Annotated in this window: 35 protein-coding genes; 22 read left to right on the top strand and 13 right to left on the bottom strand. The window is 42.7% G+C overall.

Annotated features, from left to right (window positions below; all coding sequences use genetic code 11):
* Window positions 1–227: IS66 family insertion sequence element accessory protein TnpA (tnpA, locus tag E0F88_RS32945; protein ID WP_131959853.1), on the bottom strand; the 227-nt coding region annotated here is incomplete at its 3' end.
* A 1,631-nt stretch (window positions 228–1,858) separates the two neighbouring features.
* On the opposite strand from tnpA, the gene E0F88_RS32940 reads away from it, so the two are divergent.
* The gene (locus tag E0F88_RS32940) at window positions 1,859–3,646 is read left to right on the top strand and encodes a hypothetical protein (RefSeq protein WP_229213986.1); all 1,788 of its coding nucleotides are present in this window, start codon (window positions 1,859–1,861) and stop codon (window positions 3,644–3,646) included.
* 454 nt (window positions 3,647–4,100) lie between these two features.
* Here the strand turns inward: E0F88_RS32940 and E0F88_RS32935 are convergent, their stop codons facing one another.
* On the bottom strand, window positions 4,101–4,313 hold the full coding sequence (locus E0F88_RS32935) for a type II toxin-antitoxin system Y4mF family antitoxin (protein WP_131962963.1): 213 nt from the start codon (window positions 4,311–4,313) through the stop codon (window positions 4,101–4,103).
* Window positions 4,314–5,690: 1,377 nt separating this feature from the next.
* Here E0F88_RS32935 and E0F88_RS32930 point away from each other — a divergent pair.
* The gene (locus tag E0F88_RS32930; RefSeq protein ID WP_131962961.1) at window positions 5,691–6,044 is read left to right on the top strand and encodes a hypothetical protein; all 354 of its coding nucleotides are present in this window, start codon (window positions 5,691–5,693) and stop codon (window positions 6,042–6,044) included.
* Window positions 6,045–6,064: 20 nt separating this feature from the next.
* Here E0F88_RS32930 and E0F88_RS32925 read toward each other — a convergent pair whose 3' ends face one another.
* Complete coding sequence (locus E0F88_RS32925) at window positions 6,065–6,442, bottom strand: hypothetical protein (protein WP_131962959.1); 378 nt, start codon at window positions 6,440–6,442, stop codon at window positions 6,065–6,067.
* Between the two features lie 313 nt (window positions 6,443–6,755).
* On the opposite strand from E0F88_RS32925, the gene E0F88_RS32920 reads away from it, so the two are divergent.
* The 13 genes from E0F88_RS32920 to E0F88_RS32860 all read left to right on the top strand — a co-directional run bounded on the left by E0F88_RS32920 (window position 6,756) and on the right by E0F88_RS32860 (window position 23,044).
* Window positions 6,756–6,986 carry a hypothetical protein gene (locus E0F88_RS32920; protein WP_131962957.1) on the top strand — a complete coding sequence of 77 codons (231 nt, stop codon included), beginning with the start codon at window positions 6,756–6,758 and terminating at the stop codon, window positions 6,984–6,986.
* 409 nt (window positions 6,987–7,395) lie between these two features.
* Window positions 7,396–8,361: a hypothetical protein gene (locus E0F88_RS32915; protein WP_131962955.1), complete on the top strand. Its 966-nt coding sequence runs from the start codon at window positions 7,396–7,398 to the stop codon at window positions 8,359–8,361.
* A 518-nt stretch (window positions 8,362–8,879) separates the two neighbouring features.
* Entirely contained in the window at window positions 8,880–9,587 is a 708-nt protein-coding gene (locus E0F88_RS32910) for an FHA domain-containing protein (RefSeq protein ID WP_131962953.1), read from the top strand.
* A gap of 88 nt (window positions 9,588–9,675) precedes the next feature.
* Complete coding sequence (locus E0F88_RS32905) at window positions 9,676–10,728, top strand: hypothetical protein (protein WP_131962951.1); 1,053 nt, start codon at window positions 9,676–9,678, stop codon at window positions 10,726–10,728.
* Between the two features lie 64 nt (window positions 10,729–10,792).
* Complete coding sequence (locus E0F88_RS32900) at window positions 10,793–11,383, top strand: FHA domain-containing protein (RefSeq protein WP_131962949.1); 591 nt, start codon at window positions 10,793–10,795, stop codon at window positions 11,381–11,383.
* Window positions 11,367–12,299 (top strand): PP2C family protein-serine/threonine phosphatase, encoded by a 933-nt coding sequence (locus tag E0F88_RS32895; RefSeq protein WP_165940241.1) that lies wholly within the window; start codon window positions 11,367–11,369, stop codon window positions 12,297–12,299. Before E0F88_RS32900 ends, E0F88_RS32895 begins: the two co-directional genes overlap by 17 nt.
* Before the next feature lie 14 nt (window positions 12,300–12,313).
* Window positions 12,314–13,429 carry a WG repeat-containing protein gene (locus E0F88_RS32890; RefSeq protein ID WP_131962945.1) on the top strand — a complete coding sequence of 372 codons (1,116 nt, stop codon included), beginning with the start codon at window positions 12,314–12,316 and terminating at the stop codon, window positions 13,427–13,429.
* A 148-nt stretch (window positions 13,430–13,577) separates the two neighbouring features.
* Window positions 13,578–15,734, top strand: a complete 2,157-nt coding sequence (locus E0F88_RS32885; protein ID WP_131962943.1) for a serine/threonine-protein kinase — start codon at window positions 13,578–13,580, stop codon at window positions 15,732–15,734.
* Window positions 15,735–15,737: 3 nt separating this feature from the next.
* Window positions 15,738–17,027: an MORN repeat-containing protein gene (locus tag E0F88_RS32880; RefSeq protein ID WP_131962941.1), complete on the top strand. Its 1,290-nt coding sequence runs from the start codon at window positions 15,738–15,740 to the stop codon at window positions 17,025–17,027.
* A 63-nt stretch (window positions 17,028–17,090) separates the two neighbouring features.
* The gene (locus E0F88_RS32875; RefSeq protein WP_131962939.1) at window positions 17,091–18,368 is read left to right on the top strand and encodes an MORN repeat-containing protein; all 1,278 of its coding nucleotides are present in this window, start codon (window positions 17,091–17,093) and stop codon (window positions 18,366–18,368) included.
* Window positions 18,369–18,616: 248 nt separating this feature from the next.
* On the top strand, window positions 18,617–19,252 hold the full coding sequence (locus E0F88_RS32870) for a hypothetical protein (protein WP_131962937.1): 636 nt from the start codon (window positions 18,617–18,619) through the stop codon (window positions 19,250–19,252).
* 122 nt (window positions 19,253–19,374) lie between these two features.
* A complete protein-coding gene (locus tag E0F88_RS32865) occupies window positions 19,375–22,095 on the top strand; it encodes a VWD domain-containing protein (RefSeq protein ID WP_131962935.1) in 2,721 nt (906 codons plus the stop codon).
* 178 nt (window positions 22,096–22,273) lie between these two features.
* A complete protein-coding gene (locus E0F88_RS32860; protein ID WP_131962933.1) occupies window positions 22,274–23,044 on the top strand; it encodes a caspase family protein in 771 nt (256 codons plus the stop codon).
* 101 nt (window positions 23,045–23,145) lie between these two features.
* Here E0F88_RS32860 and E0F88_RS32855 read toward each other — a convergent pair whose 3' ends face one another.
* The 4 genes from E0F88_RS32855 to E0F88_RS32840 form a co-directional block, all read right to left on the bottom strand.
* The gene (locus tag E0F88_RS32855) at window positions 23,146–23,751 is read right to left on the bottom strand and encodes an anti-sigma factor (protein ID WP_131962931.1); all 606 of its coding nucleotides are present in this window, start codon (window positions 23,749–23,751) and stop codon (window positions 23,146–23,148) included.
* 3 nt (window positions 23,752–23,754) lie between these two features.
* Window positions 23,755–24,345 carry an RNA polymerase sigma factor gene (locus E0F88_RS32850; protein ID WP_131962929.1) on the bottom strand — a complete coding sequence of 197 codons (591 nt, stop codon included), beginning with the start codon at window positions 24,343–24,345 and terminating at the stop codon, window positions 23,755–23,757.
* A gap of 575 nt (window positions 24,346–24,920) precedes the next feature.
* Window positions 24,921–25,679: a LytR/AlgR family response regulator transcription factor gene (locus E0F88_RS32845; RefSeq protein WP_131962927.1), complete on the bottom strand. Its 759-nt coding sequence runs from the start codon at window positions 25,677–25,679 to the stop codon at window positions 24,921–24,923.
* Between the two features lie 9 nt (window positions 25,680–25,688).
* On the bottom strand, window positions 25,689–27,455 hold the full coding sequence (locus E0F88_RS32840; RefSeq protein WP_131962925.1) for a sensor histidine kinase: 1,767 nt from the start codon (window positions 27,453–27,455) through the stop codon (window positions 25,689–25,691).
* 325 nt (window positions 27,456–27,780) lie between these two features.
* Here E0F88_RS32840 and E0F88_RS32835 point away from each other — a divergent pair, with 325 nt between their 5' ends.
* From E0F88_RS32835 to E0F88_RS32810, 6 genes are all read left to right on the top strand, one after another.
* The gene (locus E0F88_RS32835; RefSeq protein WP_131962923.1) at window positions 27,781–27,978 is read left to right on the top strand and encodes a hypothetical protein; all 198 of its coding nucleotides are present in this window, start codon (window positions 27,781–27,783) and stop codon (window positions 27,976–27,978) included.
* 129 nt (window positions 27,979–28,107) lie between these two features.
* Window positions 28,108–28,887 (top strand): hypothetical protein, encoded by a 780-nt coding sequence (locus tag E0F88_RS32830; RefSeq protein ID WP_131962921.1) that lies wholly within the window; start codon window positions 28,108–28,110, stop codon window positions 28,885–28,887.
* Window positions 28,888–29,185: 298 nt separating this feature from the next.
* A complete protein-coding gene (locus E0F88_RS32825) occupies window positions 29,186–30,172 on the top strand; it encodes a Kelch repeat-containing protein (protein ID WP_165940240.1) in 987 nt (328 codons plus the stop codon).
* Window positions 30,173–30,461: 289 nt separating this feature from the next.
* Window positions 30,462–30,785, top strand: a complete 324-nt coding sequence (locus tag E0F88_RS32820) for a hypothetical protein (protein ID WP_131962917.1) — start codon at window positions 30,462–30,464, stop codon at window positions 30,783–30,785.
* Between the two features lie 470 nt (window positions 30,786–31,255).
* Complete coding sequence (locus tag E0F88_RS32815; protein WP_131962915.1) at window positions 31,256–31,594, top strand: PadR family transcriptional regulator; 339 nt, start codon at window positions 31,256–31,258, stop codon at window positions 31,592–31,594.
* Window positions 31,595–31,690: 96 nt separating this feature from the next.
* Window positions 31,691–34,417, top strand: a complete 2,727-nt coding sequence (locus E0F88_RS32810) for an ABC transporter permease (protein WP_131962913.1) — start codon at window positions 31,691–31,693, stop codon at window positions 34,415–34,417.
* Between the two features lie 836 nt (window positions 34,418–35,253).
* Here the strand turns inward: E0F88_RS32810 and E0F88_RS32800 are convergent.
* From E0F88_RS32800 to E0F88_RS32775, 6 genes are all read right to left on the bottom strand, one after another.
* Window positions 35,254–36,759, bottom strand: a complete 1,506-nt coding sequence (locus E0F88_RS32800) for a glycoside hydrolase family 32 protein (protein WP_131962911.1) — start codon at window positions 36,757–36,759, stop codon at window positions 35,254–35,256.
* A 136-nt stretch (window positions 36,760–36,895) separates the two neighbouring features.
* Entirely contained in the window at window positions 36,896–38,608 is a 1,713-nt protein-coding gene (locus E0F88_RS32795; protein WP_131962909.1) for a RagB/SusD family nutrient uptake outer membrane protein, read from the bottom strand.
* Between the two features lie 18 nt (window positions 38,609–38,626).
* On the bottom strand, window positions 38,627–41,785 hold the full coding sequence (locus E0F88_RS32790) for a SusC/RagA family TonB-linked outer membrane protein (RefSeq protein ID WP_131962907.1): 3,159 nt from the start codon (window positions 41,783–41,785) through the stop codon (window positions 38,627–38,629).
* 4 nt (window positions 41,786–41,789) lie between these two features.
* Window positions 41,790–42,677, bottom strand: coding sequence for a carbohydrate kinase family protein (locus tag E0F88_RS32785; protein ID WP_131962905.1), 888 nt, complete (start codon window positions 42,675–42,677; stop codon window positions 41,790–41,792).
* 54 nt (window positions 42,678–42,731) lie between these two features.
* On the bottom strand, window positions 42,732–44,054 hold the full coding sequence (locus E0F88_RS32780) for a sugar porter family MFS transporter (protein WP_131962903.1): 1,323 nt from the start codon (window positions 44,052–44,054) through the stop codon (window positions 42,732–42,734).
* Between the two features lie 269 nt (window positions 44,055–44,323).
* Entirely contained in the window at window positions 44,324–47,062 is a 2,739-nt protein-coding gene (locus E0F88_RS32775; RefSeq protein WP_131962901.1) for a substrate-binding domain-containing protein, read from the bottom strand.
* A 1,045-nt stretch (window positions 47,063–48,107) separates the two neighbouring features.
* On the opposite strand from E0F88_RS32775, the gene E0F88_RS32770 reads away from it, so the two are divergent.
* Entirely contained in the window at window positions 48,108–48,317 is a 210-nt protein-coding gene (locus E0F88_RS32770; RefSeq protein ID WP_131962899.1) for a hypothetical protein, read from the top strand.
* Window positions 48,318–48,477 lie beyond the last annotated feature (160 nt).

Genomic DNA, 48,477 nt, shown 5'->3' with positions numbered 1-48,477 from the left:
TTTGGGTAGACAATCTGGCAAGAATCATTTGATGCGGATTGTTGGCCTGATATCTGAACAAAGCCACCTACCTTTTCGACAGGCAACCGCGCGGCCAACTTTTCTTTTCCCGCCCAGTAACCAAATTTGGCTACCGTGATGCCATGTGGCTTGCAAAATTCACTCTGGGTTAGCCCACTTTTACGCCATTCCCTTACTAATTTGAACATCTCTTCCGACTGATCCATTTTGATTGGTTTTTAAGTCAAAAGTAAAAACCACGTTTCTCTTAAGAAATATGTGGTTCATAGGATGCTTACTGTACATTCACAAACAAGAAAAATCGCTTGCGGAATGGGGACTACGGTATGACGAATATGACTGCGGTACGGTTTAATAAACTAATAGGGTTTCTATATCGCAAGACCGAAACCACTAAGAAAATGGAAGGACTACTTCGTGGAAATCCTGACTGGGTTACTGTTGGAGCAGCTAGTGTTGAATGGTTTATTACATTTAGTAATTAAGCTTTTGGCAATACTTGATGTATTTGTTGACTGCTAGGTAACCGAGCGATAACGGAGGTTGAGACTTTCATGACTAGGTCAACAATTCGGTGTTTATTGCTACATGAAACATTGAACAGCCGTTTTGCAGCAGATGTCAACCTTTGCTGTGGAAATTTTTTAACTTTTTTTATTTGAATGCATACCTTAATCTTCTATTGTTACAAGTTTATATTTTTTTTGAAAGAGTTAACATATACAACATAATACAGAAATGGATTATAGCTCGAAATCAAAAGATCTGTTTTCGCCGAGATCACGGTTCCTATGCGCAATTGATAGTTTTGAACCGTCAATGCCCTCCTAGAGAAAGGCTTATGCCAGACCCACGAATAGTAAAAAAAACTTATTTAATAAGCCCCAGTGGTTTTAATGGATTTTTAGGGAGTTATTCATCAAATTTCAATGAAAAAAACAAAGTGTATTTGAATTTTAAGTAGGCTGACGTAAATTTATATTGTCACCATTGAAACAGTGTTTATCTGCAATGGGACATTGTTGATAAAGCCTAATTTAGATTAGTAGTGTAGTCTAAATTGCAGAAACGAGAATAATCTTTTTAAGGCATTAATAGAACTATTATGGATGCTTCAAGATATAGAGATCACGAGTGTATGATCTCTAACAATTCTTTTTAGATTCGATCTGAGTAATGAAGGTGGTTTTCTTGGCAAATCTTGAGGTACCATTGAAGTTTAGTTTTCTTTTGCAAATCTTCAAGCAGAAGCGGTTTAAATCTGCTTTATAAGGCTAAGGATTCACTTCAGGACAAAGAAGGTTTGGAAAGCCAAAAGATAGATGACCTTGGGAATTCCATGGCTAAAAATCAGGAAAATAAGTAATATTACAGTAATGTTTGTTCCTAACATAACTTTTACATGCAAAACCCGGAACTCCGCTTTTCGGCTGCTTCTGATAGGGCTGAGTCAGCCTGCCGCAACAACCCTTTTTTCTTTGGTTGTTGGAAAACACGGATCTGCTCTTTGGCTTTTTTGTCCTGGTGGCTCCACTCGGTCAGATCATGTATGCGAACTCTATCCTAGGTTTTGAAGTGTTTACAGAGAATTTCAAAATGAGCTGTCGGATGAATAAGTGCAAGTTGGTGTAAGTTTTTAAAACAGGTGAGAATGACCCGTTGATTAATATAATAGTGCGCTTCCGTAGTAAAGCAGGACCATTGAAGAGTTCTTTTAATAGGGGAAATTGCATCTTATTGTGATGCTTCAAGAGTTTGTTGTTGATTGGTGGATACTTGCTGTAGACATGATCTGCTGTTAAAGCCTTAAAAGACTTGTGCCGTGCTACCCGTGAGCATGCCGATTTCTTTTCACGTCATATCTATTGTTTTAGGCAAACCATCGTCCAGTGAATTTTGCCAAGATCGTTTATTTAACAGTTCGTTTATGAAGTTACGTTTTCTTCCAGCTATCTGTATTTGTCTTGTCATCTTCAACTATATATTGTACAATCACTATTATTCCGTAAACTTTCCTTACCAAGATGACTTCCTATTGATTCAGTTCATAGAAGCAGTAGCGGAAGGCGAAATTGGTTTCAAAGACCTTGTAACCGAACTTTTTCGGACATTCAATGACCACAAAGCGGTTGTGCCGCGACTTATTGCTTTGATTCAATACAAGCTTATTGGTTGTCTAAACTTTCGTTTTTATATTGCCTTGGTGTCGTTGAATGTTACATATATATTTTACTTCATTTACCTGCAGTACCGGAAGACCAAGTTGCCATTATATTATTTTATACCGGCCGCATTCCTTTATTTTCAGCCGCTATATTATGAAATTTCCGGTTGGGCGTTAACTGGGATGCAGCACTCATTTCTAACGGCTTTTACTGCCACCGCTGTCATTCTGGCATCACAACGTACTAACATGACATTGTTTGGGGCAATGCTTTGCTGTTTATTAGCCACATTTACGCATGGGAACGGCATTCTCTCCTTTCCTGCAATCATAGTATATTTTCTAATTTTCAAAGATATCAAACCTGCAATTATTTCAGGTGCTTTCATGGTGCTGTGTCTCGTAATTTATCTCGCAGGATACGAATCAGGACAGGCAGTCCAGCTTCCCAAGAATTTAACCCTCTTTTTTCAGTCACTTTTTGGTCTAATCGGCTCTTCAATGTCACTTTGGGCATTTCCATTGTTTTCATCATTCGTCTGGGGGGCTATTATCGTGTGCTTCCTGTTATATGTTATGTGGCAAGCCATAGGGTTTCACTTCAACAAGCTCACTAAGATAAGGCCTGGGACAGCGGAATTGCTTGCTTTGTTTGTGTTTATCCTGCTTACGAGCTCAGTAATAGCCTTATTCAGGTCTTGGGCAGGCAGTACGTTAGCCAGCCGGTTCCAGATTTATGCCTCATTGTCCACAGTTATCTTTTACGTTTTGTTACTGCAATACACCCGTCTTTTTCGCAGGCAAACTGTCTTTTACACTGTCACGCTACTGAGCGTGTTTTACTGCTTGTATTCCTATTACAAATTCACGGGGATAGTCGCAAACAGGAGAACGACCTATCTAGCTGATGTCTACAACTGGAAACACAACCGGAACATGTTGTCGGTCGAAGAGACAATTACAAAAAACGGAGCATTCTATTTGAACCCAGGGTACGAAAAGGGCTTTTTTAAGCTGCCAGATGCGATTGTCGAGCGGTATCAACTGGATTCTATGTTCCGAGCCCCTGTAAAGACGGGTCTGAATAACCAGCTCTACGTAGAAGATTGGCGCGTGGAAAGAGCTGTCCGTAACGGAGTGGAAAAACTGACGTATTCCTATGTAGCCAGCAATGCTTTTCCACAGCGCAAACCGCTTTCTGTGGACCGCTTTCTTATCTTAAAGAATCGCGATACTGGAGTCTTTCATTTGGCATGCGCAAATCCCAAAGTTGAAGCGCGTAAACAAATTCTGACTGCTGGACATTATTTCAAGCCGGGTTTCAACACATTATTTCGTCAAGATGATCTTACGACTGGGACCTATGATCTTGGTGTTTTAGACGTGGCAAATAATGGGCAAAAAACTTTTTACAGGCTTGACAAATCGCTTATTGCAGACAAGGGTTATACGCTTCAATGATCTGCATCTGAATTTATAGTGTGAATCGCTTTTCGAATGCAGCAATAGGTGTAAATGGTTTAGTGGAACGTGTTCGTTCGCAGATCGCGTATATGGTGTAGGTAGCTTTGTGACAAATAATCAACTGTTATGCAATCTGATCCAGTTATTGGCAAGCAACTTACAAAGTTGGACTGCCGATTTGTTTTTAGCAGCCCTTATCACTGATGCGTTCATGACCAGCATTCTGCCCCGCACTGCCTGGGATCAGATCCCTTTTTTTGCCGGACGTCTCAGCCCATTCTCTAATGAGCGCTAATCAGCGATGCTTGATGACGGTGAAAAGTTATTTTTTACACGCGACGGTCCGTTCATCGGTCAGGAAGGTAGGCTGCAAAGAGCCGTTAAATACAACATTTTTGTAGCGCGCTAGGAATAAAGTTGAGTATTATTTCCGCATTTTGATGTTTGTTTACTAATTTATGTTCAGATTTTTACTATTTACAGGGGCTAGCTCATGTCCGAACATGCGGAGTACCTGATTGACCTTTTCAAGATTCAGGTTGCCTTTGTCCTGCTCGATCTTCCGGATTACCGTGAGTGCGACTCCAGCCCTGGACGCCAGATCTTCCTGAGTCAATTGGGCTTGCTTTCTTTTTTGTTTAACGAATTCTGGTAGTCTCTCCATGATTTATATGTTTAAGCATATAATTATATAAATATAATAGAATTTATATGCAAAAGCATACAAATATCTATTACCAGTACTAGATCACAATTATATTCTTTTACATATAATTATGTGTTTAGGACTTGTATTGCAGTGACTAATCTATCGAAAGTCGGATAGAAGACGTGGAGATAGCCAGTCATGTATTGATGCCATTATATGGAAGGTTAATTGTTCGCGATTTGCAAACAAAGAACAAGGTCTAGGATTGAGAAGAGATACAGCACAGCAGCCGCTACTGGGTATCGTTTTCAGTAATCTCAAATGTCTCAGAAATCACACTAACTTTATTGCCTGAAACTAGAATTTTTAGAATTTCGGCTTTGGAACAGGGTTCTTAACTACGACGCTCATTCGTTTTTTCTGATTCTCCTTTTTGCAAAATTTATGCAAAAAATTGTAATAATTTTCTAGATCATCTAAGCAGCTCGTCAGGTAAAGATTTTCTTCCGAACATGTAGCTGGCTTGTAACTAATTGAGAATTGTATAACATTTGGGCATATAATTCAGTCAATTCTTATGAAAGTTATTCTTTATTGCTTTTTGTATCGGTAGTGTTGTCTTGTGAAAAATCTGGGATTCATGTCGTTGGCCGGGATACTGTTCTGGATGAATATCCTGATTGGTATACTTTGAAAGCTCCCATTGACCATAAAATATCAGGTGTTTGGGGCAATTATAACAAAGCTGTCCTGATTTCCACTATGTTTAAACTTTTCGTATGACAGAACAAGGCAAGCATTGGCAACAAGTTCACCAGCGGTCTATCGGGATGATAGGAGTAGTACGATATGGTGATACGTTGTTCACTATAACTGTCTTGACAAGCGGTACCAATAATAAAATTTATCAACAAGTGCTTATACAGCAGGTGATTACCTAATACAAGCATACGGAAACATGAGAGAAGATCTTGCTGGACAAAAAGATGAGCCTATTAGATAATGGTGATACCTGCTTCGATAATTGGTATAATCGTCTGCCGACGGCTGGCAGTTGTGTTTAAACCATCACCTCTATAGTTTTATTTATAACTTTTCAGTAAATTGTTTATTGATATCACTATAAGCAAATGCTTATGAAAGAGTTGACAAAATATAGCAGCATCCAAGAGCTGAAAAGTGCCTCAAGAGCGGTAGACATGTCGCCCGCTAAGGTCATGGAGCGTCATAATAGTTTCGAAAGATCTATGATGTCTTTAAGGCAAGAATATGTCAAAACCAATCAACGATAGTGAGTGTCGCACAACTGCTATTAGCATTCGAAAAATGGTTTAATAGTATATCGACCATTAAAATTTTGTAGCGTTACAATATGGCATAATGCTGACAACTATGGCGAATTTTAGGAAGCTAAGCGAACAACAAAACCGATTATATAACTTCATAGATAATCTTTTATGGGAAGAATGGGACCCAATCGGTATTAATGATATGCCTGAAGCAAGGAATGAGTATTCAACCTATACTCCTCAAATATTTTCTCTGGTTATACGTGGTGCCAGCAATGAAGATATCACAGAAAAGCTGAGAAGAATAGAAATAGACTGGATTGGATTGGCTAGCAATGCCGACAGAAATATGGTATTGGTCACAAAAATTCTTCAAGCTGCAGTGGGGTGCCGTCCGGAAGATCTAGGAGATATTGAGGAGCTGAAAAAACAAAGGGATCTGAATAATAGGCGGTAATTTTCTCTACGCTTAACTTCCTAATAACATTCCCGAATGACTTGCTTTAAATTTCTGCACTTTCTATCAAAAAGTAAAGTTAGTTTAGTTTCGAAAGCAGGGGCCGATATTTGCAAAACCCAGTTGTCTGAAATCAAACCGATATTTTTTCTTAGCTGGTCGTTAAATTGATTCCATCCAGGCAGTGTTTCGTTTAGTGTTAAGCAAGAGTTGTCGTTGGTGAAAATATCCATACTTATCTCATCTGTTGTAACCAGGTCTACTTTGTAGCCAAATATACTGATAATTCCTGCCCACTTATATTCTGTTAGACTTCCCGTTTCACTTCTCAACGCAAAACCATGATCATTGTAGATGAATGCTCCGAAATCATCTGAGGATCTTTGTTTTTCCTTCATATTTTGACATTAGCATTCAACATGAATCGGATGGTTAGTAGAAAATTACAATTGAGTTGAAATGAAAGAGTCCCCAAGGAAACTTTTGGTGCTACCTTTTTGGCGTCAAAGGATAGTCCGAAGTGTCCAATAAACATAGAGTGAAGATTAATAACGGGTTTGATTTGCAATGATCAGCATAAATTGCGGATAATGTACTTGACAAAAGTCAAGAATAAGTTAAAAGGCTGGTTTAATCGCGTTGATTTTTACCCTTGTAACATTGAATGTGAAAATTTAGGGTATTTTGAATCCTAATTCACAACTCCAACCTATGTTGTCACCGAAAACCAAGAGAAAAGTTGCCCTTATCGTTGCTTTTGGAATATTATGGTTTATTTTTAGCATGATTTATTGCATGCTGGAAAAAGGAATTCTGGGAGATATGGACCACTATCCGTCTACAGGCAATCAGTACAAATTTGCAGCAAACATTTTTGTAATCCCGGCTTTGGTGGAAAATTCGGATTCTTTGACCATTGGAATCGGGAAATTAGGATCATGACAGTTCGGACAACATTGGTCCTAGTAATATGTTGAATATTAGCATAATAGAATGGGTAAGCTGAAACAAAGTGATGGTCAATCTGCTGCGGAATTAAGTGAGCTCGATTTCCGAATTCTCCACACTAAGATCCAAACACGTAGTCTGGTAAAGGTATTATGGAAGAGGCTAGCCTATCTGCACAGCACGAAACGCTAGCACCGCGGCCTGAAATTGGGAAAACATCCTGAATGGCCGTGACCCAAAGACTAACTATTTACGGTTCAGACTGTATCAGTACGTAGTTTGGATATGCGCAAGTGTATGATAACCCTACGCCAAAGTCTGTAAAAAAATAATTTTCAAAAATTGGCTTACCTTTTTCTGATTGATACAATAAAGGATTAAAACAATCCTAAAATAGTTCGATATGAAAAGCACAGTTACAATTCTCGGATTTCTTACAGCCTTTGTCATAGTTTGGCATATCAAGATTGCTTGCTGCACAGAGACTAAAATTGTTGGTTTGTTCAAAGTACAGCCCGATCAGCCCGGCTACACATGGAATATCCCTGACAGCAATTTAATCTTCACGGTTGTTCCGCCACCGGAACCAATCATGACAGCTGCTCACTTCTTCTGGGAAGACAATAACGTTGTATGGCGGGAGAACATGCCTCATCCCAATTACCAGGTAATCTCCGCATCTGAGGTAAATCGCTGGATTCCTTTACCTGGCTACGTCTGGGAAAATGAAACGGACGGAGATTTTTCTACCCACTGGCAAGCCGGTACAGCACACCCTTATGCAAAGGTTGTAGCCGCTGAAAGGGAAGGTGATTGGAAACCCATGCCGGGCTACAAATTCACTAACGAAGCGGATGAGAATCTAAGCGTAATCTGGGAACCTGGGCTGCAACATACGTCCTATAAAGCAATCGCTGCTGAGGAAGCAGGTAGCTGGGTTCCTATGCCTGGTTATCAATTTGTTATGAACGGAAATGTCTGGACGGATCTTGTCTGGACTCCTGGACTTCGTTATGATTCGTTTAAGATCATTTCTGATACACAGCCAGATAACTTTCTGCCTTATCCGGGTTACAGGTTCGTCAATCCGGGAAGCAGTCTGGATGTCATCTGGGATCCGGGCGTTATAGATTCAGATGACTCAACCCGCATCGCTGGCAACCTCGAAGGAACCTGGGATAATCGGGTAATAGAAAGCAGCTTTCCCCATGAACCTACTTCGGCACAGCATTACGCCAATGCAGGTGTAGGCGTTGTCGTAGCGAACGTGGCGGAGTGGATTTTTGGTAAAAATTCTTTCTCAGACTACGTTGAAGAAGAGAGTGCGAAGGAATTGATTCGGGGAGTTGTCAAAGATGTTATTAAGTAGTCCAAGATTTAATGCTGAAACAATAGCAGCTTGGTAACATTATGGAAAAATAAATATTTGTATTGTCAGTGAGGGCTGCTCCCTATGTTACCATCGCGTAAGGGTTCTTGTTCAAAATTGCAGAATCGATCCGGGGTGCTGGACAGTTTTACTATTGCTCTGTTTAGCTTTGTGTGAACGATTAGAATCAGAATTACATGTTATCAGACAAGAGCGGTTGATACCGTTCTTGTCTTACCTATTCAATGATCTTTGAAAATAAAGTAAGTTTGAGGACCTGTTTTCAATAATCAAATTAAATGAGGGAATTGAACACCGTTACAAATTATTTTCGGGTTTCGAAAAAAAATGATTAAATCTTTAAACTGAATAAATAATCTTAGCCGTAATTTATTACTTTGTAATGCTTTAAGTAGAAATTCTTTTATTGGGTTGATATCTATCAAGTACTTTCGCCGTCATCCTGTTTTTCTCTTAATGAAACGGTAATATCCCGAAGTTACAAACCTATCCTCGTCATGAAAAATGAACAACCTCTCCTCGAGCTTGAACGAATAAAAATTGGACGGCATGAAGAGAATGATGTCGTATTGTCTCCAACGGATATAGGTCGCTTTCACGCGGTCATCACAGTTTGCGGCCCCAACAACTATCTGATCCAGGATCTGGAAAGCAAACATGGCACGTTCGTCAACGAAGGTCGAATCCGATCTAAACTGATTTGCGCCGAAGATGAGATACGTTTGGCCTCTCACACTGTTTTGGCAAAAGATCTGCTCATTATAGCCAAAGTCATTGAAGGCGAAAAGCCCAAACGTGATCCTGACGACTTTACTGAAGAGTTTGCGATCATGAATGAGTTTTATGAGCAGTATCTGATTTTTAAGGCAGAGGAAATAAATATTCAGAATGCCATAAAAAAAATGAACGATAATTTAAGGTTGGGAGGAGCTTTGTCGGCTCCTACACTAGCAGCGCTCACCTTGTTGTTAGGAGGTGCGCCCGCCGTGGCTGCCATGTCAGCATGTGGACTAGGAATGCTCATTCCCGCCATAGGTTCCCGGTTTTTAGGTGAGAATGAAAAATTAAGTCAGCCACGTTTACATTTTGCGAATAACTGGAAATGTCCGAGATGTGGTGATAAAACGATGCTTCTGGGTAAGTCATGGCAGGTTTTGGCGAAGCAAAAAAAATGCACACGGTGCAACGCTGTTTGGGTAAAATAATTTTTTTCAAAAAAGTGCTAACCTTTTTTCATGCTGCGTGATTAACTAATAAATCAACCATTATTTAAAACTTATCAAAACCCAAACCATGTCAGACAACCAAAGTAATGCCAGCGAACTAGCTGATTTGCATGAAGTTATTCAGAAACTAACAGAGCAGGCTCAGAACGAGCAAAGTCCTGCATCAGAGGGAAAAGCAAAATTTAAACTTAACGACAAACAAAAAGCACTGGCAGTTTTAGGCACTGTGTTGTTAGGCGGGACCGCCTTTGTGGCGGTGGACCAGGTGAATGGCCAGGTGGTGCAGCCAGCCGTAACTCCTGCAGATTCTACTCAGGTGCATGTTGGCGAGAATGCAGGCGTTGATAGGTCATCGTTAGCGCAGCAAATCGGTGTGGGCGAAACCCGGCCAGTAACGGGCGGCACCATTACCCCGAATGAGGACGTGCAAATCGCAAGTAGTGTTAACGATTCAATGTCATTCGCCGATGCTTTTGCAGCGGCGCGTGAAGAAGCAGGCCCCGGAGCCATATTTACCTGGCATGGAACTACCTACAATACTTTTTTCAAAGAAGAATGGAATCAAATCGGGCTCGCCGATAAACAGGAGTTTCTGAATAATATAGGATACAAAATCGAAGGGCCAGACAAGGTCGATCAAAACGAAATTCCACACAATGACGTAGTCCCTCACGATACTGACGAACCTGCCCCTGACAAAGCTGACTCGAAAACGGACTGGGCTTCGGCTGATGTAAAGGAAGTAGTGATCGATGGTAAGTTAACTTATGTCTTTGACAGTGATAAGGATGGAATTGCTGATGCAATAATGATTTTTGACGAGCAAACCAACCAGACAACTATTTTGATGGACGAAACCGGCGACAATTCTCTGGATACCATAGTCTTGATGGATTCGAACATGGAGCCTATTACGACCCAGCCAATGGAGAAACCCGCGCTGGTGATGATGGCCGATGTCGATTTGATCAATGAAAGTTCCGAAGTAGCAAATGAAGAAATTGCTGTTGACACGTTGGAAGCAGAGGTTGAGGAAGAGTTGGAAGGGGAAGATTCGGAAGATAAGGTCACCCTGTCGGGAGATTACAGCAACGACGATGACGTGGATGACATCTCGTAGTCAAGCGTTCGTTAATCCATTGCCGTTAGTATAAATCGAAAATGCGTGTAAATTCTCCGATCGGATGGATAAGGTTAAAAACGAAATTATTGCCTGCTCGAAATGTAGAAATGGCAGCTTGGTGATAGCAAAGGACTTTGCAGCAGGTTTTTTTCTTTGTAAAAAATGTGGTCATGTCAACACTGTTTCCACTCAGGTGTATGATGAAGAAGTCCTTGAGAAGCTGCCTCATACCGGTTTTTTGGTATCTGTGAACAATCCGTCGGAAATTTATGCGCTCAGACCGGGGGTGAACGTGATCGGTGTTGGTGAGATGGCGGATGTTGTTCTGAAACGGGTAACCCACGATGGTAAATGTTTCATTAGCAGGCAGCATTGTACCATAACAGTCTCATTTGGCAAGTGGAACGGGCAGCTTAGCTATTTGCTGGAAGACGGCGCAGCTGATCCGACGGGTGGACGTAAGGCAAGCCTCAATCATACTTTTTACAAAGGAAAAAAAGTTGAACAGCAGGATGCGCTGTATGTGGGTAACCAGGACCTGATTAATCTGGGGGGAGAAGATGCGTACCGGCTGGAACATTACATCATACCCGCAGGAACACTTGAAAATTACAAAATTTCACAACGCGTCGAAGATGGCGGCACTGATTGATCGAATGGATATAACTATTTCCCCCCCGCTGGCTTTTACTGAACTGGGCCGGCGGGACAATAACGAAGATTACATCTGTCCAACAAACGTTGATACTGACACCAGGCTGTTTATTGTTTGCGATGGTATGGGCGGGTTGGACAAAGGTGAGGACGCCAGTCGGATTACCGCTGAATCCGTTCAGCGGTTTTTTATGGAAAACCCTTCGGAAACAACATCCGAAGAATATATCTATCAGGCTGTTGTATCAGCCTTTGAGCACCTGAAAGCCTTTGCAGAAGCAGACTCGCTCATTACACGTATGGGTAGTACGCTAACCCTGCTGCACCTGAACAGCCACAGTGTTACTGTTGCCCACGTTGGTGACAGTCGCGTTTACCATGTACGGGACGGTGTCATTTTATACAAAACCAAAGACCACAGGCAGGTGCTGGACATGGTAGAGCAGGGGATTATTACGGCTGAGCAGGCAATCGACCATCCCTGGCGAAACCGGTTGAGCCGGTCGGTATCTTTCAAGGTTGCCATGTCGGGAGAGGCGGCCACCGCACAGCCGGGCAAACCAGTGGTGCAGCAGATAACGGACATACAGGAAAACGACTATTTTTTCTTATGCACCGACGGGGTTTTAGAGCAAATCACTGATGCGCTGTTGACCGAAGTTTTGGCGAGCGATAAACCGAACGAAGCCAAGGTAACAGAAATTTTGGATCGCTGCCGGCCTGAGACCAGAGACAATTATACCGGCGTTTTGGTACAGATCGAGGCGGTATCGGAGGCTATCGCTTATAAACTGCCTGAGGAAACCGATGATGAGGCGGCGCTTCCCAAAAGTAGTTTCGTAACCTGGCTTGTGACTGTTGTTTTAATCATAGGCCTTATTGTGGGAGGTTATTATTGGTACAGCCATCAATAAATATTTTAGGACCTATGTTTGCCAAAACCCAACTCTTACTAATCATCCTGCTGCTTGCCGTAGCAAACGCCTTCGCCCAGCTGGATCCTGATTTTTTGCGCTATAAAAAAATGGCAGACGACTGTTATGCCAACAAGGATTATGCATGTGCTGAGAAAAACTATGGTCTTGCCATTAAAATTAAGATTAACGATCCTTATTGTAAACGGCAAATTGGAAACTGTAAGCAGAATCGCGTTGCTGAGGTTGAAGTTAAGAAGCGGGAGAGTAAAATGCCTGTTAAAGTGAGGCACGTTGTTACCAAAAGAAAGCCTGATGATGAAATCCAGTTGAAACCCGATTGGTTAGATGATAAGGTGGGATTTGTGGATGAGCAAGGTAAAGTAGTTATACCATTCACTTATAAGGTTGCTGCTAATTTTAGCGAAGGTCTGGCATGTGTAGGTATAGCAGGTGATGATATGTGGAGATATGGATTCATAGACAAAACTGGTAAAGTGGTTATTCCTTTTGACTATACAATTTTAACAAGTTTTAATGAAGGTTTGGCCGCAGTTGACAAAAATGGAAAGTTTGGGTTCATCAATAAAGCTGGCAAAATTGTCATCCCATTTGAATATAACTCTGTAAGCGATTTTAATGAAGGTTTAGCACATGTGAAAAAGGACAAGAAATATGGATTTATAAATAAAATGGGTAAACTAGTTGTTCCAATGGTTTATGATGATGCTCATTACTACAGTGAAGGCTTGGCAGGAGTTCAAAAGGACAAGAAATATGGATTTGTAGATAAAGCAGGTAAAATGGTCATTCCAATACAGTATGACGATGCATCCATGTTTGCCGAAGGTCTTGCATCTGTAAATAAAGGTGGAAAGCGGGGATTTATAGACAGAACTGGTACACTAATTATTCCTTTGGAATATCATAGTGTACATCATTTCAGTGAGGGTTTAGCAGCCGTAAAAAAAAATGGAGGACGATGGGGCTTCATAGATACAACCGGGAGAGTAGTTATCCCGTTCCAATATGACTATGTTGATGACTTCAAAAATTATTACGCCAAGGTAACGAAAGACGGCGAGGAATTTAAGATTGATAAAGAGGGTAGACGAACAATTGTTCATTAGTAATCCAAATGCTAATTCTGACGACAGAAGACGATAAAATATCCTATCCATATGATTTTTACATAATCAGCAATTAGCCAAATCCTTTTTTAGTTAATTTTCCAATAAATGCGGAGCGCCTAACAACTTTGCAAGTCAAATACTCACGATGAATCCTGAAAATTATAAAACGATCACCTTTGCAGAATTCAGCAATTTGTACGAAGTTAATTTCGGTGCTATAAAAGGTGACGATGACTTTCTGGGAAGTGGCGGCTATGGCTCAGTTTACAAAGGATACGATGTTAAGGGACATCAGGAAGTAGCCATCAAAAAATCGGCGACTGATAAAAATTTGCTGGATGAAGTCTTGTTGGGCAGTGCAGTACCTAAGGATAAGAATATTGCCCGCTATTTGATAGGGTACCGGGTAAAATCAGAGTCGGAAAACTTTGACGTGGCGATCCTGCAATACTACCCGAAAGGCAATCTTGATAATCTGTTTTTCAATAGAGATAGTAAGGTAACGTTAACTCCTGAGCAAACAGATGCTATCCTGCTGGGAATTCTGAGCGGTTTGAAGTTCTTACACGAGGGATTTCTGAATTCGGAAGGAAAGCATGTCAGTATTACGCATCGGGATCTTAAACCACACAATATACTTATTGCGGAACGCCGGGGGCAATTCATCCCACTTATTACTGATTTTGGTATTTCGAAGGCCGTTGTACAAGGGGATGATGCGGCGGAAAATTTTGAGAAATTGTCGAGTGGCAGAGGGACCGGGCCATACAAGTCACCGGAACAGATTCTGGGAACGGGTAGCGAGTTTTACAGTAACCTGGATTTGTGGGCGTTTGGGGTGATGTTATTTAAGATCCTTACAAAACGGCTTCCTTTTTACTCTGACCTCAAACCAGGTACAGAGAGTTTCGACCGCGATATTGAATTGAAAATTACACAGTTCGATCTGGAAAATGTTTACGCCCAAGTTTCTGAAAAGCCTGATAAATATCAAAAAGTTATTCGTCGCTGCCTTGTGCGGGATTTCAGAGAAAGGGCGCAAAGTGCCGTTGAATTGATTAATATTTTAGAAGAAATACCAGAGCAAATTGAGAAAGCCAAACAACTACTGGAAGGGGGTGATCTTGAGGAGGCGAAGGTGTTATTGAAACGGCTGGAATTGCTGAGGCCTGACTATGTGGAGGTATCCGAATTAGTGTCTCGCTACGAGTCCTTAATACAACAGGAAATAGAAATAAAGAAAAAGCTGCGGGTTGCCGAGGATTATCTGGCCAAAGGTGCGCTGGAGGAAGCGCAGCAAGTTTATGTATCAATACTTGAATCGGACGGAGGCCGGGTGGAGGCAAAAGAAGGCCTGGTAAAGGTCAATGAGCTTATCAAAGAAGCCAAGGAACTGCAAGAAAAAGCTGCTAAAATCGAGGGATTGATGGATTTAGCCTATGAGTCCTTCGCGAAACAAAATTATATACATGCCATAACTTTATTCGAAAATGTACTCTCCATGGACGCGGATCATGCTGCTGCCAGGCCAGGAATAGAGAAATGTCTTGCAAAAATGAATGAAGTGAATCTGCCGACAGATTCAAATGACGGGCCGGTACATCCGGAGCCACTCACCGACGAAAAGCATGTTGTTGTTAATCCTACAATCAAAACTTTTAAGATCAGTCCGGATCGTGTAAAACCGGGTAACACAATAATGGTATCCTGGCAGGTAGACGGAGATTCAGATAAAATTGCTTTACGATCTGCCCAATTCGGCCTGAATCGGTGGGTTGGAAAGTCGGGTAATACGACCATCGTAGCCACGAATGAAGCTGAGCTGGCGTTAGAGGTGCACTACCGGGGAGAGATTTTACGCCAGGAAAGCCAGGTAAGGTTTATTACCACGGAACTCACACCAAGTGCCCCTAAAAAGGCAATCAACAAGCTGTTTTATGCGATCCCGGTTGTGGCGGTTCTGCTTTTTTTCGGTGTGAAACAATTTTTGAATTACTCAGCGAAGCAACGACGTATTGAGCTATTTTATGAAAAGGAGCTTGCGGATGGCAGGCAAGCAGACTCACTCTTTACGATGGGACAGGAAGAACTGGCGCAAGGAACGGATAAAGACGTTGTTTCCGAAACTTATTTTAAAAAGGCGGTTTTTTTAAAACCCGTTCTGGCTGACAGTGCCTTCGCAATTTTTTTTTCCAGAGCACAGGAATTAAAAGAAGATTCGGTGGGAAACGCAAATTATTTGCAGCTGGCCAATTATTACCGGAATATTGCTCCGGGGGGGCAGCCTGAAAAACGCGAATAAAATATGAGGAAGATTATTGTCGCCGTGCTGTTTTACCTGATCGTGTCAACAGCCTACGCACAGTTGGATGCGGATTATGTAAGGATTCGGAGCGAGGCAGAGCTTTGTCTGGAGACCAGGGATTACGCTTGTGCCAAAACCAAGTATAACCTTGCCTTAAAAATCAAAACGAATGACACGTATTGCAGGCAGCGTTTGGCATATATCGACGAACGGGAAATACAACTAAAAAAGAACAAAGAAGAAAGGTTGAGGTTGGCAAAGAGCAACGCCACCGATGGAAGGTCGGCCCCTGCAAAACCATCCTACGGAATGTTAAAAGGGCTTATTGACTCCAATAATGAAAAGTTTGATTACTCCGGATATGTCCTAAAAAAGCTCCCGTATGGCAAAGGCAGGGCCGATTACAATGCCTACAATAAGGTGGCTGGTTGGGAAGAAGCAACCTGGGTCAACGGGAAAAAGAATGGACCAGCAAAGGGCCATTATCCTAATGGGAATCACTACGCTTGTACTTTCAAGGATGAAAAATTAGAGGGAGCCTTCTTCTTTTCTGTAAAAGACGGTACAAGCTACGAGACCTTTTACAAAGCGGATAAGTTTTCGGGAATCCAAAAAATATTCTACCCCGATAAAACCCGGATAGAAGTTAAATCGGAAAATGGTGAGATGGAAGGATGGGCTACTCTGTATTTTGTCGGAGGGAATAAGCTAGTTGGCTATTATAAAGACACCGACTTTCAGGGTGAAGTAACTTCGTACAGCAGTGATAAAATGCTGGATATTCGGAAAGTTGGAACATGGAGCAACGGAACATTTAACGGGCCTCTCAAAGCTTACTTCTCAAATGGAAATCGTTTTGAGGGCAATGTTAAAAATAATAAGGAGGATGGGAGGGGGGTAACATACTTGTCAGATGGAAGTACTATTGAAGAGTTTTATGAAAATGGAACGCCAAAAGGTGATGCAACTTGGATTTTCCTCAATGGCGGAAAATACATCGGAGAACTAAAAAATGGTGGAATGAATGGATTTGGTAAATTTTTCTTTGCAGATGGATGGTATTATGAGGGACAATGGGTAAATGGGATAATGCATGGATTGGGACGTGTAACAGCTCCGTATACTGACTTTGTGAAGAATTGCATTGGTTGCATAACCTATGAAGGTGAATGGAAAAACGGGTTGAAAAATGGTTACGGGAAATGTTATAACGTTGATGGCAAGTTGCTTTACGACGGGAAATTTGAAAACGACAGGCCCACCGGGAAGTACCCTAGCAAGAAAAAGTAAAAACAAAGGAATGCATCCAATGTAAGATATAGATTACTGCTTTTAACCCTACTCAACCAGAATATGTTAAAGATTGTTACCGCCATATTGTTTTATTTTCTTGTATCAACGGCCTATGCACAGTTGGACAAGGATTACCTAAGGATCCGTGATGGGGCGGAAGTTTGCCTTCAGATCAGTGATTACACCTGTGCCAGAACCAAGTTTAACCTTGCTTTGAAAATTAAGAAGGATGATGCGTATTGCAAGCAGCGTTTGGTGGAAATAGATCAAAGGGAATTACAATCAAAAAGGAATAAGGAGGAAAGGCTAAGGTTGGAGAGGAGCAGAGAAGCTGAGGGAACGGGTGGCTCGGCAAAACCATATTTTGGAGTACTAAGAGGCCTGATTGATTATAAAAATGAAAAATTTAACTACAAAGGTTACATCTTAAACAAAAAACCACACGGAAAAGGCAAAGCAGATTATAACGCTTACACTAAATCGTCGGGCTGGGAAGATGCAACCTGGGTCAAGGGCAAGAGGAACGGGCCTTGTCGTGCGACTTATCCGGATGGAAGTCGTTACGAAGGAAATTATAAAAATGACATGCTGAATGGGCCATTCATTTCCCACGTAAAAGACGGCAGTAAATATGAACTATTTTATAAAGATAATAAGATGGTCGGAATACAGAAAATATATCCCCCTGACAAAAGCCGTGTGGAAATTAAATCGGAGAATGGGGAATTGAGCGGCTGTGCCACCTGGTTTATGCAGGACGGTGACAGACTCGAAGGATATTTAAAAAATGAGATTTTTGTTGGAGAGGTAACGATTCATTCGAAAAATGGTCAACGCATTGTTGGAACTTTAACCAATGAAGAAGCAAATGGGCCGGTTAAAATATATACCGAAGATGGAGATCGTATTGAGGTTGATTTTAAAAATAATGTGCCAATTGGGAGAGCCATAACACACTTTCCAGATAGCAGCAACATGGAAATGATATTCGAAAATGGAGAGCTGAAAGAAGGTGTTGTATGGAGTTTTGCTAATGGTGAGAAGTATGTAGGTCCACTAAAAGAAGGTGAAAAAAGTGGGTATGGTAAGTATAACTACGCCAACGGAGATTTTTACGAGGGTCAATGGTTGGACGACAAATATAATGGCCTCGGACGCTTTACTGCCGCTCCTAATTTATTTATCACGAACTGCCCTAAATGCGTTGTCTATGAGGGCGAATGGAAAAATGGGGTGAAAGATGGTTATGGAAAATGTTACGATATAAAACGTAAACTGCTTTATTCCGGTAAATTTAAAAATGACAAACCTGTTGAAAAGTATCCAGGCAAGAGGTGACAATGATTAAGGAATTATACTTCTTTTGAATTTAGCTATCTCTGGTGATCCAATAATTTTATTTTATTTAGACTTACCGCCCGGCTCACCTGGCGGAGGGATTTTTATTGTCTGATTAAAAACCATTTATGTGCCTAATTGTCTGGCATTGGTAAAATATTTTAAGAGAAGACAAAAAAGGGCACTTACCTTTTTCCGACCTGGGGTATTAATAGTTGAAATCAATTATTAACTCAAACAGGTTCATTATGAAAAGCAGAATTTTGTACGTTGTCTTTTTTGCAGCGCTTCTCTCTTGCGCAAAAAATGACAAGACCGAAAATCCCCAGCCCTGCGACGCAACCGAAAATGTTCAAAAAGTAAAAGTAGGCGACAAGGCTCACGGTGGAGTGGTGTTTTACGTTGACGACTCTGAAAAACACGGGATGGTAATGCCACTGCCGGAACTGTTGCCACAGTATAACGCAGCCTGGTGGCCCGACAAGGCGCCCTATCTTACACCCGGAAATTTTGATCTTCCAACCCAAACGTCTATTGGTAACGGTAAGTCCAATACTGACAAATTGATGGGCACCAGCGCCACACCATACATCGCTGGTATTTGCGATGCGCTGGTTATCGGGGAGTGCTTTAGTGACTGGTATTTGCCTTCGGTGGGCGAACTTCAGGAGATATACAAAAGCAAGAGCAAATTGCCAGGTGTTACGCTTTCAGGGATTTATTTCAGCAGTAATCTGGAAGATGCGGCAAATGCCGGCCTATTGATACTGAACAAGGCAGTAGACCTGTCCAACGGAACTATACGAGACATCGGGCTTACCAACCCTCAATTGCTCACAAGATTCGATGTAAAAGGGCCATTCATTCCAATCAGGAGTTTTTAGAAAATTATATGAAGGGTCAAATTCCTCACCATATCTCCGCCAATATCTGATTGTTTTTAAAAATCTATTTGAAAAAGCTTACTGGTTAAGCTCGTTATAAACATATTAATCGAATATCACTGATGAAAAAAAATACTTTATACCTCTTCCTGGTAATTTTACTTGGGTTGGGTTCTTGCAAGGATAAGTCTCTTTTGGATACTGATCCATCCGAAAGTGAATCTGACTACAGTAACTATTTGATCAGCGCCCTGGATAATAACGTCCAGATCCGGGATTCTTTATACGCGTTTGCCGTAGCTCAAGATTCTGTATCAAAGACTGATGTTATATTTTCCGGAATGATGAAAAATGGCTCGGTTGGGACTAGCCTGAGCAACATGACCTTTTTAGACGAGTCTGGCGGAACCTGTTCTATAGATGTTTCACCTGCTACTAATCTCCCTTCATCATATCTTTTTAAATCAGCAGATGGAGACATTGTTTATCAGATAAAGTTTTTGGAGATAAACTTAGCTACAAGAATCGTCAGATATCAGGTGTACGATATCATGAATGATAAGGAGATATCAACTCCCGGATACTCAGAGATTAGCGTTCAAATGGCCGCATTTTGGAGTGAACTTCAAAAGAGGTTGTATCAAAATAATTTCAATGCAAGGACGAGCGGAATCGATTGTGCAAAACTGGATATTCTGGCAACAGCTGCCATGGCAGGTACAGGTTTGGTAGCTACGTTATTTACAGAAACAGTGGTGGGTGCAGTTATTGCAAAAGTCATGCGTGATGCTGTGAAAAAAAGAGTTAAAAATCAATACGGGTTCGATGGGCACTGTTCTGAATGGGCTAAAAGAAATGCTCCTGCTGCCGACTGCGTTTATCAATCACTGTTATATGCCTGGGATTTCAGCGGCAAAATGAAACTACCTTGTTGTCAGCGAGCTGGATGTAAGCCTGGTAATGATGGAGACAACAAACCCAACCCCGCGAGTGGAACCGCCGATCCTCACCTGGTTACACTGGATGGAGTTCCGTATGATTTCATGGGGAGAGGAGAATTTTGTGTGACCCGTTCAACGACAGATAATTTTGAGGTGCAAAGCAGACAGGACGATCTGGATAAAAGAGGTTTAGCAACGTTTAATACCGCAGTCGCAGTGCAAACCGGAACCGACGTTGTATGTGTTACGGTCAGCCCGAACCGTCTGTTTGTTAACAACCAGCTTCAGAATCTGGCTGGTTTGACAACCCTGTCATTGAAAGACGGCGCATCTGTCTCGAAGCAGGGGGCAAATACACTGAATATCACTACCAAAAACGGAGACCTTGTGAAGGTGGTGTTGCAAAACTCGTCTTTCATCGATTACTTTCTCTATCTCTCCGAAAACCGGAAAGGCAAAGTGATGGGGCTGATGGGTAATTATGATGGCGACAAGAAAAATGACATCATGGTGAAAAACGGGGCAAATATTTTAAAAGCTGACGGAACGATTCTTTTTACAGAACTCTATAACTCTTTTGCGGACAGCTGGCGTATCACACAGGCAAATTCGCTTTTCTATTATGACTCAGGCAAGAATACCGATAGTTATACCGAAAAGAACTTCCCCCGCACTTTAACCATACTTACGGCGGACCAAAAAATAAAGGCAGCCGCTACCTGCCGGGCCGCAGGCGTAACCAACGAACCGTTTCTGAGCAATTGTATTTTCGACGTTGCAGTCACCAACAATGCTGATGTTACAAAATCCGCATTGCTTGCTCAGGAAACAGACCGGAGAAATAACATGCCGTTGCCGATCATTCAGGAAGCCGTGAGTGTTAAAAGAATAACCACATTTGGAGTGAGTTCGTACATTTTAAAAACAGACGGAACGCTGTGGGCGTCTGGCTGGAATCACCATGGAAGATTTGGAATAGGGAACACCGAATTAAAAAACAACGGTTTTTTTATTAAAATTATGGAGGGGATCAAGGACATTGCAAGTGGGAATGATGCCTATCACATGTATTTCCTGAAAGAGGATGGATCTGTATGGGCGGCGGGTTACAATGCTTTCGGGCAGATCGGCAATGGAGTTATTCAAGGACCGAATGTACTTACTCCCGAAAAAATAATGAACGATGGCAAGTCCCTGGTGCTTGGCCCGTACGGCGGCTTTGTTATCAAAACGGATAATTCTCTCTGGACATTTGGTGATGGGATCAAGCGGTTTACCGGCAAGGGTGATTACACCGCTACACCCACGAAAATCATGGATGGTGTACAGGATGTTTCAGTAAGCCTGACTCACATATTGGTACTTAAAACTGACGGCACCGTGTGGGGCGCTGGAAGTAACGCTGTAAAGCAGCTTAATTCGAGTACGATGATGGATATTTTCCCCGCAGTTAAAATTATGGATAACGTGAGGTCAATTGCGGCGAGTAATTTTAATAGTCTGGTTGTAAAAACGGATAATACACTTCACGGGGCGGGCTATAATCTCAAGGGTGAGTTGGGGATCGGATCGAATTTGCAACAAAACGGGTTTGCCAAAATCCTGGACAATGTAAAATCAGTATCTGTCAACAATAACTACAGCCTGGTTCTCAAAACCAATAACGATTTATTTGCGACCGGTGAGAATAGCAATGGTCAGCTTGGAGATGGGACAAAAGTTGCTAAAAATACTTTTGTGAAAGTTGCCAGCGGTGTCAAGTACGTATCAACCGGAGGTAATACGACTTATATTATAAAAGAAAACGATACTGTGTGGTCCACGGGTTATAATCAGACCGGTAAAGTGGGGGACGGAACCACAATTGACCGAACTGATTTTGGACCGATTAACGTGAAGTAGAAGGATTGCCAGCATTTAAAAGGTCGTCAGATCCACCGCTTTATCAATCATATGTAACACATGATTGATAAAGCAGCTCTGATTGTGTTTCTGATATAAAAAAATAGTTTATTGTGCCTGCAAATATGAAGCAAAGCAAATTAATAGCTTTACATAAATATTAACCAAAAACCCGTTTATGAAATTCTTTAACTTCTCCTTCCTCTTTCTGTTTTCGCAAGCTTGTTTTGCACAAACTACCTATGCAGTAATCGTCGGCATATCCGATTACGAAATTTTAGACTACCGTACCGGAGATTTGAAATACGCAGATAAAGATGCGATCCGATTTATGGATTTTTTAAAATCTCCTTTGGGTGGAAATGTACCCAATCAGAACATGGTCAGTCTGCCCAACAAACGGGCTACCAAAAACAACATGTCCGAAGCAATGCGCATTTTTCAAAAGGCGGGACCTTATGATCGGGTGATCTTTTATTTTTCCGGACACGGTGTAGAAAGCGCTTTTGTTCCTTACGACGTAAAACAAAAAGACCCATCCAGTCTGTTGACACATGCCGATGTGAAGAAGGCTTTTAAAGCATCGAAGGCAACTACAAAACTCATCATTGCAGATGCCTGTATGTCGGGAAGTATGAAAAGTAAAAAGCCCCCGGTAAGTATGGCAAAGGCCGTAAAAGAATTTAATGATATTAACGTGGCTATGATTCTGTCGTCCAGGTCGAGCCAAAGCTCGGTGGAAACCATACGGGTGAAGGGTGGTCTTTTTACGTTTTATTTGTTAAATGGACTTCAGGGTAAAGCCGACAAAAACCAGGATAAAAAAGTGACGATTAAAGAACTTTTTACCTACGTATCACCGAGAGTAAAAAAGGGTGCTTCAAATGGACAGGCTCCTGTTTTTGCCGGTAAGTTTTCCGATGACCTGGTGTTGTCCCTCATTCCCTGATATTTATTCTTTTGCAGGATATTGTTTGTCTTGTTTAGATACTAAAAAAAATAGCCCAATGTCCGAAAAAGGCATTGGGCTATTTTTTTTAGTGCGGTTTTTTACATTTTATACAAAAGTGTTTTTGCATCTTCTTGAAAAGAATGACCGTCCGTTTCAGCGATTTTAGTCAATAGTCTTTTTGCTTCCTTTTTGTCTTTTGTTTTGATCTTAACCAGGGCCATCAACCATTGTGCTTTTTCAATAGTCAGCTTCTGTTTATCAACTGTATTGGCTTCCCCCCGGAAGTCAATTGCAAGTTTTCTTTCCTGTTCGGCTGCAAAAACAATAACTTCCGAAGATAGGTAATACTGTGTTTTGTAAAGCCATCCAAAGCTCATAACCAGAGCAATGGAGGCTGCAACAGCCCAGTTGGTCCAGCTTATCTGACGGGTTTTTGGTTGGCTGAGAGGCCTTACATTGTTTCCCTCTTCCTCCTGTTTCTCCGTGTCATCTAAATTATCCAGGTAACGCTGGTGCGCCTCTTTCAGGCGTTTCTGGACGCCTATTACCTGAAGTCCCAACCGAAGCTGGCGCTGTGTTTCGACCTCTTTTTTTAACTCTGCATCCAGATCCAGCGATGCCTCAAAGACTTGCTTTTTCTCCTCGCTGAGTTGTCCCTGGAGGTAAGCCTCTATATATTCGAATTGCTCTATGCTTAAATTCATGGCTTAAAAGTCCGGATAAATACCTCTTGTGATTCTTATTAATTGTTTTGTGCACGAATATTTCCTTTGCTTGAGCGCAGGCTCATTAATTCCAAGCTTTTCTGCAATCTCCCGCTGTCGCAGCTCGTCTATATAAAACCATTCAATTATCTCCCGGCAACCATCCTTTAATTGACCGAGTGCTTTTGCTATCGCATCTAATTTTTCTTTCCGTTCCAGTTCTTTTACTAAATCTTTTTTATCGGCTATCTGATAATCTTCGGAGTATTCAGCCTTTGGTCTGATTTTACGGCGGCGTAATTCGTTAAGCCAAATATATTTACTGTATCGATAGATATAACTGCTTATTGCTGCTAGCCCGGTATAGCTATATTTCTCTTCCTTTATGCTAATAAAAAAATTTGTTATTGCCTGATGAAAAGTATCTACCGCATCGGATTGTGAGCCGTTGTTCTGCGTTACCAATGTTAAAACCTGGCGGTAAAAATGTTGATAAATATAATCGAATGCCTGTGTCTGGGCTTTTGGATTATCGGTATCAATTAGTAAACTGTAAAGTTCTGAGTCATCTAAGACAAGCTTTTTATTTGACATGCTACAACAAGGGAATGCGTTCGATGTCAAAGATATAGTTTATTTTAGAGTGTTTTTAAAGCTGTATATCAATTATATACCCTATATGACTAAAAGGTAAGCAGTAATTGGAAAATTGATTTGAACTATTTTGACGCGCACCCAAAGAGAAGCGCTTTTAGGGATTACTTTATCCCATTTAACCTGATTTTATCATCTTGGTTGGAAAATTCGGAGTAAACTGACGGCCAAGCAGAGCAAAAAATGCTGTGGAATCAACCTAATTTGACACCAACCAAACGTGTGGGTGGATATTTAAAGAAAATAAATCTGTTGGAAAAACTACTCCCTAATCGTTGGGATTGTAGTTCAGCCAACCAATTGCAGCGCTCGTGGCGGACTGACTACAAAAGTGGCCTATTATTAGGCTTCCCACAATTAGGACGTTGGAATTTTAGACAAAGTATGCAAATCGATTTATATGGTTGGCACAATGGCTTGCAGATTGGTTAGACCACGTAAGGCAGAATGTCAGCGACGCGTGCAGGAGACTTTAAATTTGACAGCCAGGGCTAATTGATGTGCACAGATGATTTTTATTTTCTCAAAATCGTCAACTGATGCATCAACCGCTTGGTTCTAGCTTCGGGAATGCTGATAACATGCGATTGTAAATGAATGGTGTGGCCCTCTATTTTGTGGATATGATTCAGGTTAATGACAAGCGAGCGGGAGACCCTGAAAAACTGAGCTGGCAGCTTTGGAGAAATGCGCCCGATGCCCACAGAAACCGTCAGCGGTGATTGGGCAGCGCCCTCAGCCATCCTGGCGATCTCATTCTTTGAGAGAAAGACATAAGATTCCCTTTTGTCAGCTTCTATATAAAGGATCTCGTCGAGTTTTATACTGATCAGCCGCTTACCGCTGGGCAGATATATGTGGTCTGTTTTAAATTTATCTGAGCTGGGATAGGCGCCCGCCTCAAAGTTATTGAGCGCCAGCTCGATTTGCACGGCAAGTTCTTTGTAGCGAAGCGGTTTTTGGAAGAAAGCGGCGGGAAAAGTCTCTTTCAACCGGTCTTTGGCCTGAAAAGGGCTGCTGCCGGTAATATAGATAATGGGCACCCATTTTATTTTCATAAGCTCCTTCGCTGTAATCACCCCGTCCTCTGGCCCGTCTAAAACCATGTCGATTAAAGCCAGATCAACGGGTTTGCTGCTGATGATCTTGACAGCTTCCTGTATATTTCGGGCAATACCTGAGATACTAAAACCTTCACTTGTCAGGTTTTGGGTCATACTAATCCCTTGCAGATAGTCATCTTCGACAATTAAGATGTGTTTTAATTGACTCATAAAAATTTTTCAGCCTGCGCTGCTGTAAGCAGACGTTGAGTTTGTAACAATAAAATGATCGCTTACCGGAAAAGACATGCGAAAATCACATCCCGACCCGCCCATGAATTCTGAACTTCCCTTGAGTTGGACAGCCAGGTTCTCAATTAAATCCAGTCCAAAACCGGCTTGTTTTTGCTTGGGATTAAAACCTTTTCCATTGTCTTTAAATTCAAAGTAAATCCGGTCGGCTCTGTAATGGCAGGCGATGCTTAATTCTGCCTGCTTGCTGACAAATGCATATTTACAGGCGTTTGTAGTAAGTTCATTAATGATCAGTCCAAATGGTACTGCCTTTTCTGCATGCAGCAGAACCGAATCAAGCTGGCAGCTAAAATGGATTTTCTTTTGATGGATCACAAGGATATTCTCTATTAGTTCTGTGATGTATCCGCGCAGATCAATAAATAAGGGCAGCTCGGTCTGGTGAAGCTTCTGGTGGACCAGGTTGATCGCTTCTATTCTCAGAAGGCTTTCTTCAAGGGCCAGATTTGCCAGCGGTTCAGTGGATTTAAACAGCTGCAAATTCAAAAGAGCCGAAATTGCCTGCAGACTGTTTTTTGTTCTGTGACTCTGTTCTTTGATCAGCATTTGATTGTGAGCGCTGACGGCTTTGTACTTCACGTATAAAAAACCATATAAAACGCTTGCCGCCAAAGCAATCAAAAGCAAAATGCCAGAGCCGGCAAGCAATCTGGTTTTGGTCTTATCTGCGTTTTGCAAAAGACTGATCTCTTTTTTGTTAGCCTTTATTTGCAGCTCCTTGATCTGGTAATCATAGGTTTTGCGGATGCCTTCGACGGTTTCGCTGCGATACTGGTTGAGATGTGCCTGTTTTAAATCATTGATTTTCTTATGGGAGGAAAGGGCGGCCTTCCAATCATGGATTTGCTCGTAATACTGAGCGTAGCACTGTTCCAAAGTTATTTTCATTCCAATGTACGTGCCCCGCTTTTCTTCGTGCGCTCTGGCAGCATCCAGCCACTTTTTTGCAGAAACCGGATCGTTCTGACTCAGGAATTCCATGGCTATCAGATTTTTGATCTCCAGACTGTTATTGCTCAGATTTTGCCGGCTGTAGATTTCCATCGCCGCTTTTTTATGGAACAAATTTTTAGCCGGCTCATTTTTAAAAAACCAGCATCGCCCAAGCTGCTGATGGGCAAGGCCAATATCGATGGCCGAATTGAGTGCTTTTGCAGCTGCAAGCGATTTGGTGTTATAATAAATGGCGCTGTCCAATAAAGTCTGAGATGGTAAACGGGCTGATTTCTGGGTTACTTCCCAGGCCAGAAGATGGCAGGCCCCCATGGCGCTGTATACGCTCATATAACCCCTGTTCGAATTGGCCGCCTTAAAGCTTTGAAGAGCAATACGGCAATATTTTAATGCCTGCTGGTAGTTGCCCAAAATAAACTGTATCTCCTGCATGCGAAGGTAGACTTTTCCGGTAAGCTCACTTGGTCTTTCAGGCTTCTGAAATTGAATGGATTCCAGAAGCAGCTTTTGCGCCTGCGCATAATTTCCAAGTGCGATCTGCCGCTTTGCGATCAGATAACAGGATTCGGAGATGCCGGCCGTGTCATGCGAACTGACCGCTTGCTTGTAAGCAGTTAAGTCTCTTTGCAGCTTGAAAAGAAGATCGTTTTTAGCCGAATCCGCTCCGCTTTGCGCAGAGGCGCAGTGGGTTACAAGCAAAAGGAAATAGAGCAAAGCCAACCTACGCATCAGGCTCATTGATCAAAAGTTTAGTCAGCACGAATCCGAAGTACTGATTCATATCTAAATATAGCTGTAATATCTGAAAGCTGAAAACACAGTTTTCCAATCTCCAAAAGATTGATCCGTTTTCAGAGTATTGGTGAAGGGGTTTTAGTCAGATGCATTAAATCGGCGATTTCAGCCATTGTGGAGGTAGTTCGGAACCGTTTTAGACGACTTGGGAACAAAAACGGCCAGATTGGGAGCGCAGCAAGCAGATTGTGATCTTAAAAACTGTTTTTTTGAACTTCATTCGAACCAGGCACCAAATGCGTTTTGTCACTTTTAATCAACAATAGAAATGAAAATAATGACTGGTAATCAAAATGCTGGTTTGGTTTATTCCAGAGGTTTTCTGTTCGCTGGTATTGCCAGTGCAGGCAAAAGCATACGATTTAAACAGATCTTGCCGGTAGGAGAATCGTTTTCTGTATCACCTGTTTCATACTACATACACCGTGAAATTCCGTTTAATGCTCCGGTTGAAAAAGGTCAGTGAGCTGGCTATGTAACATCTGCTTACAGGAAAATCGTCCTTTAAAGAATCAACATAAAACCGAAACGGTTTACGGTTACCTGAATTCAACGATAAATACTTTTTAACAATTTAATCAATCAACCTCAATTTATGAAGCGCATCGTTTTTACCAATCTCTTTTTCCTTTTCGCATTTGCCTTACTTTTCCAGTCGTGTTCAAAAGATAGCAAAGATATGCCTCAACCTGAAACACCAAATGAAAAAGGTAAGCTGCAAAGTGATATTGTCGGAAAATGGATTATCCAGTCCAGCAGCGGAAGAACAACGGCTGATGAGGCGTTCCTGGAATTTCTAAGCGACAGCACTTTCCTTGTTTACAATGTTTCACAGACACTGGCAACAGGAAAATTCAATGCAATCAGCGCGACAGAAATTTCCCTCGATAAATTTGGCTCGATAAAAGAAATCAAAATCTCCCAGGATAAAATTAGTCTCAAACTCACCTATTCAGCGAAAACCCTGACGATCACTGCAAATAAATCTGCTGCGGTTGATACAAGTGATAAAACAAAACTGCTTTCACATCTGTGGTCACTCACAGCGGATCAGGATGGCGCCAGCATTCTTACCAATAACAGCCAATGGGAAAAACCAGTGGACAAGGTTACCTTTTTGTTTACCTCTTCGGGCACCTACCTGGCACAGATTTTCAGTAAAGGAGAAGTTTTTGAATCACAAACCATCAACTGGAAGTGGCATTCGACCAAGTCGGACCGCTTAGTATTCTGGACTATGGGAAGTACTCTAAACGAAGAAAGAGATTACGTGATCATACGGGAATTAACGACGAGCACTTTAAAGACCCTGGAATACCACAAAGACGACAACGGCGTGGACCAACCAGCTAATTACGTCTTTAAGCGTTTATAATTAATGGTATACCCGCTGGCGGCAAATAAGTGCTCTGACTTCTGTTCGCAGGCAGCGGGTAGCAATTCGGTACCAATAGTCAGCTTCGGCATGTAAACAGTTTCTCTACGCCTGGCTGCCAATGTTTGCACTCATAACATCACCAGAGAGCGCTATTGATATATAATTTAAAAAACAAAATTTGCCGCCGGTCTTACTTTCGGCAAAAACAAAATTTAGTTAATCTATGTCTCAAACAGGAAGAGTAATTAACATTTTGGGTTTCGTGTTTTGTTTTGCTGCTACATTTTTGTCCTGCATGGAAATTCCGAAGAACAAACATGAAAAACAGGTTTTGCTTGTCGGTAAGGCGCAGCCCGTTGTCCGGGGAGCATGGCGGAAAATGGGCGATTTTTTTAATGAGAACGCGGTTTATAAATTCCTTTTTGTCCTGAAAGGAAAGGCCTATTTTAAAGTAGATATGATCTACCAGGACCTAGAAAGCGATTTTTGGTGTTACGATCCTTCGAGCAATGTTTTCACGCCAAAACAGCGGCTTCCAACCAAGGATGGTGGCAGTGTGATGATGGCTATTGGCGAGAAAGGTTACTACGGTCCTGGTCTTACTTTTTTTAACGGCGATTACACCAATGTAAATTCGATGTGGGAGTACAATCCCGATACGGACGTTTGGAGCAGAAAAGCTGATTTTATTGTTCCCGAAATCGAATTCCCCGGCATCTTCGTGATTGGAAGCAATGCCTATGTGTGTGGTTGGCAGTCCAAAAACGGATACAGATACATTGCGGACACTTACCAATACAATTCAGTTTCTGACAGTTGGTCAAAAAAAGATGGAATTTACTCGCTAAGCCGTTTAAAAACGACACAGCTTCAGTTTGGGTTTAACGGGAAAGGATACCTGTTTGGCGGTGGCGCAGGACCTGTTACCGAATTTGGTAAAATGGTAGACTCCCTGTATGTAACAACGTATTCTCCGCAAGCGGATCGGTTTACGACGCTCAAAACAAATAATTTCCCATATGATGCAGCTCCTCAGACTTCATGGATTATCGGCAATAGTATATTTTTTTATCTGGGAGGAAAAGACTATAATTTTTATACTTTCAAAAACGAGATCTGGGAGTTTAATACCAGTAATTTGACCTGGAAGAAAAATCCTGATTTTACTGGTCCGATCAGACATGGCGCTTTCGGTTTCTCAGTGGGTGACAAAGCCTATATCTGTTTTGGTGACAATACAGGCCTGATTCAATATGATGATATCTGGGAGTACAATCCATAGATCTTTGCTGTGCCAGAAATCAGTGTGTATTTTGAATGACATTAAAGTTTTAAAACCCTTCTCTAAGAAACCCTCCTCTTAAAATTTATTTGATAGGTAAACAGGCCTTATTTTCAGATAATAGGGTTGTCGATCCTGCGGATGATTGCTGGATACAGCATGCATAATGAAGCGTTCAGTTGTCTTTAAAGTTTTGTTCGTATCACTACCTGGCTTTACTTATCTGATTATTTTGCAGTAAATTAGGGAAAGTTATTTTACAGCAACGTTATCCCTCGGATCTATTCGTATGAAACTTTCGCTTTTGCCCGCCATCTTACTGATTTGTTTTCTTTCGGCTTTTCAACGGCCAGGTGTTAAAATTTTAAAAACGTTCAATTCCCAGCAGATCAAAAAAGTCGAGCAGCAGGTGCTGGCCCGGTTCAAAGTGAGGGTTGACATTGAAGTACTTGCCCGAAACGCCGCCAGTGAAATTACCAGTCTTAAAATCACAATCTATGACAAAGTTGGCCAGCGGTCAGGATTGTGTGAATCCGATAAATTTGGCGCAGCGATGGTCTTTGCCGACGGCTGTGCAGTTGCAGACAAAGGCCAGGAAAAGTATATTAAATAAGGTACTTTCCTGCACTCAGTTGGCTGTCCAGGTCATCATATTGCCGGCAGCAACTGGGGTAAATGAGGTTGAAATATCTGATCAATTTTCTTCAAACGGCCAGGTGTAGTCGAGCGCTCAGAAAAAATGCATATCATCAATGCTCTTGTAGTCTTAAACCACTCTGCACGCCAAGGATGGGGAAAATATACTGGTATCTTAGCCTGCTAAATAACTACTCAGCGGTGTAGCAACAGGAGTACTGGCTCGCCCTAAGCCCAAAGCAAACCATCGGTCTTACACGTGAATACTGCCAAATGATTTTTGTTTATAGGCCTATTCAGGGCTGATTGCTTTGTCCATTCCCGCGCGCCGATTGTTCAAAACCGAACACCTTACCTTACGATAAAAGCGGCTGAAATCAAGTAAAGGCACAATTTGATATTTGGCATATGATTTGCTCTACATTATAGTAATAAATCAACTGCTTTATGAAAAGAACCTTTTTAGGAGAATTTGAAGAGGTTGTCCTGCTCACTGTGGCGATCCTTGATCAGCAGGCCTACGCTGTATCTGTAACGCAGCAGCTCGAAGAAAAAACCGGGCGCAGTGTCGGTTTTAGCGCTGTGCATACCACACTGCAACGGATGCAGGAAAAGGGGCTGCTATCTTCTGAAATGGGCGGCGCGACAATGGAAAGGGGCGGGCGGCGTAAACGTTTTTTCTCTGTTACCGCCCTTGGTAGAAAGGCGTTGCAGGAAGTCAAACACGTTCGTCAGCAGCTTTGGGATGCCCTTCCTGAGCAGACCCTTCGGTTAATGGGAGGATAAGATTGAGCCGATTATACTACAATGTTCATATATCGGGCAATGGCTTTTAGAATAGGCCAGAATCTATCTAGGACCGTGATTTTACTTAAATAAAATATGGCTGATAAAAAATCTACCAACACGAATTCGGGGCCACCCGTTTGGGCCACATGGCTTTTAAGCAGCTTCTCTGATCCCAATACCAGCGAAGAGCTGCAAGGCGATTTATTGGAAATGTACGACTACTGGTCAGCAGGCCTGGGCAAATCAAAAGCAAAGTGGAAATATATCTATGCGGTTTTCAGACTGCTCAGGCCATTGGCCAGGAAGAAAGATTCAGAAAATTATCAGAAAACCTACGGAATCAGCCCTGGCATGCTAAAAAGCTATTTTAAAATCGGAGCCAGAAACCTTTTAAAAAATAAAGGATATTCTGCCATCAATATATTTGGGCTCGCCATCGGTGTGAGCGCCTGTATTGTTATTTATCTTTTGGTCAGCTTTGAGTTGAGCTATGAAAACTTTCAGCCAGACAAAGAAAGGATTTACAGAGTTACTTCTGGTTTTCAAAATTCACAGGGAGTCAGAAGTCAGAACGCGGGACTATCTGCGCCGATGCCAGAGCATATTCGCAAGGAAATCACCGGCCTTGAAAGTCTGGCGGCTTGCCATGTGTGGAACACAAATACCACTGTCGCTTATACCAAAAACGGCAAAAATCCTTCTAAAGTTTGGAAAAATGACCAGTCACAGGTGCTGATCTGTGAGGCTGAGTACTTTCAGATTTTTAAATACGAATGGCTACTGGGAAGTGCTCAAAGCTGTCTGCAAGCCCCAAATGAAGTGGTCTTAACCCAAAGTGAAGCGGAAAAGTATTTTGGCGCCATTCCTTTACAGCAAGTGTTGGGCAAAAGACTCTATTTCAGTGATTCTTTGATAACGACGGTAAGCGGCATTGTCAAGGATCTGCCATCCAACTCGGACTTTAAGTTTAAAAACTTTATCTCTTTTAAAAGCATTCAAACCAAGGCCTGGCGAAAAGAATTTCAGCTCGATGAATGGACCAATACCAATTCGAGTTCGATGGCTTTTGTCAAAGTCGCAAACAAGGTTACTGCCAGCCAGATCGATAAACAATTCCCGGCATTTTTAAATAAGTATCTGGATACAAAAGACGAATGGAACAAAGGAAGAACCCTGGACTTGCAGCCGCTTTCGGACATACATTACAATCAGGAAATTAAAGACAATTTTTCCAGGCAGGTTCACCTTCCATCTTTGTATGCACTGATGGGTATTGCGGTGTTTTTACTTCTGATTGCAGCGATTAATTTTATCAATCTGGCTACGGCTCAATCCATTAACAGAATCAAAGAAATCGGGGTGCGCAAAGTCCTTGGTAGCAGCAGGAAGAGTCTTATTATACAGTTCCTGTGTGAGACTTTTGTCATTACCTTCGCAGCCGTGCTGCTATCGCTATCTTTCATTGAACCTATCCTGTCTGCTTTTGAAAAGTTTGTTCCCCAGGAATTTAGTTTCAGTATTTTAGATCCAAAGCTTTTGGGTTTTGTAGCCTTGATTGCGGCTTTAACCAGTTTGTTATCAGGTCTTTATCCGGCATGGGTGATTTCATCTTACACGCCGATTGCCTCCTTAAAGAATCAGGTCTCCTTTGGCCGTAACGGTGGAGTATTGCTGCGTAAGTCACTGATTACCTTTCAATTCGTAGCTTCGCAGATCTTTATATTGGGTACGATCATTATGGCTGCCCAATCCCGGTTTATGCTCAACAAAGACCTTGGTTTCAACAAGGATGCAATAATCCATTTTCAGACAGACTGGCATGATTCCGAAATAGACAAGAAGGACATTCTGATACAGAAGCTAAGACAGATTCCGGAAATAGAAAACGTCAGTATCGGTACGACACCCGCTCTAAGAGGCTATTCTACAAACCGGGTGAGTTATCATGACGGCAAAAATGAGATCAAACTCGATGTGCACAGACGGGCCGTCGATGAGAACTACATACCCATGTTTGGTTTAAAACTGGTTGCGGGAAGAAATATCACGAACAGTGATACAGCCAAAGAATTTGTGATCAATCAAACTTATGCCAAAATGCTGGGCTTTAAAAAGCCCGAAGATGCAATTGGGAAAATGCTGACATACTCCGGTGGGAAAGGAGATATCAACCTGCCGATCGTAGGTGTGGTAAGTGATTTTCATCTGCAATCTCTGCATACGCCAATAAAGCCTTTATACATTTTATCAGAGAACAAATACGAAAATGCCATCAACGTTAAGGTGCGCACGGGCGGCAATTCGGGCAAAGAATTAAATAATGTCATCGGTAAAATGGAAGTGGCATACAAAGAAGTCTTTACAACCGGCGCGGTGGAGTTTTCGCCATTATTTTTCAATGAAACGGTCGGTAAATTTTATCAGAAAGAACAGCGGCTTTCCCAGATCTTAAATACAGCTACTGGCGTTGCCATTTTAATTTCCTGCATGGGTTTGTTTGGTCTGGCCGCTTTCGTGACACGTCAGCGCACAAAGGAAATAGGCATACGAAAGGTTTTGGGTTCTACTGCTTCTCAAATTCTGGTTCTTCTCTCCAGGGACTTCTTAAGGCTGGTTGTTTTGAGTATTTTTATCGCCTCACCGATCGCCTACCTGCTAATGAAGCAGTGGCTGCAGGATTTCGCATACCGGGTAGATATTTCATGGTGGATTTTTGCTCTGGCCGCTGGTGTGTCGATCGTGGTTGCTATTTTGACTGTGGGCTATCAGTCTTTGCGCGCGGCCCTTTTGAATCCGGTAGAATCATTAAAAGTGGAGTAGTGTTCACCATAGAACCGGCCGGAGCGTTATGCAGCACGACCGACACCGAAGCAACCCGGCAATTCTGCCAAATGTTGCCTGGGTTACTCCGGTTCGGGGATCGTCCACCGTTACGGCCAAGTTCATCCCTTGCATCGTCCATTGGTAAAACCGCATCCGGCTTATACCGCACTGGTTTGTTTAAAAATTTAGAATTTAACGAGAAAAAAGTGTTTTAGGCAACGCTCGCACTGAAAATAACGGGACGGAAACAGGAAGTTGTCAGCAAAAAACGGACGGGGACGGCGCGAGATATCTTTTGCCCCACAATAGGGACAGATTTTCTTGATAACAAACATGATAACGTTAAGTATAGAGGATAAAATCAAACAAATATACATAAATTCCGATCTCGGCAGTATGAGATGTTTGATGTTTTGACTCCGGCATTTTAAAGCCCTAACCCTGAAATGATGCTCACTTAACGTCCGGTAATCATCCTGCGGGGCGCCAACTGTAAAACTGGCGTGGGAAATTTTATTTTTAAACTTTTTTCCCGGGCTGCCATAGGTAAACTGGTATCCGGAGACAAAAGCGGACCGGTTTTTTTAAGATAGCGGGCATGCCATACCAGTATACAGTATAATGAAAAACGATCGTAACCTGCTCCGATAGAACGCTCTGTTCCCCTTGTGGATTTAGAACAGTTCCGACATACGCCTTAGGCTGTTTGTGCCACTATCGAATCGCAAAAATTAGACCTGCCACGCCGTCTTAAAAACCAGATGTAGCCGTGCTCAGATGAGTGTTATAATACAGCGTGCAGCGAAGACCAGAGTTGGTTTCGCTGCATGCTGCTATCTGTCATTCCTTGATTTGATCGACTTGTATTGCAATGTATCCAGAAAAATGCCCGAAACTGATTTGATATGAAACTTGGAAATGGGCGTGTCGGGGAAGAAGATATCAGTCATCACGGTGAGTCCGTTGTCTGCAAATAGCTCAACAGATGCAACATCGGCCAGCAGGGTTAATGAGATTTTGCTGCCCGTAGCAAGCCGGGGGGCAGTATGTTTTTCTGCAAAACCCTTCTCAAAATCGACCTTACCTGATTTGATACGATCAATATAATACTGATTTCCGGCCTTGTTGTACCCCACTATGAGCTCATTGCCCACTTCGTTAGACAGCACAATGGAAAAGTCGGCCTTGCTTTCAGTCGTAAGATCCAACCGGAATAAACCTGATTTGTTTTTTGCTCTTTCCGTCAGATCCAGCTGGTCTTGTACTTTTACATTTTTCAGTAAAAAGCCCGTGCTGTTTAACGCATCGAGCTCTTTAACCGGAATCGAGGTGAGGTAAATCTCGTTCCCAACCGTTTTCAAACCCAGCTCACGGGCAATTGTATTAGCACTGCGCCAGGGGTCAGTCGGTACTTGATTGGCATATTGCCAGTTGCTCATCCACCCCATCAGAATGTTACGCCCACCAGTATTGGCAAAGGTAACGGCCGCATAATTGTCAGTTCCGTAATCGAGCCATTTAGTTTCTTTCGAATTGGAAGTGAATGTTTTACCATCAAAATTTCCCAGGAAATACTGGCCCGCGGAACCTTTGTTTGGTCCTCCTGGATTGATGTTTACGATCAGCACCCAAACATCTTTTCCTTCGTGCTTGATCGGAAATAGGTCAGGGCATTCCCATACGCCGCCATGGCCTCCTTCCTTAGCTCCGAAGTCACTTTCACGGCTCCACGATTTCAGGTCAGGGGAAGAATAGAAGGTGATCCGGTCTTTGCTTGCCAGTGTCATGATCCATTTTTTCTGAGCTTCAAACCAGCGCACTTTCGGGTCACGAAAATCGCTGATACCTGGATTTTGAACTACCGGATTTCCTTTGTATTTAGTCCACGTTTTACCATCGTCCAAGCTGTATGCAATGCTCTGCGTTTCGTGTTTGCCGGTTTTTTGCTTTTCCTGTACAGGATCATGATGCGTGAAGATGGCTACCAGAGCGTCTTTTCCAAATCCTGCCGTATTGTTTTTGTCTACAACGGCACTTCCCGAAAAGATGTAACCCAGACTATCCGGATATAAAGCAATCGGCTGCTCTTTCCAGGAGATCATATCCTTGCTCGTCGCATGTCCCCAGTGCATCGGTCCCCAAACCTTCGCATCAGGATAGTACTGATAGAAAAGATGGTAGATCCCGTTGTGATAAACCATTCCGTTCGGGTCGTTCATCCAGTTGGCTTTTGGAGTAAAGTGAAACTGCGGACGGTATTTCTCCTTAAAATCCTGCGCAAGTACTTTTGAGCCGGCCAAAGTGACAATTAGTAATATTGAAATGATTGATTTTTTCATGAATGAGTTTGTTTTTTGTTCGCTTTCAACGTTCGGGTATTGACTCCCTGACGATTGTATATTTGCCACATCGACTATTCTCAATGGCTAACAGCTAATAGCCAACGGCTACAAGCCATTAGCTATCAGCTTATTTTTAAAAACCAGGATTCTGTTTGTATAACCCTTTTGTAAAACTGATTTCTCGTTGCGGAATGGGAAGATACTCGTCCCGGCCAGCTGTGAATTTGGCGGTCGACAAAAACGGTCGTCTTACTTTTTCCTTTTCAAGGTACGCATTCAGGGTTTTCTCTGCAATTCCCCAGCGAACGAGGTCAAAAAATCGTGGACTTTCGGTTGCAAATTCCAGGCGACGTTCCCACTGCAACGCTTTGCGCGCATAATCCTGCGTCCAACCCGTTGGCGAATATTCTTTGACATTGTATTTCGATGCAAATGTTCCATCGGCTTTTTTTAATCTGCCAGTGCTGTTGGCAGCGCGTTTTCTGATCTGATTGATCAACGGTAGGGCCATTGCCTGCTGGCCCAATTCGATGTATGCTTCGGCCTGCATCAACAAAACGTCGTCGTAACGCAGCACGTCAATATTTTTGGATGAGCCAATAAACGGGCCTTCTTTGTGATATGAAGCACTTGTTGCGAGTTGCTGTTCCTTCATGGTATGGAAAAATCCGTAAACTCCCGGGTCACGTATCCAGCTGTTGCTGAATGGTTTGGTGGCATCGTATTTATATGGATGTCCATCGATTCCGATCGTGTGGTCTACCCGCGGATCAACAGTTTCGGTTGTGAAGTCCACATTTTTGTCATTGTAACTGTCAAAAAGTGGCAGTCCGTCTGCACCTGTTTTATACGCATTGGCAAGGCTCTGGCTTGGTTGGTGGAAACCGCAGCAGCCGTATTGCGGTGCGCCATGCGGATAATTCAAACCGGTAACATAACTCAGCCTGCCAACAGCTGTTCCGTCGTTGATTGAGTACTGAATGGCAAAAATTGATTCCGGACCATTTTCAGTTTCGGCGATAAAGTTCTCTGCGAAATCGGGCTGCAAGCTATATTGTCCTGATGCAATTACCTGTTGGGTAAGCGTCACCACTTCCTGCAAACGGGTTTTGTTAATGGTCGTCACTTTGTGCGTATCATCCTGTTGATAAGCCTGATAGAGTCTTAATTTAGCAAGATAAGCCGATGCAGATATTTTGTTGGCACGTCCAATCTGGGTTTGTTTGGCAGGCAGGTTGTCTACCGCAAACTGGAAATCTTCTCCAATTTTATTCCAAAGCTGGTCATTGGTAAGCTCGACATTGGATGTTTTCAGTATTTGCTCACTGGTCAGGTTCTCGGTGACGTAAGGAATATTTTTGAAAAGCATTTTGAGCATGAAATGCGAATGGCCGCGTAAAAAGCGCATTTCGGCTATGCGGGTTTGTTTCAAAGGAAATTCGGCTTCGCTTAGCGCATTCATACTTGCAATGGCAGCATTGGCCCTGCTGATTGCTTTGTAGAAATTCTCCCAGGTGAAAGGATGCATTGAACCCAGATCGGGTCTGGTAAGGTTGTAATGTTCGTAAAAATCGATTTCCGCTACATCCGAAACTCCTCCGCCACCTTTGTAGGCGTCATCTGAGCGCACGCTGCCGTATACCCACATGCTTGTCATGGGTCCGATCATTTCGTCGTTGCCAATGCCTGCGTATGCGGCAGTTGCCAGCGCTTCCGCGCTGGAAGCTGACTTCGTGTTTTCGGATGATAAAAGCCCTTTCGGCTCGTAATCCAGATAATCTTTGCAGGATGTAGCGGCAAGTAAGCCGCTAGCCATTAAAATGCTGTATATGAATTTGGTTCTCATTGGATTTGTATCAAAAAGTTAGAATGAAACATTTAAGCCAACCGTAATGGTCCTGGGAATTGGGATGGCGTTTACGTCCACACGTTCAGGGTCCGGACCGGCAAACTGTTTGGATTTGATCAGGAACAGATTTTCAGCCATCACATACACCCGCAGCCTTTGTAATTTGAGTTTTTCAATTGCTTTTGAATCAATCGCGTAGCCCAGTTGTAGATTTCTCAATTTGAAATAAGAGGTATTTACATTGAAATAATCCGAAGCACGGGTTTCGTTATTTGCATCGGAAAGAGATAAAGCAGGAATTCTGGAACCGGTATTTTGTGGCGTCCAGGCGTTGAATACGCCCGGGCCTGCGTTTTCACGGCCTCTTACAAAATTGTTGTAGAACGTGTAAGCATCAAATCCTGCTCTGCCTGCAACGCCTGAACCAAATATGGAAAGATCAAAGTTTTTGTAAAATGCCTCAATTTTCAGATTGTATTCAAATGCTGGCAGCGTGGTTCCAAAAAATACACGGTCCAGGTCGTCTATTCGGCCATCACCATTGCTATCCACATAACGGATACGGCCGGGGCCTGCGCCAACCTGAGTCGGAGCTGCGTCCACTTCCTGCTGGCTTTGAAAAAGTCCGTTGGTTTTGTAACCGAACAAGTCGAATTGAGAATGACCAAGAATGGTTTGCGTTACATTTCCAGCGTAAGCTGCACGTACTTCCTCAGGCAAAACGGTGATTTTGTCACGGAAGCGGCTTACGCCTGCCATCACATTGTAGGTAAAATCTCCTTTTGGTTTGGCATAATAACCAATCGAAAATTCAAAACCGTTGTTGGATTTTTGTGCTCCATTTACCACTTTCAACTGGCCTTCACCCACTGCCGATGCGACTGGCGGTGTGATTAAGATGTCGCTGGTTTTCCGGGTAAAATAATCCAGAGAACCCTGGATACTTCCGTCGAAAAACCCGAAATCAACACCAAAATTAGCTTCGTCAGTCGTTTCCCATTTCAGGTTTGGATTGGCTCCCTGTATCGAAACAATGCCTGACGGAAGATTACCCGTGTTTGCACCGTTCAAGTCATAAGCCGTTCCGATGTTGTAAAACTGATCGAAGAAGCTGTTGTGTCCGTCCGGAAATTGAGAACGGCGGGTTCCGTAACGGGTATCATACAGGCCAAATCTTGCCAGATCACCAATTTCCTGATTTCCGACCCGGCCGACACCCGCACGCAGTTTAAGGCTGCTCACCGATTTAATATCCTGCATAAAAGCTTCCCTGTCTAAACGCCAGCCAACCGATGCAGCAGGGAAAATTCCGTAAGCATTTTCTTTCCCGAACCGGGAGGAACCGTCGCGCCGGATGGTCACCGCGGCCAGGTATCTGTCTGAAAATCCGTAGTCAACTCTTGCAAATTGTGAAAGTAATCTGCTTCCTGAGCCTGTGCCGGTGATGTTGGCGTTTCCGGTTCCTGCATTGAGTACAAAATAGTCTTCCGTCTGTTGGGCGAATCCTTCTTTGCGGGCTGTTTCGAAATTCAGGTCATTTTTGATGGCCTCAATGCCGCCCAATAATTTGAAATGATGCTTGCCCAGCTCGAAATTATATCTGATTGTGTTAGACCAGGTTGCGCTTAGATATCGGTTCTGGTCAATGGTGAGACTGTTATTTGACCGTCCGAATGAGCCTTCTTCAAAAGACTGCTCTATGTTTTTGGAATAATAACTCGAATTATCCATACCCAGACTTGTCCGAAGAAAGAGATTTTTGACCGGTTCAATTTCAGCAAAGACATTGCCAAATAAAGTGACACGATGCGTGTTGTCCCATTTGTTTATTTCCTGCATGTGCAGCGGATTGTTCCTGTCCGAATAACCAGAGCCAATCCCGCCGCCCCAGCTACCATCCTTGGCATAAACCGGAATGGTGGGGGCCATGGTAACAGCGAGCCCTGTGGTAGCAGCGCCGCCAATGTCTGTGGAGGCCAGTCTTTCGTTGGAGGATGCGATCTGTACATTGGCGCCAATTTTTAGTTTGCCATCAAAAGCACTAGTTAAAGCATTGATACGGCCACTCAGTTTGTCGTAATTGGTGTATCGCAGCATGCCCGTATTTTTGAAATAACCCAGATTGATTTGCAGCGAAGACGTTTTATTTCCTCCTGAAATTGTCAATTCGTTGTTGGTTACAGTTCCGGTTTTGTACAATTCCTTTTGCCAGTCGGTATTACCAGCCGGCATATTGGCATTTCCGCCTACCAGAGGCTGTACGCTTACTGAATTGAGTACAGGGTTTTTAAAGTCTTTATTCCAGTCAAATTTGTAAAGCGCACCGTAGCCGTCTTCGGGGTTTACACCGTCGTTTACAGATGCCTGCCAAAGTGCGCGACCACGGTCAACGGAATTAAGCATTTTGAATCGGGCATATTTTTCGGACTGCGCTGATATACTGGTGTTGAAGTCAATGGTGATCTTTCCATTGGCATTTGATCCGTTTTTGGTGGTTACAATGATTACACCGTTTGAAGCTCTTGAACCATAAATTGAGGAAGCCGAAGCATCTTTCAATACTTGTATGGACTCAATTGAATTCGGATTCAAGCCCTGAAATACCTCCGCACGTTTGGTAGGCACGCCGTCAATAATATAGAGTGGGTCGGTGTTGCCGAGCGTATTGGCTCCACGAATCAGGATACGTGAATTGGCTCCGTTTGGAGAGCCCGTTTTTTCAATATACAATCCCGGAACACGGCCTTGAAGCGCCTGCATCGGGTTTCCTGAGCTGATGTTTTTAAGTGGCGTCATGTCCACAATAGCGATTGCTCCGGTTAAATCTTCCTTTTTGGAACTGGTATAACCTACCACTACAACTTCATTCAGACTTTTCTGATCGTATTCCAGTGTCACGTCCAAAGTGGATTGATTTCCGGCAGCAACCTCTTTTGCGATCATGCCTACATAGGAAAAAACGAGCGTCGCCGGTGAGGTTACCGAAATCGTATACTTTCCTGTTGCATCACTTACAGCTCCGTTGGTGGTTCCTTTTTCAAGGATACTTACGCCCGGAAGGATTTCTCCGTCCGTAGCTTTTACAGTTCCGGAAACCGAAACCCTGTTTTGTGCCCAAGCCACATGCATGCTGCATAGGATGGCAAACGCCATTATTAGTAATCTTTGCTTCATGGAATTATTGATTAACGGTAAGAAAATGATCAAGTTCTGATTCGGAAATGTTGGGGGTAGCGCCACGATGAGAGGCAACCAGAGCGCCGACAGCGCAAGCTTTTTTTAGTGCTGAAGGGATAGTTGAACCCGAAATATATTCTTTCAGGAACATGGCCAGAAACGAGTCTCCGCTGCCTATCGTGTCCTGCACTTCTACCACATAACCGCCTTGTTTGTGAAAGCCGTCATTGGAAAGAACCACCGCTCCGTCAGCGCCGAGCGTTACACAAACCAGCCTCAGATTGAAGCGCTCGTATAGGAATTTCATCTGGGTTTCCAGCTCGGGTTGTATACCAAACCAGTCGCAAACGGTAGTGATTTCATGCTCATTCACTTTCACCACATCGGCCTGTTGCAACAGGTATTCGGTAGTTGTCCTGTCCAGGTGAGGAGGACGAATGTTAACATCGAACACTTTTAGTTTTGCCTCTTTCAGTAATTCAAAAAGTGTATCGCGTGACTGCTGGCTGCGAACCGAAAGTGTGCCGTATACAAACACATCCGAGTCTTTTACCAATTGCTGGTTTTCAGGTGTTGTCTGAATGTAATCCCAGGCTACCGGCTGCACAATTTTGTAGGTGACCTCGGTTTTGTCTGTCAGATTGACTTTCACGATTCCGGTAAGGTGCGTGATGCCTGTTTGGATAAAACCTGTATTAAATTCCTGATTGTTAAGATATTCCATCAGTTCAACACCAAGATCATCGTCACCAACGCGGCTGATGAACGCAGGATTCATACCAAAGTTTTTGAGGTGGATCGCCACATTCATCGGCGCTCCGCCAGGCTGCTTTCCAGAAGGCAGCATGTCCCAAAGCATCTCCCCGAAAACGGTTATTTTAGGTTTCATATAAATTGAGATAAGTAGTAGAGAAAAATTAATTGCTAACAGCTAATAGCCACCTCAGTGCAGAATCATTGTTTTATCTGTGCGTTCCAGTGATGTTCCCTTGGTTTCAGGCATGATACGCCATACGAAAATGAGCTGCAGAACCATCATGACAGCGAAGAAGCAGAAGGTAATTCCGCCGCCGAGATATTCAGAAATAATAGGAAATGAAAACGCGATAATGGCCGCCATGAACCAGTGTGTGAAACTGCCCAGCGCCTGTCCGTTGGCGCGTACTTCGTTTGGGAAAATTTCGGAAATAAAAACCCAGATCACCGCGCCTTGCGAGAAAGCAAAAAATGCAATGTAAACGAAGAGGAAAATCGGAACGCCGGTAAAATCCTGTATGAAAAATGCCCTTGCAACCAGTCCCAGAGTAATAATGACGCCCACCGAGCCGATTGCCATCAGCGTACGTCTTCCGAAACGGTCAATGAAATTGATGGCTAAAAGTGTAAATGCAAAATTGACAAAACCGATTCCTGCGGATGATAAAAATGCAGCTTTTGCTCCCAATCCGGTCATTTCAAAAATACGCGGACTGTAATAAATGATGGCATTGATTCCCGAAACCTGATTGAAAACAGCAAACAGAACGGCCAGCATAACAGGCGTTTTGTATCTAGTAGAAAACAGCCGGGCAGTCGGTTTGTCTTTGGTTTCTTCGTTCGCATTCAGGATGGCAAACAAGGTTTGCTCACTTGTTTCAGTATCGATGATATTTAGAATTTCTTTTGCCTGTTGCACATCGCCTCTTTTCATGATCAGCCAACGCGGACTTTCGGGAACGTATAGGATTGCCAGTAAAAAAATCAGAGATGGCAGTGCCTGAACTCCCAGCATCCATCGCCAGGCATTGTCGCCAATATCCTGCATGAAATAATTGGAAAAATAGGCGATCAGGATTCCGAATACGACGTTGAACTGAAACAGTCCAACCATTTTCCCTCTCGATTTTGCGGGAGAAATTTCGGAAATGTACATCGGTGCGGCCACGGAAGAAGCACCTACACCCAACCCGCCTATAAAACGAAAAAATATGAAGACGTACCAGTCATTTGCCAGCGCAGATCCAAGTGATGAAGCTAGGTACAGTATGGCAATCCAGAATAAGGTGGTTTTTCTTCCAAGTTTGTCGGCCGGAATACCGCCGAGCATCGCGCCAATTACTGTTCCTATGAGGGCGATAGAAACGGTGAAGCCGTGTTCAACTGCGGACAGATCCCATAGATGCTGAATGGCTTTTTCGGCGCCTGAAATAACGGCCGTATCAAAACCGAAGAGAAACCCGCCCAGCGCAACGACGATCGACCAAACTAATACCTTACTGTTTTTCATTGGTAGTTCTGATTTTTTTTGTCAAAACTACCGCCACTCGACCAGCGGAATAACTAAATAATATCTCAAAAAAGTTAAACTTTGATACAGTGGTATTTTAAGGGTATATAATTATGATAATCAGTGAATTAACCGATTTTTTAAAATTTGATACATGCCAGGTCTTTCAATTTTGATACAACATCTTTAAAAATTGTATCAAAGTCATCAGATGGTGCAGGAGTGAATTGTAATAATTATTGGAATATGTTAAATTAAAATCAGGTTACTTATGATTTTTTATATTCCATCGGGGTTTGATTATATTTTCCTTTGAAAGCGGTGGAGAAATAGGTAGGGGAGGAGAAACCGACTTTGTAGGCAATCTCGGCGACCGTCAGATCATCACGCCGCAGCAGGAATTTGGCTTTGTTGAGCCGAACCTGCTGTAGGTATTCATTCACGCTCATACCCAGAAGCGCTTTTACCTTTCGGTACAGTTGGACGCGCGACATGCCCAGATCTTTACCAATATCTTCAACGCCCAGTTCTGAGTTGTCGTAATGTTCCTCAATGTATGCGGTAAACTGTGTGATAAATTTTTTATCAAGTTTATTCGGATTGGTGCCGGATGCGGTTTCGATGGGTAATTCACTGGTATAGTGTTCGCGCAGTATTGCCCGGTTTTTTAGCAGTGTTTTGATCATTTCCTGCACATATTGCAAATTGAAAGGTTTGGTAATATACGCGTCAACACCGGTTTGGATTCCTTCGATCTGCTGTTCTGTTGTAGTCCGTGCCGTAAGTAAAATAACCGGAATGTGCGAAGTTCGGAAATCTGTTTTGAGTATCGAAGTGAGACTTAACCCGTCCTTTTTTGGCAACATTACGTCGCATACGATCAAATCCGGAATGTGCTCGAATGCCATTCGCAGTCCTTCTTGGCCATCATTGGCTACAAGTGTGTGATAATTAATTTGTAGCTTTTGGTCCAATAATCGCACCAAATCATTGTTGTCTTCAATGATAAGCACGGATTGCTCTCTGGTTGAAACTTCACCGGCTGCCGATCCACTTGCCGGTAAATCGTCTTCATTGAGCTCGAAATTTTGAACCATCGAAAAATCTTCCACCTGCTCATTACGTAACTCTTCTTCAAGAAAATGCTTGTTACCCAGCGGCAATTCTATTGTGAATGCAGTTTCTCTTTTCGGCTGACTGCGAACAGAAATTGTTCCTTTATGCAGGGAAATCAACTCTTTGGAAAGCGCCAGGCCAAGCCCTGTTCCAAGCGTTTTATAGCTGCTTTCACCCTGATAAAATACCTCAAAAACATGGGCCACTTCCGATTCAGTCATTCCGATACCATTATCTTCTACTGTAATCTGTACATGATCAGGAGTAGTTGTTTTTACATACAGGTAAACACGTCCCTTATCCGGTGTGAATTTAAACGCGTTTGAAAGTAAATTGAAAATCACTTTGTCCAGCATGGTAGCATCGAACCAGGCCATTATTTCAGCCTCGGAAGTAATCAGCCGGAAATCAATTTTGTGTTTCGAAGCAATTCTTTCAAAAGCAACCATGACATCCTTCACAAATGCCACTAAATTGTGCTCACCGGCACGAACCTGCATACGGTGACTTCCCAGTTTCCTAAAGTCCATCAGCTGACTCACCAGCCTGAGCAGCCTTAATGTATTTTTTCGGATCAGCGACAGTTCCTGTTTGATGAGCGGATCGCGTATTTTTTCGCTTGCCAGAATGTCTTCCACCGGCGCCAGGATCAGCGTGAGGGGAGTTCGGAATTCGTGAGAAATGTTGGTAAAAAATTTAAGTTTGGCCTCATTTTCAATTTCTGCACTTTGTGCGAGTTGTTCAATCTGGTTTTTCTGGTCTGATATTTCATGATTTTGCACTTCAAGCCGCTTGTTGATTTTCCTGTTCTCCCGTAACGAATAAAAGGAAATTGCTCCGAAAATGAGTGCCAGGGCAAGTGTGATCGAAACGGTGTAGATAACAATACTCTGATTTTCAGAGATAGCACGCTGCTCTTCTATTTTCTGCTGCCGGCGTTCTATATCCTGCTGCTGGGCCACTAGTTTTTCGCCCTGTAATTTCATGATTCTCACATTGGTGGAATCAATCATTGTGATCTGAAGCCGGTTATCTCGTTTGAAAGGCTTTTTTTGTAGAATTGAGATGGCGGTTCGTATGGCTTCTTCCCCGCCGGTTGGATATAGCACAGTCGCATTCAGAATGCCTCTGTCGACCAGGTCTATTCCGCCATAACTTCCCGTAAGACCGTCGACACCGATTAATCGGATCATTTTCTCAACACCTAAACTCTTACAGACTTTAAACGCAGCCAGCGCGCGGCGGTCATTCTGGCAAAATATGACATCAACATCTGAATGGGTTTTCAGTAGCTTGCTCAGCGGAGCCTGGAAAGAATATTTATCCCAATCGCCATCAAGTTTTGCAATTAATTTAATTCCGCCAAAACCTCCGATGTGGTCAGTAAAACCTTTGTGGCGGTCGATGTCTGCCGATGAGCCCGGTTTTTCACTAATTTCAATCACCTTGCCCTTACCTCTCAGAAGGGTGTTGGTGTAGGCGCCGGCTAATTGCCCAACTTCTACATTGTCCGCGCCAACGTAGGCCGTATATTGATCGGAATTGGTACGGCGATCCAGAATAATGACCGGTATTCCATTTTGATATGCCCTTTCTACAACTGGAGTGATTGGTCCGGCTTCGTTGGGGGATACGATTAACAAGTCGACGTTCTGGTCTATCAATTCCTGAATTTGCGTAATTTGTTTTTGGCTTTGCCCACCCGCATCTTTGATCACGAATTGGATTTCGGGGTTGAAAGACAGCTCCCTATACATACTTTGCTGCATGGTTTTACGCCAGTTGTCACTGCCCGTGCACTGCGAAAAACCGATGGTGAACTGCTTGGATTCCTTCTTCGAACAGGCTGCTGCTATAAAGCATGTCAGAACAATAAGTTTAAAATATTTCAATTGTTTGTTGAATTAAATCATTGGTGGGCAGTCTTCAAAGGTATATATGTTACCAGCGACATGCAAGCTGCAGCGGGCATGCTTATTGGTTGATCTGGGAAGAAATTGTGCAACTTGTTTTTAGCGGCGAGCTAAGTTAATTTTCTTATGTGTAATCCGTCCAGCAAGCCAGTGAGTTGGGTGTAACAGAAACAGGAATTTGAATGTAGGTAAACAATACCAATTTTGGCTGGGTGTTATTTGCCTTTTCCCTGGAATACGCAATAATATGTGGTACTGTCGAAAAAAACTAGATTTGAAATAGTTTTTTTTTAAGAAATTAGGACTAGGAAGCAGTGTCACGGTGCACTCGTCAGAAAGAATTAACCCCGGAAAGCACAACTGCAATTCCTTGGTGATTTTGTCAACCATTTTTGATCGCTTTTAAAAGGTTTAGGAAGGGATTTTATATGAAGGTTCTTGTAATTGAGCCGATCTTCCCAGCCCTATGCAACTCTTTTTGAGCTTTGATCCCAAAAGGTGCGCGCTTTCTTATGCTTGCCTGGTAAACGTTATCCTAGAAGGGAATTCTGGGTCATCATATTTCGCTATGTGCACATCTTTCCTTATGCCATAATTGGATAATGGCAAGTATCGACGCATGCCAGTTGACGAAGATCTTTGATTAGCATCAGTGGTAGCCTAATTCACTAAATGAGCCATAGAAGACACTAAGTTGAGCCACTCAGCAAATTTTGTTAGTTTTAACGAACTTTAGCTTTGCATCTTAACGAAACTGAATTGATCATGATAATCGTAACGACCGAGCAACGGCGGGAATTGGTGCGGAAGCATTGAATCGTTTTACCAAATTCAATAACACAAAAGTATATGTGGGTGCCCGTGGAAGCGTGCCTACTTTGACTGAGGGTTCAGAGACTTTTCGGCTTGACCGGGTGCATTTCAAAACTTCGTTTTGACTGTTTCGTGATAAAAAAGGCCTATAACCTCAAGTATTAACTAGTTTAGATTCGCTTTTAAGTAAAAATAATGGATTTTTACTGACATGACGCGCGAAGAATTTCTTGCCTTAGCTAACGAACAATACGATAAACTGGCTGACTTACAGTCAAAACAGACCTTCTATGCATTTGAAGAAGGTTTCGTGAAGGTATGGACGGAGCTAGGAGCCCAGGTGATGCAAGCTAGTTTGGATAAGCCTCTTTCAAAAGATAAACGAAAAAAAACGGTTGTCAAACCCGGTTCGGAAAAATAGAGTTGTCAAAAAATCATCGTTTTGAAGCGAAGTGTAATGGTTTTTTTATAAGCCCCTATCTTCAAAATCTGATGGCTTTGGCTGGTGTTAGCGACGTCTACTCAAAATCAAATGATTTGCTAAACGCTTTTCTAGGAATTAATATATCTGAAAGTCAAGT

The sequence above is a fragment of the Dyadobacter psychrotolerans genome (assembly GCF_004349265.1).
In the GTDB taxonomy this organism is placed as follows: Bacteria; Bacteroidota; Bacteroidia; order Cytophagales; family Spirosomataceae; genus Dyadobacter; species Dyadobacter psychrotolerans.
Note: the sequence above shows the minus strand (reverse complement) of the source record. Positions and strands in the feature narration are given on the sequence as shown.

Bases quoted from the DNA above. Each gene is read 5' to 3' on its own strand.
- E0F88_RS32810 (WP_131962913.1), top strand. From the start codon at position 31,691: ATGGCTGATAAAAAATCTACCAACACGAATTCGGGGCCACCCGTTTGG.
- E0F88_RS32920 (WP_131962957.1), top strand. From the start codon at position 6,756: ATGTTGTCACCGAAAACCAAGAGAAAAGTTGCCCTTATCGTTGCTTTT.
- E0F88_RS32900 (WP_131962949.1), top strand. From the start codon at position 10,793: ATGGATAAGGTTAAAAACGAAATTATTGCCTGCTCGAAATGTAGAAAT.
- E0F88_RS32780 (WP_131962903.1), bottom strand. From the start codon at position 44,054: ATGAAAAACAGTAAGGTATTAGTTTGGTCGATCGTCGTTGCGCTGGGC.
- E0F88_RS32890 (WP_131962945.1), top strand. From the start codon at position 12,314: ATGTTTGCCAAAACCCAACTCTTACTAATCATCCTGCTGCTTGCCGTA.
- E0F88_RS32865 (WP_131962935.1), top strand. From the start codon at position 19,375: ATGAAAAAAAATACTTTATACCTCTTCCTGGTAATTTTACTTGGGTTG.
- E0F88_RS32855 (WP_131962931.1), bottom strand. From the start codon at position 23,751: ATGAATTTAAGCATAGAGCAATTCGAATATATAGAGGCTTACCTCCAG.
- E0F88_RS32905 (WP_131962951.1), top strand. From the start codon at position 9,676: ATGTCAGACAACCAAAGTAATGCCAGCGAACTAGCTGATTTGCATGAA.
- E0F88_RS32875 (WP_131962939.1), top strand. From the start codon at position 17,091: ATGTTAAAGATTGTTACCGCCATATTGTTTTATTTTCTTGTATCAACG.
- E0F88_RS32925 (WP_131962959.1), bottom strand. From the start codon at position 6,442: ATGAAGGAAAAACAAAGATCCTCAGATGATTTCGGAGCATTCATCTAC.
- E0F88_RS32880 (WP_131962941.1), top strand. From the start codon at position 15,738: ATGAGGAAGATTATTGTCGCCGTGCTGTTTTACCTGATCGTGTCAACA.
- E0F88_RS32910 (WP_131962953.1), top strand. From the start codon at position 8,880: ATGAAAAATGAACAACCTCTCCTCGAGCTTGAACGAATAAAAATTGGA.
- E0F88_RS32930 (WP_131962961.1), top strand. From the start codon at position 5,691: ATGGCGAATTTTAGGAAGCTAAGCGAACAACAAAACCGATTATATAAC.
- E0F88_RS32895 (WP_165940241.1), top strand. From the start codon at position 11,367: ATGGCGGCACTGATTGATCGAATGGATATAACTATTTCCCCCCCGCTG.
- E0F88_RS32940 (WP_229213986.1), top strand. From the start codon at position 1,859: ATGCCGATTTCTTTTCACGTCATATCTATTGTTTTAGGCAAACCATCG.
- E0F88_RS32800 (WP_131962911.1), bottom strand. From the start codon at position 36,759: ATGAAAAAATCAATCATTTCAATATTACTAATTGTCACTTTGGCCGGC.
- E0F88_RS32785 (WP_131962905.1), bottom strand. From the start codon at position 42,677: ATGAAACCTAAAATAACCGTTTTCGGGGAGATGCTTTGGGACATGCTG.
- E0F88_RS32915 (WP_131962955.1), top strand. From the start codon at position 7,396: ATGAAAAGCACAGTTACAATTCTCGGATTTCTTACAGCCTTTGTCATA.
- E0F88_RS32825 (WP_165940240.1), top strand. From the start codon at position 29,186: ATGGAAATTCCGAAGAACAAACATGAAAAACAGGTTTTGCTTGTCGGT.
- E0F88_RS32845 (WP_131962927.1), bottom strand. From the start codon at position 25,679: ATGAGTCAATTAAAACACATCTTAATTGTCGAAGATGACTATCTGCAA.
- E0F88_RS32815 (WP_131962915.1), top strand. From the start codon at position 31,256: ATGAAAAGAACCTTTTTAGGAGAATTTGAAGAGGTTGTCCTGCTCACT.
- E0F88_RS32770 (WP_131962899.1), top strand. From the start codon at position 48,108: ATGACGCGCGAAGAATTTCTTGCCTTAGCTAACGAACAATACGATAAA.
- E0F88_RS32835 (WP_131962923.1), top strand. From the start codon at position 27,781: ATGAAAATAATGACTGGTAATCAAAATGCTGGTTTGGTTTATTCCAGA.
- E0F88_RS32935 (WP_131962963.1), bottom strand. From the start codon at position 4,313: ATGGAGAGACTACCAGAATTCGTTAAACAAAAAAGAAAGCAAGCCCAA.
- E0F88_RS32870 (WP_131962937.1), top strand. From the start codon at position 18,617: ATGAAAAGCAGAATTTTGTACGTTGTCTTTTTTGCAGCGCTTCTCTCT.
- E0F88_RS32885 (WP_131962943.1), top strand. From the start codon at position 13,578: ATGAATCCTGAAAATTATAAAACGATCACCTTTGCAGAATTCAGCAAT.
- E0F88_RS32790 (WP_131962907.1), bottom strand. From the start codon at position 41,785: ATGAAGCAAAGATTACTAATAATGGCGTTTGCCATCCTATGCAGCATG.
- E0F88_RS32830 (WP_131962921.1), top strand. From the start codon at position 28,108: ATGAAGCGCATCGTTTTTACCAATCTCTTTTTCCTTTTCGCATTTGCC.
- E0F88_RS32860 (WP_131962933.1), top strand. From the start codon at position 22,274: ATGAAATTCTTTAACTTCTCCTTCCTCTTTCTGTTTTCGCAAGCTTGT.
- E0F88_RS32795 (WP_131962909.1), bottom strand. From the start codon at position 38,608: ATGAGAACCAAATTCATATACAGCATTTTAATGGCTAGCGGCTTACTT.
- E0F88_RS32850 (WP_131962929.1), bottom strand. From the start codon at position 24,345: ATGTCAAATAAAAAGCTTGTCTTAGATGACTCAGAACTTTACAGTTTA.
- E0F88_RS32820 (WP_131962917.1), top strand. From the start codon at position 30,462: ATGAAACTTTCGCTTTTGCCCGCCATCTTACTGATTTGTTTTCTTTCG.
- E0F88_RS32840 (WP_131962925.1), bottom strand. From the start codon at position 27,455: ATGAGCCTGATGCGTAGGTTGGCTTTGCTCTATTTCCTTTTGCTTGTA.